Origin of the sequence: Paraburkholderia mimosarum LMG 23256 = NBRC 106338 (assembly GCF_000739815.1) — a bacterium.
Lineage (GTDB): Bacteria > Pseudomonadota > Gammaproteobacteria > Burkholderiales > Burkholderiaceae > Paraburkholderia > Paraburkholderia mimosarum.
In genome coordinates this window covers 1-55,532 of the sequence record NZ_BBJJ01000044.1, presented here as the reverse complement: position 1 = coordinate 55,532, position 55,532 = coordinate 1, and the positions used below count along the sequence as shown (strand labels likewise).

55 protein-coding genes, 2 pseudogenes and 1 riboswitch (1 of these 58 running past the window's edge) are annotated in these 55,532 nt (G+C 63.0%); of the genes and pseudogenes, 33 read left to right on the top strand and 24 right to left on the bottom strand.

Translation table 11 applies throughout. The annotated features are described in order from the left end of the window. Nucleotides 1–233, top strand: partial view of an APC family permease gene (locus tag BMI01S_RS25665; RefSeq protein ID WP_036045913.1) — the 3' end only. Its footprint begins 1,201 nt before the window's first position; the window shows 233 of its 1,434 coding nt (coding positions 1,202–1,434); the start codon falls outside the window, past its left edge; its stop codon occupies nt 231–233. Next, nucleotides 234–2,051, top strand: a complete 1,818-nt coding sequence (locus tag BMI01S_RS25660) for a bifunctional protein-serine/threonine kinase/phosphatase (protein WP_051381485.1) — start codon at nt 234–236, stop codon at nt 2,049–2,051. 35 nt (nt 2,052–2,086) lie between these two features. Here the strand turns inward: BMI01S_RS25660 and dmeF are convergent, their stop codons facing one another. The 4 genes from dmeF to BMI01S_RS25640 all read right to left on the bottom strand — a co-directional run bounded on the left by dmeF (nt 2,087) and on the right by BMI01S_RS25640 (nt 4,831). Further along, complete coding sequence (dmeF, locus tag BMI01S_RS25655) at nt 2,087–3,394, bottom strand: CDF family Co(II)/Ni(II) efflux transporter DmeF (protein ID WP_028231927.1); 1,308 nt, start codon at nt 3,392–3,394, stop codon at nt 2,087–2,089. Between the two features lie 9 nt (nt 3,395–3,403). After that, nucleotides 3,404–3,676, bottom strand: coding sequence for a metal/formaldehyde-sensitive transcriptional repressor (locus BMI01S_RS25650; RefSeq protein WP_028206235.1), 273 nt, complete (start codon nt 3,674–3,676; stop codon nt 3,404–3,406). A gap of 109 nt (nt 3,677–3,785) precedes the next feature. Further along, entirely contained in the window at nt 3,786–4,130 is a 345-nt protein-coding gene (locus tag BMI01S_RS25645) for an ArsR/SmtB family transcription factor (protein WP_238328035.1), read from the bottom strand. Nucleotides 4,131–4,192: 62 nt separating this feature from the next. After that, nucleotides 4,193–4,831 (bottom strand): peroxiredoxin, encoded by a 639-nt coding sequence (locus BMI01S_RS25640; RefSeq protein ID WP_028213961.1) that lies wholly within the window; start codon nt 4,829–4,831, stop codon nt 4,193–4,195. A gap of 346 nt (nt 4,832–5,177) precedes the next feature. Between BMI01S_RS25640 and BMI01S_RS25635 the strand changes: the two genes are divergently transcribed. From BMI01S_RS25635 to BMI01S_RS25625, 3 genes are read left to right on the top strand one after another with little or no spacing between them, the layout of a single operon-like run. Continuing rightward, a complete protein-coding gene (locus BMI01S_RS25635) occupies nt 5,178–6,770 on the top strand; it encodes a cytochrome ubiquinol oxidase subunit I (RefSeq protein WP_028213960.1) in 1,593 nt (530 codons plus the stop codon). After that, a complete protein-coding gene (cydB, locus tag BMI01S_RS25630; RefSeq protein WP_028231926.1) occupies nt 6,771–7,907 on the top strand; it encodes a cytochrome d ubiquinol oxidase subunit II in 1,137 nt (378 codons plus the stop codon). It abuts the gene before it with no gap. A gap of 11 nt (nt 7,908–7,918) precedes the next feature. After that, complete coding sequence (locus BMI01S_RS25625; protein WP_028213958.1) at nt 7,919–8,101, top strand: hypothetical protein; 183 nt, start codon at nt 7,919–7,921, stop codon at nt 8,099–8,101. 384 nt (nt 8,102–8,485) lie between these two features. Here BMI01S_RS25625 and BMI01S_RS43195 read toward each other — a convergent pair whose 3' ends face one another. Beyond that, complete coding sequence (locus tag BMI01S_RS43195) at nt 8,486–8,794, bottom strand: hypothetical protein (RefSeq protein WP_238328034.1); 309 nt, start codon at nt 8,792–8,794, stop codon at nt 8,486–8,488. A 2-nt stretch (nt 8,795–8,796) separates the two neighbouring features. On the opposite strand from BMI01S_RS43195, the gene cydD reads away from it, so the two are divergent. Both cydD and cydC read left to right on the top strand, forming a co-directional pair. Next, nucleotides 8,797–10,575 (top strand): thiol reductant ABC exporter subunit CydD, encoded by a 1,779-nt coding sequence (cydD, locus tag BMI01S_RS25615; RefSeq protein ID WP_042290959.1) that lies wholly within the window; start codon nt 8,797–8,799, stop codon nt 10,573–10,575. Continuing rightward, nucleotides 10,572–12,296: a thiol reductant ABC exporter subunit CydC gene (cydC, locus tag BMI01S_RS25610; protein ID WP_042290958.1), complete on the top strand. Its 1,725-nt coding sequence runs from the start codon at nt 10,572–10,574 to the stop codon at nt 12,294–12,296. The genes cydD and cydC overlap by 4 nt, the downstream gene beginning before the upstream one ends. Before the next feature lie 162 nt (nt 12,297–12,458). Here cydC and BMI01S_RS25605 read toward each other — a convergent pair whose 3' ends face one another. Genes BMI01S_RS25605 through BMI01S_RS25595 form a run of 3 tightly spaced genes read right to left on the bottom strand, consistent with a single transcriptional unit; the run spans nt 12,459 to nt 15,872 of the window. Beyond that, nucleotides 12,459–13,262, bottom strand: a complete 804-nt coding sequence (locus tag BMI01S_RS25605) for a sulfite exporter TauE/SafE family protein (protein ID WP_028213955.1) — start codon at nt 13,260–13,262, stop codon at nt 12,459–12,461. 33 nt (nt 13,263–13,295) lie between these two features. After that, complete coding sequence (locus tag BMI01S_RS25600) at nt 13,296–14,951, bottom strand: bifunctional protein tyrosine phosphatase family protein/NAD(P)/FAD-dependent oxidoreductase (RefSeq protein ID WP_028231924.1); 1,656 nt, start codon at nt 14,949–14,951, stop codon at nt 13,296–13,298. Nucleotides 14,952–14,990: 39 nt separating this feature from the next. Further along, nucleotides 14,991–15,872 (bottom strand): MBL fold metallo-hydrolase, encoded by an 882-nt coding sequence (locus BMI01S_RS25595; protein WP_028231923.1) that lies wholly within the window; start codon nt 15,870–15,872, stop codon nt 14,991–14,993. A 261-nt stretch (nt 15,873–16,133) separates the two neighbouring features. Between BMI01S_RS25595 and BMI01S_RS25590 the strand changes: the two genes are divergently transcribed. Continuing rightward, entirely contained in the window at nt 16,134–17,516 is a 1,383-nt protein-coding gene (locus tag BMI01S_RS25590) for a sigma-54 interaction domain-containing protein (protein WP_028213952.1), read from the top strand. A gap of 19 nt (nt 17,517–17,535) precedes the next feature. Here the strand turns inward: BMI01S_RS25590 and BMI01S_RS25585 are convergent, their stop codons facing one another. The 6 genes from BMI01S_RS25585 to BMI01S_RS25560 form a co-directional block, all read right to left on the bottom strand. Then, nucleotides 17,536–17,760: a hypothetical protein gene (locus BMI01S_RS25585; RefSeq protein WP_028231922.1), complete on the bottom strand. Its 225-nt coding sequence runs from the start codon at nt 17,758–17,760 to the stop codon at nt 17,536–17,538. A 303-nt stretch (nt 17,761–18,063) separates the two neighbouring features. Continuing rightward, nucleotides 18,064–18,972 carry a LysR family transcriptional regulator gene (locus BMI01S_RS25580; RefSeq protein WP_028231921.1) on the bottom strand — a complete coding sequence of 303 codons (909 nt, stop codon included), beginning with the start codon at nt 18,970–18,972 and terminating at the stop codon, nt 18,064–18,066. Nucleotides 18,973–19,045: 73 nt separating this feature from the next. Next, complete coding sequence (locus BMI01S_RS25575; protein ID WP_028231920.1) at nt 19,046–20,296, bottom strand: acyl-CoA dehydrogenase family protein; 1,251 nt, start codon at nt 20,294–20,296, stop codon at nt 19,046–19,048. Between the two features lie 24 nt (nt 20,297–20,320). Continuing rightward, nucleotides 20,321–21,085: an SDR family oxidoreductase gene (locus tag BMI01S_RS25570; protein ID WP_028231919.1), complete on the bottom strand. Its 765-nt coding sequence runs from the start codon at nt 21,083–21,085 to the stop codon at nt 20,321–20,323. A 37-nt stretch (nt 21,086–21,122) separates the two neighbouring features. Then, nucleotides 21,123–22,151: a phosphotransferase gene (locus BMI01S_RS25565; protein WP_028231918.1), complete on the bottom strand. Its 1,029-nt coding sequence runs from the start codon at nt 22,149–22,151 to the stop codon at nt 21,123–21,125. A 26-nt stretch (nt 22,152–22,177) separates the two neighbouring features. Continuing rightward, nucleotides 22,178–22,852 carry a histidine phosphatase family protein gene (locus tag BMI01S_RS25560; RefSeq protein WP_028231917.1) on the bottom strand — a complete coding sequence of 225 codons (675 nt, stop codon included), beginning with the start codon at nt 22,850–22,852 and terminating at the stop codon, nt 22,178–22,180. Nucleotides 22,853–22,983: 131 nt separating this feature from the next. Here BMI01S_RS25560 and BMI01S_RS41055 point away from each other — a divergent pair. From BMI01S_RS41055 to BMI01S_RS25505, 12 genes and pseudogenes are all read left to right on the top strand, one after another. Next, nucleotides 22,984–23,086, top strand: a pseudogene (locus BMI01S_RS41055) (agmatinase); the annotation flags it as partial. Between the two features lie 278 nt (nt 23,087–23,364). Continuing rightward, on the top strand, nt 23,365–25,059 hold the full coding sequence (locus tag BMI01S_RS25555) for a 5-guanidino-2-oxopentanoate decarboxylase (protein ID WP_081723505.1): 1,695 nt from the start codon (nt 23,365–23,367) through the stop codon (nt 25,057–25,059). Continuing rightward, on the top strand, nt 25,056–26,561 hold the full coding sequence (locus BMI01S_RS25550; protein ID WP_042290957.1) for an aldehyde dehydrogenase family protein: 1,506 nt from the start codon (nt 25,056–25,058) through the stop codon (nt 26,559–26,561). The genes BMI01S_RS25555 and BMI01S_RS25550 overlap by 4 nt, the downstream gene beginning before the upstream one ends. 146 nt (nt 26,562–26,707) lie before the next feature. Then, nucleotides 26,708–27,805, top strand: a complete 1,098-nt coding sequence (locus BMI01S_RS25545) for an ABC transporter substrate-binding protein (RefSeq protein ID WP_028231915.1) — start codon at nt 26,708–26,710, stop codon at nt 27,803–27,805. Nucleotides 27,806–27,810: 5 nt separating this feature from the next. Next, nucleotides 27,811–28,737 carry an ABC transporter permease gene (locus BMI01S_RS25540; RefSeq protein WP_028231914.1) on the top strand — a complete coding sequence of 309 codons (927 nt, stop codon included), beginning with the start codon at nt 27,811–27,813 and terminating at the stop codon, nt 28,735–28,737. Then, nucleotides 28,734–29,576, top strand: coding sequence for an ABC transporter permease (locus BMI01S_RS25535; protein ID WP_028213942.1), 843 nt, complete (start codon nt 28,734–28,736; stop codon nt 29,574–29,576). The genes BMI01S_RS25540 and BMI01S_RS25535 overlap by 4 nt, the downstream gene beginning before the upstream one ends. Before the next feature lie 41 nt (nt 29,577–29,617). Continuing rightward, entirely contained in the window at nt 29,618–30,691 is a 1,074-nt protein-coding gene (locus BMI01S_RS25530; protein WP_028231913.1) for an ABC transporter ATP-binding protein, read from the top strand. A 54-nt stretch (nt 30,692–30,745) separates the two neighbouring features. After that, nucleotides 30,746–31,570 carry a transporter substrate-binding domain-containing protein gene (locus BMI01S_RS25525; protein ID WP_028231912.1) on the top strand — a complete coding sequence of 275 codons (825 nt, stop codon included), beginning with the start codon at nt 30,746–30,748 and terminating at the stop codon, nt 31,568–31,570. A gap of 43 nt (nt 31,571–31,613) precedes the next feature. Continuing rightward, entirely contained in the window at nt 31,614–32,372 is a 759-nt protein-coding gene (locus tag BMI01S_RS25520) for an amino acid ABC transporter permease (protein ID WP_028213939.1), read from the top strand. After that, nucleotides 32,372–33,028, top strand: a complete 657-nt coding sequence (locus tag BMI01S_RS25515; protein WP_028213938.1) for an amino acid ABC transporter permease — start codon at nt 32,372–32,374, stop codon at nt 33,026–33,028. The genes BMI01S_RS25520 and BMI01S_RS25515 overlap by 1 nt, the downstream gene beginning before the upstream one ends. A gap of 33 nt (nt 33,029–33,061) precedes the next feature. Then, nucleotides 33,062–33,787 (top strand): amino acid ABC transporter ATP-binding protein, encoded by a 726-nt coding sequence (locus BMI01S_RS25510; protein WP_028231911.1) that lies wholly within the window; start codon nt 33,062–33,064, stop codon nt 33,785–33,787. Between the two features lie 32 nt (nt 33,788–33,819). Then, nucleotides 33,820–34,719 (top strand): LysR substrate-binding domain-containing protein, encoded by a 900-nt coding sequence (locus BMI01S_RS25505; RefSeq protein ID WP_028231910.1) that lies wholly within the window; start codon nt 33,820–33,822, stop codon nt 34,717–34,719. Nucleotides 34,720–35,048: 329 nt separating this feature from the next. On the opposite strand, the gene BMI01S_RS25500 is transcribed toward BMI01S_RS25505, so the two are convergent. The 6 genes from BMI01S_RS25500 to BMI01S_RS25475 form a co-directional block, all read right to left on the bottom strand. Next, nucleotides 35,049–36,050 (bottom strand): transketolase family protein, encoded by a 1,002-nt coding sequence (locus BMI01S_RS25500; protein ID WP_028213912.1) that lies wholly within the window; start codon nt 36,048–36,050, stop codon nt 35,049–35,051. Continuing rightward, nucleotides 36,047–36,898: a transketolase gene (locus tag BMI01S_RS25495; protein WP_028231909.1), complete on the bottom strand. Its 852-nt coding sequence runs from the start codon at nt 36,896–36,898 to the stop codon at nt 36,047–36,049. The genes BMI01S_RS25500 and BMI01S_RS25495 overlap by 4 nt, the downstream gene beginning before the upstream one ends. Before the next feature lie 26 nt (nt 36,899–36,924). Beyond that, nucleotides 36,925–38,241: an MFS transporter gene (locus tag BMI01S_RS25490; protein WP_407669066.1), complete on the bottom strand. Its 1,317-nt coding sequence runs from the start codon at nt 38,239–38,241 to the stop codon at nt 36,925–36,927. A 156-nt stretch (nt 38,242–38,397) separates the two neighbouring features. Further along, nucleotides 38,398–39,147: an SDR family NAD(P)-dependent oxidoreductase gene (locus BMI01S_RS25485; protein WP_028231907.1), complete on the bottom strand. Its 750-nt coding sequence runs from the start codon at nt 39,145–39,147 to the stop codon at nt 38,398–38,400. 96 nt (nt 39,148–39,243) lie between these two features. Continuing rightward, nucleotides 39,244–40,161 carry a LysR substrate-binding domain-containing protein gene (locus BMI01S_RS25480; protein ID WP_028231906.1) on the bottom strand — a complete coding sequence of 306 codons (918 nt, stop codon included), beginning with the start codon at nt 40,159–40,161 and terminating at the stop codon, nt 39,244–39,246. Nucleotides 40,162–40,412: 251 nt separating this feature from the next. After that, nucleotides 40,413–41,318: a LysR family transcriptional regulator gene (locus tag BMI01S_RS25475; RefSeq protein WP_028231905.1), complete on the bottom strand. Its 906-nt coding sequence runs from the start codon at nt 41,316–41,318 to the stop codon at nt 40,413–40,415. Between the two features lie 95 nt (nt 41,319–41,413). Between BMI01S_RS25475 and BMI01S_RS25470 the strand changes: the two genes are divergently transcribed. From BMI01S_RS25470 to aroE, 5 genes are read left to right on the top strand one after another with little or no spacing between them, the layout of a single operon-like run. After that, nucleotides 41,414–42,364, top strand: a complete 951-nt coding sequence (locus BMI01S_RS25470) for a ketopantoate reductase family protein (RefSeq protein WP_028231904.1) — start codon at nt 41,414–41,416, stop codon at nt 42,362–42,364. Continuing rightward, nucleotides 42,361–42,753: a VOC family protein gene (locus BMI01S_RS25465; protein WP_028231903.1), complete on the top strand. Its 393-nt coding sequence runs from the start codon at nt 42,361–42,363 to the stop codon at nt 42,751–42,753. The genes BMI01S_RS25470 and BMI01S_RS25465 overlap by 4 nt, the downstream gene beginning before the upstream one ends. 2 nt (nt 42,754–42,755) lie before the next feature. Then, the gene (locus BMI01S_RS25460; protein ID WP_028231902.1) at nt 42,756–43,214 is read left to right on the top strand and encodes a MaoC family dehydratase; all 459 of its coding nucleotides are present in this window, start codon (nt 42,756–42,758) and stop codon (nt 43,212–43,214) included. After that, the gene (locus BMI01S_RS25455; RefSeq protein WP_028231901.1) at nt 43,214–44,434 is read left to right on the top strand and encodes a CaiB/BaiF CoA transferase family protein; all 1,221 of its coding nucleotides are present in this window, start codon (nt 43,214–43,216) and stop codon (nt 44,432–44,434) included. Before BMI01S_RS25460 ends, BMI01S_RS25455 begins: the two co-directional genes overlap by 1 nt. Then, entirely contained in the window at nt 44,434–45,267 is an 834-nt protein-coding gene (gene aroE, locus BMI01S_RS25450) for a shikimate dehydrogenase (RefSeq protein WP_028231900.1), read from the top strand. The genes BMI01S_RS25455 and aroE overlap by 1 nt, the downstream gene beginning before the upstream one ends. A gap of 77 nt (nt 45,268–45,344) precedes the next feature. Here the strand turns inward: aroE and BMI01S_RS25445 are convergent, their stop codons facing one another. Next, nucleotides 45,345–45,815, bottom strand: a complete 471-nt coding sequence (locus BMI01S_RS25445) for a YbhB/YbcL family Raf kinase inhibitor-like protein (RefSeq protein WP_028231899.1) — start codon at nt 45,813–45,815, stop codon at nt 45,345–45,347. A 619-nt stretch (nt 45,816–46,434) separates the two neighbouring features. Here BMI01S_RS25445 and BMI01S_RS25435 point away from each other — a divergent pair. After that, nucleotides 46,435–46,629 (top strand): hypothetical protein, encoded by a 195-nt coding sequence (locus tag BMI01S_RS25435; RefSeq protein WP_036045908.1) that lies wholly within the window; start codon nt 46,435–46,437, stop codon nt 46,627–46,629. A gap of 442 nt (nt 46,630–47,071) precedes the next feature. Beyond that, complete coding sequence (locus BMI01S_RS25430; RefSeq protein ID WP_028231898.1) at nt 47,072–47,842, top strand: DUF3047 domain-containing protein; 771 nt, start codon at nt 47,072–47,074, stop codon at nt 47,840–47,842. Nucleotides 47,843–48,015: 173 nt separating this feature from the next. Here the strand turns inward: BMI01S_RS25430 and BMI01S_RS39355 are convergent. The 3 genes and pseudogenes from BMI01S_RS39355 to BMI01S_RS25420 all read right to left on the bottom strand — a co-directional run bounded on the left by BMI01S_RS39355 (nt 48,016) and on the right by BMI01S_RS25420 (nt 49,708). After that, nucleotides 48,016–48,669, bottom strand: a pseudogene (locus BMI01S_RS39355) (NAD-dependent epimerase/dehydratase family protein). Continuing rightward, nucleotides 48,666–48,932, bottom strand: coding sequence for an NAD-dependent epimerase/dehydratase family protein (locus BMI01S_RS39345; RefSeq protein ID WP_051381481.1), 267 nt, complete (start codon nt 48,930–48,932; stop codon nt 48,666–48,668). Before BMI01S_RS39345 ends, BMI01S_RS39355 begins: the two are co-directional and overlap by 4 nt. A 53-nt stretch (nt 48,933–48,985) precedes the next feature. Next, complete coding sequence (locus tag BMI01S_RS25420) at nt 48,986–49,708, bottom strand: SDR family NAD(P)-dependent oxidoreductase (protein ID WP_028231897.1); 723 nt, start codon at nt 49,706–49,708, stop codon at nt 48,986–48,988. Nucleotides 49,709–50,050: 342 nt separating this feature from the next. Continuing rightward, a riboswitch (guanidine-I (ykkC/yxkD leader) is annotated at nt 50,051–50,162 on the top strand. Between the two features lie 55 nt (nt 50,163–50,217). On the opposite strand from BMI01S_RS25420, the gene BMI01S_RS25415 reads away from it, so the two are divergent. The 6 genes from BMI01S_RS25415 to BMI01S_RS25390 form a co-directional block, all read left to right on the top strand. Further along, nucleotides 50,218–51,222, top strand: a complete 1,005-nt coding sequence (locus BMI01S_RS25415) for an ABC transporter substrate-binding protein (protein ID WP_036045905.1) — start codon at nt 50,218–50,220, stop codon at nt 51,220–51,222. Between the two features lie 5 nt (nt 51,223–51,227). After that, entirely contained in the window at nt 51,228–52,238 is a 1,011-nt protein-coding gene (locus tag BMI01S_RS25410) for a fatty acid desaturase family protein (protein ID WP_028215076.1), read from the top strand. A gap of 81 nt (nt 52,239–52,319) precedes the next feature. Continuing rightward, nucleotides 52,320–53,105, top strand: coding sequence for a creatininase (locus BMI01S_RS25405; RefSeq protein WP_028215075.1), 786 nt, complete (start codon nt 52,320–52,322; stop codon nt 53,103–53,105). 22 nt (nt 53,106–53,127) lie between these two features. After that, a complete protein-coding gene (locus BMI01S_RS25400; protein ID WP_028215074.1) occupies nt 53,128–53,910 on the top strand; it encodes an N-acyl homoserine lactonase family protein in 783 nt (260 codons plus the stop codon). Then, nucleotides 53,898–54,803, top strand: a complete 906-nt coding sequence (locus BMI01S_RS38205) for a hypothetical protein (protein ID WP_051381480.1) — start codon at nt 53,898–53,900, stop codon at nt 54,801–54,803. The genes BMI01S_RS25400 and BMI01S_RS38205 overlap by 13 nt, the downstream gene beginning before the upstream one ends. Beyond that, the coding region (locus BMI01S_RS25390) for an ABC transporter permease (RefSeq protein ID WP_156123880.1) at nt 54,790–55,532 on the top strand (743 nt) is incomplete at its 3' end. The genes BMI01S_RS38205 and BMI01S_RS25390, both read left to right, overlap by 14 nt.

Here is a 55,532-nt window from a genome sequence, read left to right as displayed (position 1 = left end):
CGGTCAACGTGCTGTGGGGCGTGCTCGGCGCGCTGGCGATGGTCGGGGCGGTGATCGGCAGCGTCTATCCGGTGCCGGACTATCCGTATAACATCCTGCCGTATCTGTTCGTGGCGTACATGCTCGTCGGCACGGTCTGGTTGCTCATGCTGAAGAAGCGTTCGCCGCAGGTGCTCGAGAAAATCGAACACGATCTGGAAACCAGCGACGTGATGACTCACGGCAAAAAGTAAATGACCGAACCGCGCTCCGTGGATCGCCCGTCTGCCCCGGCTGAGGACCGGAGGGCGGTCCACGCAGCCGCGGCGGCCGCAGCGCCAGGCGAAGCGCAGGCTCAGGAAGTCGAGTTGCAGTTGCAGCCCGAGCGCGGCGAATGCGCGGCGCTCGAGATCGGCTGCGTTTCGCGCCCGGCGCGTGTGCGTGGACAACATCGCGTCAACGAGGACTATGTCGGCGTGATGCTCGGCGATCTGGCTGCGCGCGCCGCGCGTGGCAGTGTGATCGCGCTGGCAGACGGCGTTAGCGCGAGCCAGGGTGGCCGCGTCGCGGCCGAGCTTTCGGTGCGCACCTTCATCGATGCGTACTACGGGCTGCCCGAAACGCTCCAGCCCAGCGTGGCCGCCGCGCGTTCGCTGGAAGCGGTGCACGACTGGCTGCACCACATGGGCCGGGTTGATCCAACGCTCAAACAAATGGCCGCGTCGTTTGCGGCGCTGGTCATCCGGCGCGCCACAGCGTATCTCGTGGCGGCCGGAGACGTGCGGCTCTATTTGCTGCGCGACGGGCAACTGGCGCAAATCGGCGAAGACGACATCGTGCCAGTCGCTTTTGGTTCGTACGTGGCGCACGCCGTCGGCATGAATCCCGCGCTCGTGACGCGCTTCGAAACGTTCGAGCTGCGCGAGCATGACCGCCTGCTCTTGTGCTCGGACGGTCTTTATCGTCATGTGCCGACGCGTGAGTTACAGACGGTGCTCGCGGCGCGCAATGGGGCAATGGAAACCGCGCGCCGGCTCGACGCGCTGGCACTCACGCGCGGCTCACAGGACGATGTGACGAGCGCGGTGATCGACGTTGGCAGCCTGCCGTTGCTCGACGGCGGCTACCTGGAGCGCGTGGTCGGCATGCTGCCGATTCTCGCCGTGCCCGACGCCGGCGACGTCATCGACGGATATCGGCTCGAGAGCGTGCTCAGCGATGGCTTTTATTCGCGGATCTTCGCCGGCCGCGATGTGGCCGATCCGGACACGCCGCTGGCGCTCAAGTTTCCCAAGCCGCGCGTCGAGCAGGACGAGAACATACGCCAGTCCATCGTGCGCGAGCGCTGGCTCGCCGGCAAGGTTGGCGAAGCTGGCGTGCTCGCGCCGTTGCCCGTCGACGCCAACCGGCAAACGCGGCTCTACGTGGTGATGCCGCTCGGCGATGGGGTCACGCTGGAAACGCTGCTTTCGGCACCGCAGCCGCTCGCGCTGCCGCGCGCGATCGCAATAGCGCGGCACTTGGGCCGCTCGATCGACGCGCTGAATCGCCGCCATGTCTACCATCGCGATATCAAGCCCGAGAACGTGCTGGTGATGCGGAACGACAGTACGTGCCTGCTCGACCTCGGCTTCGGCTACATGCCCGGTATGGCGTTGCCGGGCCCGGCCGTCGCGCCCGGCTCGCCGGCGTACATGGCGCCCGAGTTGATGAGAGGCGCGCAGGGCGACGCGCGCTCCGAGGTGTTCGCGTATGGCGTAACCCTGTATCGGCTTTTCAGCGGGGGCAAGCTGCCGTACGGCTTCAATGGCCGCGTGCCGCTCTACGAGCACCGGCCCGACGCGCCGCAATGGCTCGATCTCGTGCTGGAGAAAGCGATGCAGCCCGATCCCGCGCGCAGGTATCAGGACGTGCTTGCGGTCTGCGCCGATCTCGAACGCCTTTCGAGCGGCCAGGGCGCGATGGAACCGGTTCGACGCAAGCCCTTGCTCGAGCGCGAACCGGTGCTGTTCTGGCAGGGCGTCTGCGTTCTACTGCTCGCGCTGCTGCTTTGGTCGCTGATACGGCGATGAGCGCGCATCCATCGTCCCAAGGGGGCGCCTGTCGCTTACGCGGCGGCGGGCGTCGGATTCACTTCGACTGTCACATGCGAGAGCCCCTTGAAACGCTGGAGTGCAGTGCGGTAGAAGCCTGGGTTGCGCTGCGCCTCGCGCGTGGCAACCGATACGATCGCACTCATGTGCCCCGGGCCCACGCGCCAGACATGAAGGTCGAGCACGGTGTCGCCGCTGTCTTCGATGACCTGGCGGACCTTCTCGGCCATGCGATTGTCCAGATTCATGTCGAGCAGAATGCCGCCCGTGTCGCGCATCAAGCCCCATGACCAGTTAGCGATCACGAGTGCGCCGATGACACCCGCAAGCGGGTCCATCCAGACCCAGCCAAACGCACGCGCCAGCAGCAGGCCGATGATGGCCAGCACGGAAACCGCCGCGTCGGCAATGACGTGAATGTAGGCCGAGCGGATGTTGTGGTCACGGTGCGCGGCCGCCTGCGCATCGTCGTGTTCGTGCTCGTGTTCCTCGAACTCGACCTCATGCGCGCCATCGGGCAGATGAACGACGGCCCTGAAGGCGTGCGGCTCGGGGATGTCGTCCGTCGATTCCAGATAGCCGCCGCGATCGGTGAACGTGAAAGTCTGGTGCGTGCCGTCGGGGCGGATCGTCGTAACGGAAACATCGCTGGCGTTCAGTTTCGACGAGGCCGTTTCGGGTTTCAGCCGGAAGACGGGCGGTACGCCGTCTTCGAAGACCGACAACGCAAACACGCCGGCGCTGCCGAAGATGCGATGCACCTCGTCGTCGTGGCCGTGTTTGTCTTCATGGCCGTGACCGTGACCGTGACCGTGATCGTGACCATGACCGTGGCTATGCCCATGACTGTGGCCGTGGTGATCTCCGCTCAACAGCCAGACGCTCGCGAGATTGACGAGGAGGCCAAGCACGGCGATAGGGATCGCCTGACCGAAGTGAATGGGCACGGGCGAGAGAAAGCGCGCAACGGCTTCGTACGCGATCAGCAGCGCGATCATGGCAAGCACGATGGCGCTGGTAAAGCCCGCGAGGTCGCCCAGCTTGCCGGTACCGAATACGAAGCGATTGTCGGCCGCGTGGCGGCGCGCGTAGGTGTATGCCAAAGCGGCGATCAGCATTGCGCCGGCGTGCGTCGACATATGCAGACCATCGGCGACGAGCGCAAGCGAGCCGAAAAGACTGCCGCCGACAATTTCAGCCACCATCATCGCGCTGCACAGCGCGATCACCATCCATGTCCTGCGCTCGTTGTCTTCGTGCGCTGCGCCCAGAAAGATGTGGTCGTGCCCCGCTCCGAACGCGGAATCTTCGAAGTTGGTCATGATTGCCTCTTACTTGAAGTAGCTGTGGACGACTTCGATCAGCTGCTCGGTGCCGCTGCCGTGCTCGTCGTCCGGCTCGGCGTCGACGAGATGGGTCCGGATGTGGTCTTCGAGAACCACGGCAAGCAGTCCGTTCATCGCCCCGCGGCTACTGGTGATGAGCTGCAGCACGTCCATGCAGCCGCGCTCTTCTTCCAGTGCGCGCTCGATGGCTTCGACCTGCCCCTTGATGCGGCGAACGCGGTTGAGCAACTTTTGTTTTTCGCGAATCGTATGGCTCACGACTAGCCCCTGAAAATACGGTAGGGGGCTATCTTACCCTGGATAGGGTACGGGGGTATACGTCCTCGCAGCCGAGGGGCTCCTGGGCACCCGGTGCAGTTAGCAGGATTCATTTGCCCAATCGGGCAAATCGCGCGGTGTCGCCAACCTGGCAAGCTGTGCGAGCCTGGGGGGCCGCTGCTGTTCCGGGATCGGCCGCGGGTTCCATCTTGATGCCGAACGCGACGAGCAGCATCTCCAGGAGAAGGCGCACGGGGCCGTCCCCCAGCGAATACAGAATGGACCTCGATTCCCTGCGTGTCTGGACTAGTCCGGCTTTGCGAAGCTCGGCCAGTTGCTGCGAAAGCGCAGGTTGCCTGATGTCCAGTTCTTCCTCCAGTTGCCCCACCGAGCGCTCGCCCTGAGCGATCTGGCAGAGCAACTGAAGCCGGTTCGCATTGCCGAGCAGACGCATGATCTCCGCTGCTTCGGCCGCGCGTCCCTTTAGCGCTTCTAACCCGTCGGATGAGCTAGTCGTCATGATTGCCGCTCCCGAAAATACCAGGGTGCGCCGTCTTGCTCGCGTTGCATGACGTCATAGAGCGACGTCGGCGCCAGGTCGAGCAGCGGCATGCCTTCCTGCCAGCCTTCAGGCGTGGAAGCGCCGCTGCCGTCCGCGGCCTGCAGGGCGCGCACGAGGCGCAACTGTTCCTCCACCGAGCGCCCGACGTTCAACGGATACCAGGTGATGGCCCGAATCACCCCTTGCGGATCGATCACGTAGCTCGCGCGGATGGCGGCCGCGTCGGGCGCCAGCGGGTCGAGCATCCCGTAAGCCGTTGCGATCGCCATGGATGGATCTTCGATGATGGGAAACGTCACTTTGACGCCGAAATGCGCATGAATGTCGCGTAGCCAGGCGAGGTGCGAATACAGGCTGTCAATGGACAAGCCTAGCAGCCGGCAGCCTATCGCGTCGAAGCTGCCTTGTGCCTGAGCAAGGCGGATGAACTCGCTCGTGCATACCGGCGTGAAGTCAGCGGGATGGGCGAACAGAAGGAGCCAGCTGCCGCGGTAGTCCGCAAGCGAGCGTTCTCCGCAGGTGGTTCGAGCACGGAACTCGGGCGCCGGATCTCCGATCCGGAGCGCTCGTGGCGCTGCTACAGGGTCGCTCATGGGGCACCTGATTCTCTGCAAGTTTGCAAGGGATACTTTCAATTCTAATTATTGCATATTCGACTAAGTATCTACCCGGTAAAGGCGGCTAGAGCGCGAAGCCGGTGCAACAGATCAAGCGTGCGACACTGGGTCACGCGTTTCGCGTGAGGTAAAAAATTACGCAATTAAATAGAATTCGAAAGTGTCGAGGGCGGCAGGCAGCGTGCTTCGGTCTTTCGCCCCTTAGGGGGTTTTTCACTCCACGGCATCGAAGTGCCATTGCCCGGAGCGTTCGTTCGCTGACTGTCGGCGAGCGGCTCGGGGCCCCGGGATTCGGCTCGTTCAGCTTTTAGCGGAGCATTACATGATCAACGACACCGTGGTTGAGCTGTCGCGGCTGCAGTTCGCCGCCACTGCGCTCTATCACTTTCTCTTCGTCCCACTGACGCTGGGGCTCACTTTTCTTCTTGCGGTGATGGAGACTGTCTACGTCATCACCGGCAAGAAAATCTACCGCGAGATTACCCAGTTCTGGAGCGGTCTGTTTCTGATCAATTTCGCCCTCGGTGTGGCGACCGGCCTGACCATGGAGTTCGAGTTCGGCACGAACTGGTCGTTCTACTCGGGCTTCGTGGGCGATATCTTTGGTGCGCCGCTTGCCATCGAAGGGCTGATGGCCTTCTTCATGGAGTCCACGTTTATCGGCCTGATGGCATTCGGCTGGGACCGCCTTTCGAAGACGCAGCACCTGATCGTCACCTATCTCGTGGCACTCGGTTCGAACTTCTCGGCGCTCTGGATTCTCGTTGCAAACGGCTTCATGCAGAACCCACAGGGCGCCGCGTTCAATCCCGTGACCATGCGCATGGAGTTGACTAGCCTCGGCGCGCTGATCTTCAGCGAAGACGCGCAGACGAAGTTCGTTCACACGAGTATTGCGGGCTACGTCACCGCGGCCATCTTCGTCACGGGCATCAGCGCGTACTACATGCTCCGCGGCCGGCACATGGAGATCGCGAAGCGTTCGTTCCGCATGGCGAGCCTGTTCGGCGTGCTCTCGGTGGCGGGCGTGATCACGCTTGGCGATGCGCTGGGGTTCGTGGGCGGCCATGCGCAACCCTCGAAGCTCGCGGCCATGGAAGCGATGTGGCAGACGGAACAGGCGCCGGCGCCGTTCAATGTGGCCACCTGGCCGGTTCAGGGCGAGCAGCGTAACGCGTGGAGCATCCAGATTCCCTATGTCCTGACACCGCTCCTCACGCATACGCTCGACACGATCGTGCCCGGCATCGACCGCATCGAGGCCGATGCCGCGCGGCGCATCCGCAACGGCATTCCCGCAGTCGAGGCGCTCAAGGTGCTGAGTTCGGACCCAGGCAACGCCGCCGCGCTCGCGCAGTTCAACGCCCACAAGGACGACCTGGGCTACGGCTTTCTCGTGAAGCGCTATGCGAGCGGGCAGGACGTCGCGAACGCGACCGACGAGGACATCGCCCGTGCGTCGCGCGACGCCATTCCGAACGTCTTCACGATTTTCTGGGTCTTCCGTGCGATGGTCGCCTGCGGCTTGCTCATGCTCGCGTACTTCGTGCTCTCCGTGATCTTCTCGCTGCGAGGCGACATCGCGCGTCACCGCTGGTTCCTCAGGCTCGCGCCGTGGATGATTCCCGTTCCCTTCATCGCCTGCGAGATGGGCTGGATTACCGCCGAGGTGGGCCGCCAGCCGTGGACCGTGTTCGGCGTCCTGCCGACATGGATGTCCGCGTCGACGCACAGCGTGGGCTACATGATCTTCTCGCTCGCGGGATTCATGCTGATCTATACGGTTTTCGCGGCCGTCGAGATCTTTTTGATGACCCGGGCGATTCGCAAGGGGCCCGAAAGCCATCATGGCGACGGCGAGGCAGCCGTGCTCGAACCGGCCGCGCTGCCCGTCACGACTGTCAAGGAGCACTAAATGGAACTCTATTTATTCTTCAAGGTGCTCTGGTGGCTGCTCCTCGGCGTCCTGCTGATGGGGCTGGCGATCATGGTGGGCATGGACATGGGCGTTGGCGCGCTGCTGCGCTACGTGGGTCGGACCGACACTGAGCGGCGTATCGCGCTCAATACGATAGCGCCGCATTGGGACGGCAACCAGGTCTGGTTCATTCTCGGGGGCGGTGCGATCTTCGCCGCCTTTCCGCTGCTCTACGCCACTGCGTTTTCGGGACTCTACATCGTCATGCTGCTGTTGCTCTGGACGATGATCGTGCGGCCGCTCGGGTTCGAATATCGCAGCAAGCTTCCCACACCCGCATGGCGCAACGCGTGGGATTGGGCGCTCGTCGTGAGCGGCGCCGTGCCGATGATCGTCTACGGCGCGGGCATGGGCAACATGCTGCTGGGCGTGCCGTTTCACTTCGGCTGGGATCTGACATCGTTCTATACCGGTAGCTTCCTGAGTCTGCTCAATCCTTTCGCGGTGATGTGCGGAGTCCTGTCGCTCTCACTGTCGATCTGGATGGGTGGTGCGATGCTGATGGGGCGTACCGAGCGCGGCGCACTTTGGGCCAGGGCGAGGCGTGCGGCGACGGTGGGCGCAATCGTTGCCATCGTTCTCTTCACGATCGGCGGGATCTGGGCGAGCCATCTCAGTGGCTACCGCATCGAACATGCTCCAATGCCGGGCGTTGCCCAGACTCCGCTGCAGCAGAGCGTGACGAGAGCCGAGGGCGCATGGCTCGACAACTTCCACCTGTACCCCGCGCTGTGGCTCGTGCCGGCCCTTGGCTACGCCGGAATGGTCCTCGGCCTGCTCGCCATTCGCGCCGGCCGTGCGTCGCTCGCCTGGTGGCTCGGCGCACTGGCCTGGATCGGGGTGATCGGCACCGCCGGCGTGAGCCTCTTTCCGTTCCTCATGCCGTCGTCCAGCGACCCGTCGCAGAGCCTCACCGTGTGGAATGCGGTTTCGAGCCGCAACACGCTCATGTGGATGAGCGGCTGGACCGCTGTGTTCATGCCGGCGATCATCGCTTACACGAGTTGGGCGTTCTATGTCATGCGCGGAAAGGTGAAGGCCGAGCATGTCGAATCGAATCCGCACGCATATTGAAGGAGTGAGTCATGAAAATCGTCCAGCACTTTTTGGTGTTCATGGCCGTTGCGGTGATCGCGATCGTGCTCGGCGTGGTGGTCGGCGACTACGGTGCCTGGTACTTTTCCTGGCTCATCGGCACGGCAACGATTGTGCTTTTCGCCGTAGCCGGCGGTGTGCTGTTCGACACCCAGGAAAAGGAAAGAGGCTGACCAGTGCCGGTACCGCTGGTCATCGGCGCGGGCGCGCCCTGTGCAGGCGGAGCCGAACTGAAGCGGCTGCCTGGTTGGGGGCGCGGCGCTGGGTGCTGCCGGCGGTTTGCCAGGGCGAGTTGAGGCAGACCCTTGCGCAGGCCGGCGATTGCAATGCCGACTGTGAGATTGAATTGCCGGTGCTTTCGCCGCGACCGTTTTCGCGCAGGAGGTGCCGCGTCGAAACTTGCAGCTATGAAGGCCCAGACACTGATGGAACGGTTGCGAGAGGAGGTCGACGAGCGGGACGGATTCGCAGCGTACGCCGCTTCGCTACGGCGTGGCCGTGCATGCGACGGCGTGCGATTGAGAGGCCACGCCTCACGCGGCGAGTCCGTATCGGCATCAGGGCATTTCGTGTCGTTCCTGTTGCGCTTGTTGCGTGTCGAACAAAACGCCCCCCGCTGTCGCAAACAGCACGATCAACGCGGTGCCGACGAGCCACGAAAAGTACCAGAGACCGTAGTTGCCGACGATGACACCCACCACTATGGCGGCAACCGCGATCGCAAGGAACAACATGAATTGCAGAGCAGTTTTCATCGTGCCTCCGTCTTGTCGTGTATCGATAAGCGCGATGGCGGCGCGCCGCCGCACTAGCGCGATCTCCGGAAGGATTATAGGCGCCACGGTATCGACCAGGTAGGTAATCATCGATGTCTTACCCAGACGTATCACCCAGAAAAATCGTCGATCGCTGGCTGGCACGGCGCGCGGTCTCCATTCGCGCGGGCGTGGGCCAAACCGTGGCGCTCGGCATGGGATCGGGACTGCTGATGATGGTGCAGGCAGCGTTGCTCGCCGCCGTCCTGAGCGCCGTGGTGATGGAGAAAGCGGCGCTCGCCCGGGTATGGCCGGCTCTGGCAGTGATGCTGCCGGTGATGGGCCTGCGTTTCGTTGTGATCCGGCTCGCAGAGCGCACCGCGTTCGCGGGTGCTGCTTCCATGCGGCAGGCACTGCGCGGCGAGCTGCTGCGCAAGTTGCAGGCGCTGGGGCCGATGTGGCTGCGCGGCGAGGCGAGCGGGGCCCTCGCGACCCATCTCGTCCAGGGTGTGGAAGCACTCGAGGGCTACTATGCGCGATGGTTGCCCGCACGCGCGCTGACGGTTCTGCTACCGTTCGCTATCCTTATGGTCGTGTTTCCGGTGGATCGGACCTCAGGGCTCGTCCTGCTGGCCACGGCGCCGCTGATTCCGCTATTCATGATTCTGCTCGGCAAGGCCGCTGCCGATGCGAACCAGCGCCAATGGAAACTGCTCGCGCAACTGGGGGCGCGATTCCTCGATTCGCTTCAAGGCATCACGACACTGAGGCTCTTCAATGCAGGCCGTCGTGAAGCCGCCGTCATCGCGCGGCTATCCGAGACTTATCGCACGAGTACCATGAAGGTGCTCAGGGTCGCGTTTCTTTCTTCGGTCGTGCTGGAATTTCTCGCGACCCTTGGCATCGCGGTCGTCGCAGTGCTGGTGGGTTTTCATCTGCTTTACGGAAAGATCCCGCTTTTGCGCGGTTTGTTCGTCTTGTTGCTCGCGCCCGAGTTCTACCTGCCGCTGCGCACGCTGGGCAGCCGGTATCACGAGCGGCTCGACGCGATCGCGGCCGCGGAGCGCATCATGGAAATACTCGACCTGCCCGAACCGGTCAACGGCGGTTCGCGGTTGCCGCTGCCTGCCGCGAACGGCTACAGGATCCGCTTCGACAATGTTTCCCACTCATGGTCGCCCGGGCGCGCCGCACTCGACGGCCTTCAGCTGGTCGCCGAAGCGGGGCGCATCACGGCGCTGGTCGGACCCAGCGGCGCGGGCAAGAGCACGGTGCTGAACCTGCTGCTGGGTTTCGAGCCTGCAACCGCCGGGACCATTTCTGTCAACGGGCAGTTGTTGAACGAGACCGATCTCGATGACTGGCGCGCGCGCGTGGCGTGGGTGCCGCAACGTGCGCATGTGTTTGCGGGCACGGTACGGGAGAATCTCCTGATTGCCCGGCCGGAAGCGGACTTCGATGCCCTGCGTGCGGCGGCGGCAAACGCGGGCGCCGACGCATTCATTCAAGCGCTGCCGCACGGTTACGACACGCGCCTCGGTGAACGCGGAGTGGGGCTGTCGGGCGGACAGATCCAGCGACTCGCCCTGGCGCGCGCTTTCCTGAAGGATGCGCCCGTGCTCCTGCTCGACGAACCCACAGCGAGCCTGGACGCCCACACCCAGGCGAGCCTTCACCATGCGCTGCGCCGCCTCGCCCGCGGCCGCACAGTGATCCTCGTCGCACACCGGCTGGCAACGGCGGCCCTTGCCGACTCGATCGTGGTCATCGACAAGGGCAAAGCCGTGCAGTCGGGAACGCATGCACGGCTTGCGGATGAAGAGGGTGTCTATCGGCGGCTTATCGAGGCCGAAGTGGGTGGTCTCCCATCGCGTGCGGAGGTCGAGGCATGAAACCGTCTGATCGTACTGCCGCGCCAACGCCACACGATCGCGCTGTCACGCGTGCCGATCTCCGGCGCCTCATCGCGCTGCTTCGCCCTTATTGGTGGTGGATGGCCGCAGGCGCCGCGTTGTCGCTCGGGACCGTACTCGCCAATGTCGCCTTGATGGCAGTTGCCGGCTGGTTCATTGCATCGATGGCGCTGGCCGGCGCGACGCATCTTGCATTCGACTACTTCACTCCGGCTGCGCTAATCCGCGCCTGCGCGATCATCCGCACCGGAGGGCGTTACGTCGAGCGAGTCGTGACGCACGAAGCCACGCTAAGGCTTCTCGCGCGCCTGCGCGTATGGCTCTACACCCGCATCGAGCCGCTTGCACCGGCGGGTCTCGAGCACCTGCGCGGCGCCGACCTGGCGACGCGCATTCAGTCCGATATCGACAGTCTCAGCAATCTCTACCTTCGTGCAATGGTTCCCATCGTGACAGGCGGCGTGGGAACGCTAGTGATCGTCGCGGTGCTGTCGGCATTCAGTGTGCCGGTTGCGGCAGTCGCGTTGCTGTTTTTGCTGCTGGCCGGGATTGCGTTACCGGCCATCGGCTTCACGACGACACGCGAACCCGCCCGTGCCAGCGTCGCTTTGCGCGCCGAAATGCACGAGGTCATCGTCGATAGCCTGCAGGGACTCGGCGAGCTTCAGGTTTATGGCGCAGCGTCCACGTACGCGCAAAAGGTCGATCGGCTTTCCGCGCGATTGGTCGGGCAGCAGGAGAAGATTAGTCATGCCAGGGGACTTTCGGAGGCGGCGCTCGCCGTCTGCGTTTCGGCCGCGACGTGGTGCGCGCTGCTGCTGGCCATCCCACGAATGACGTCCTCTTCCCTGGCGCCAGCGGACGTCGCCATGCTCGCGTTTCTCGTGCTCGCGAGTTTCGAAGCGGTCATGCCGATTTCCCAGGCGCTCCAGCTTCTAGGCGAAAGCCTTGCCGCTGCCCGCCGGATCTTCGAACTGGCGGACGCGACGCCTGCGGTGCAGGATCGTCCGGAGCCTGTTGCGCTGGCAACGGGCAACGATTTAGTGGTGCGCGATTTGAGCTTCCGGTACGGCGATGCACTTCCGTGGATTCTGCGTGATCTCTCATTCGAACTTCCGGCCGGCCACCGTCTTGCCATCGTTGGCGCGAGCGGCGCAGGAAAGAGCACTCTCGTGCAACTGCTGCTCCGTTTCCGGGACTATTCGATCGGACGCATCGAACTGGGCGGGCTCGATTTGCGCGATTGCGCGGCCGAAGCGGTGCGCTCCCGCATTGCCGTCGTTTCGCAGGACACCTGGCTTTTCAATGACACGATCCGGGCGAACCTGCTGATCGCACGCCCGGATGCCGATCAGGCTAGCCTGGAGGCGGCATGCCGCGACGCGCAGCTGCACGCGTTCATCTGCAGCCTGCCGCAGGGCTATGACACGCAGGTCGGGGAGGCAGGTACGCGGCTGTCGGGTGGCCAGGCCCGGCGGCTCGCGATTGCCCGCGCGCTGCTGCGCGATGCGCCAATCCTGGTGCTGGACGAGCCGACAGAGGGGCTGGACACCGAAACCGAACAGGCTTTGATGGCCGCTGTCGTCAAGTTGATGGCGGGGCGCAGCGTTGTTCTCATTACGCACAGGCTCGAGGGGCTTGCGGGACAGTTTGACAGGATCCTCGTGCTGGATGAATGCCGCGAGGCGCAGGCGAATTGATTCCGGACGCTCTCGCACCGGAGAAGGCCCAGAACCCGAGGCGTCTCGGCGCCACACGCGAAGAGCAGCTGGACCGGTGAGAGACCAGCATGCTCAGTCAAGCTTCGCAGCAGTCCCCCCATATTCCCCGCATGCGGCATGGTGTTCGCTGCGCCTCCCGGTTCACGCGAGAACGGCCTTGGCGAGCATCCCGAGCGCCACGCAAACGAGAATGCCCGCAAACCCGGCCTGGACATGATGAGCGGCCAGGCGATGCGACACGAGACGTCCACCCAGCATCCCCGCGGCGGTGGCGGCGCTGAACCACAAGGCGACCTCGAAGGGAAAGCCCGTGCCGTGCATCGCCGTCGCCAGCACACCGCCGCTGCCGACCAGCGCGATCACCATGAGCGACGTCGCGACGATGCCGTGCATCGATACGTCGGTGAGCTTGCGCATCAGCGGCACGATGATGAATCCACCGCCCACGCCGAGAAGCCCCGTCATCAGGCCGGTCAGCGATCCGGTCGCCGCCAGCGCCGCTGCCGTGGGCCATGACCAGTCGAACCGGCCCGTCGCCGGGTTGATATGCGCGACGCAAAGCGGCGACGCCTGCTGTGCCGATGCCTTGCGCGCGAGCGTCTGACGAAGGAGCCGGAAGGCCACGAAAAGCATGACGCAGGCGAACAGACCCAGCAGCAGCCTTTGCGGCAGCGCGCGTGCGAGGCGCGCGCCCACGGCCGTGGCGGGAACTCCGAGCGCGGCCATCAGGAGCGCGGCGCGGTAGCGGACCAGACGTTTGCGGAATGCCTCGAGCGCGCCCACTGCCGCGCTGCCCGCGACGGCGACGAGCGCGACGGGCGTCGCCTGCTGCATGGGCCATCCCATGCCGAAGACGAGCGCGGGTACGGCGAGGATGCCGCCGCCGGCGCCCGTGAGTCCGAGAATGGCGCCCACCGCGGCGCCGAGAAAAAGCGAGACCAGCATCGATCACCTCGAAGGACGGCAAGCGGACGGGTATCAGTCGGCCACCTGGGGTTGCACGAACCACTCCCGCCCCTTGAGCATGCCTCGCCAGTACAGCGGCGGCAGGATGCGCTCCTTGAGCAGCCAGGCGAGACCGGATGGTTTCTTCCCGTCGATGATCCAGGTGGGGAACGTCGGTGCGACCTTGCCGCCATAGAGAAACTCGGCGAGCACGATCTTCCCGCGCTCGACGGTGAGCGGGCACGAACCGTAACCGTCGTAAGTCGCTGCGCCGCGCTTCACGCCCAGCGCGGCAAGCACGTTGTGCGCGACAACCGGTGCCTGCTTGCGCGCGGCGGCCGCGGTTTTGGCGTTCGGCGTATTCGTGGCGTCGCCGAGCCCGAAGATGTTTTCGTGGACCTTGTGGCGCAAGGTGCCCGGATCGACGTCGACCCAGCCGCCCGCATCGGCCAGCGGGCTGACGCGGATGAAATCGGGCGCCTTCTGTGGGGGCACGACGTGGAGCATGTCGAAGCCCGTTTCGAACGTCTCGCTGCGGCCGTCGGGCAGCGCGCGCGTGAAGGTCGCTTGCTTCGCTTCGCCGTCCACGGCCGTCAGGTTGAAGCCGAAGTTCAGATCGATGCCGTACGTCTTGACGTACTCCATCAGCGCGGGCACATAGTCGGCCACACCGAAGAGCGCCGCGCCGGCATTGAAGAACTCGACATCGATCTGGTCGAGCCGGCCGGTGCGCCGCCAGTGATCGCACGAGAGATACATGGCCTTCTGCGGCGCGCCCGCGCATTTGATCGGCATGGGCGGCTGCGTGAAGAGCGCGCGGCCGCCCTTGAGCTGCTGCACCAGCTGCCACGTGTAGGGCGCAAGGTCGTAGCGATAGTTGGAAGTCACGCCGTTGCGCCCGAGCGTCTGCGGTAGTCCGTCAATCGCGTTCCAGTCCAGCTTCAGGCCAGGGCAGACAATGAGCTGCCGGTATTTCACGACGCGGCAGCCTTCGAGGATCACGGCATTCGCGGTGGGTTCGAACGCGGCCACCGCTGCTTTGATCCAGCGTACGTTGTGCGGCAGCACGGCGCCCATCGGACGAGCGGTCGTTTCCGGGCGGAATACGCCCGCGCCCACCATCGTCCAGCCCGGCTGGTAATAGTGCACATCGGCGGGGTCGATGATCGCGATGTCGAGATCGGGCGCTCGGGCGAGCAGACTCGACGAGACGGCGACGCCTGCGGCCCCTGCGCCGACGATCAGGACGTCGTGCTGTTCCTCGGTGGCGATGCGCGGCGAGCCGATGCGGCGCGTGAGCCCGCTCAGGTCCACGCCGGCGCGTTTGCCTGCGGCGAGGATCTCGACGAGCGACATGGTGGACGCGCTAGCCAGCGCCCACAGCGTCGCCGAGCGCATGCCGCTGCGGCAGTAGGCGAGCAGGGGGCGTGGCAGGGTGTTCAGGTAGTCGCGGAATCGTTCGGCATCCTGATCGCTTACCTTGCCCGATTCCACCGGAAGGTAATGTGCCTCCATGCCAAGCTGCCGTGCTGCCTGCTCGATTTCCGTGAACGTGGGCTGGTCCGCGCCTTCACCATCGGAGCGGTTGCAGATGATCGCGCGAAAGCCCATCTCGCGCAACGCGGCCAGATCGGCGACGCCGATCTGAGGGGATACGGCAAAAGTGTCCGTGAGCCTTTTGAGTTCCATGCTTGCCTCTTGTGTATTCGTTGATGTCCGACGCGTCGCTCAAAGGACGTTGACCGGGATCTTGATGTAGGAAACGCCATTGCTCTCCGGCTCCGGCAAGTGGCCGGCACGCATGTTGACCTGCACTGAAGGCAGGATCAGCACGGGCATGTCGAGCGTGGCGTCGCGGGCCGTGCGCATGGCGATGAACGAGGCCTCGTCGATGCCGTCGTGCACGTGGACGTTGGATTCGCGTTCCTCGGCCACGGTGGTTTCGAATTTCACGGCGCGACCGCCCGGCTGGTAGTCGTGGCACATGTACAGGCGCGTCTCGGGCGGCAGGCTCAGCACACGGCGGATCGACCGGTAGAGCGTCCCCGCGTCGCCGCCGGGAAAGTCGCAGCGGGCGGTTCCGTAGTCGGGCATGAACAGCGTGTCGCCGACGAAAGCGGCCTGCTGGGCGCCGTCGCTGACCACATAGGTCACGCACGCGGGCGTATGCCCCGGCGTGTGCATCACGCGGACCTCCAGGTCGCCCACGTGGAACGTATCGCCGTCGGCGAACAGGCGATCGAACTGCGAGCCGTCGGTGCGGAAGTCCGGGCCCGCGTTGAAGAGCTTGCCGAATACGCCCTGGACATGCGTGACTTGGCCGCCGATGGCCACTTTGCCGCCGAGCCTTTCCTTCAGATACGGCGCCGCGGAAAGGTGATCGGCGTGGACATGGGTTTCGAGCAGCCATTCCACGCGGGCGCCCAGCGATTCGACGCGGCTGGCGAGCCGGTCTGCCGTGGCGCTGCGGGTGCGACCCGATTTCGGGTCGTAGTCGAGCACGGTGTCGATGAGCGCGCAGCGGCGCGTTCCGTTATCGAGCAAGAGATAGCTCACGGTCCACGTGGCCGGATCGAAGAACCCTTCGACGGAAAATCTGCAGGCAGGCATTCTGGTTTATTCCTCGCAAATGGCGGACGCTCGGTCCTGGCGAGGAATAACAAGTCAATAATCGTGCCAGTCGGGTTGCGCACAACGTCGCAGACCCTTAACGCATTGATTCAGATCGTTTTTCCCGTGCATGCTGACCGGTTGGTATCGCGCGGCGAGAGCGCGTGGGTGCGACGCGAATGACATGACGACTGCCAAATGGCAGTCCGTGGCATAATTGGCAGTCTCGAACTATCGATGCGACAGCAACGACCGACGATCATGACTTCGCCTGACCTGACACCGACTGGTTCGCCCTTGCCCGACATCGCGCCGGATGTCGCCGCGCTGGTCTCGTACCTGGAGTACGACCCGCTGCCCGCCATCGTGCTCGATCCGCACTACCGGATCCTGGCTGCGAACCGGGCGTATCAGCGGCAATTCGGCGTCGAGGGCCAGGCGCACGTCGGCCGCAGGTGCTATCAGGTTTCCCATCACTACGACGTGCCCTGCGATCAGGCAGGAGAGCACTGCCCGATGAAGCGCGCGGCCGAAAATCGCGGCGCGGACCGCGTGCTGCATATCCATCACACGCCGCGCGGCCCGGAACACGTGGACGTCGAACTGCGCCCGATCTTCGATGCGCGCTCGGAGATCATCGCGTATGTCGAGCGCCTGGCGACGGTTCGGGGCGCGTCGCCGAGAACCAGCGCGGAAGGCCTCGTCGGCCGCGCACCGGCGTTCAACGATGCGATCTCCGCTCTGCAGCGTGTCGCGCCGTCGACGTTGCCGGTCCTGCTGCTCGGCGAGTCCGGCACGGGCAAGGAACTGTTCGCGCATGCGCTTCACGAAGCGAGCGACCGGGCGCAACGGCCGTTCGTCGTGGTCGACTGCTCAGGCATTACCGAAACGCTTTTCGAAAGCGAACTGTTCGGGTTCGAGAAGGGGGCGTTCACGGGCGCCACCGGCCGCAAGCAGGGCGTGGTCGAAACCGCGCAGGGCGGCACGCTGTTTCTCGATGAAATCGGCGATGTGCCGCTCTCGATCCAGGTCAAGCTGTTGCGCCTCATCGAATCCGGCACCTTCAGGCGTGTCGGCAGCACCGAGACCCAGCGCGCCGATTTCCGGCTCGTCGCGGCGACTCACAAGCCGCTCGAGCAGATGGTCGCGGCGGGGCAGTTTCGCTCGGACCTCTACTTCCGCATCAGTGCCTTTCCCATCCATTTGCCCGCGGTGCGCGAGCGCAGCGAAGACATTCCGCTTCTTGCGGACTCCATCCTCGAACGCATTGCTTCGGCGAAATACCGATCTTCGCGCAAGGCGACGATTTCGCCCGATGCACTCGCGCTGCTGCGCGCCTATGCATGGCCGGGCAACATCCGCGAATTGCGCAACGTGCTCGAACGCGCAAGCCTCCTTGCAGACGACGGCGTGATTCGCCCCGAGCAACTGCCGGAGGCGCTCAGGCGAGAGGTCTTGTCGCCGGTCGAGAAACCGTCCGCGACGGGTTTCGCCGCGCCTCGCAAGATAACGGATGCGGAACTGGCACGCGCCGCGGCGGAATGCGGCGGCAAACGCAGTGAGCTCGCGGCACGGCTCGGCATGAGCGAGCGCACGCTCTATCGCCGGCTCAAGGCGCTCACGGACGCGGCAAAGGACGCCTGAGCCAACGCCAGTCCGGGATCTAGTCGACAAGCAAGTGAATCAGGCCAATCGCAGCGAAGGTACAGACGAGGCCGGCGGTGCACGCGACGATCAACTCAAACGTGCGGTCTCGGCGATGCGCTTTGGCGCCGGCTTCGCTGGGGAGATCGCTGGCAGCGGATTGCGGACACTGCGATCCTCCGCGCAGATCCATCGACTGCTGTTGTTGAATGCGCGATAAATCAATCAGGAAACGCGGGCCCATGGCTGACCTCCGTGTGGCGGCATTAAGTTGACAAGTCCACCACAAGATAGCACATCTTTCAATTTGAAAGAATTCGGGCTGGTGCGATCGTGTGTGACAGACCGCCGCGCCGATGGCGCGTCTGTCTGCGTCTTTGCATACTGGACCGTTTCGCCTGGTGCTTGATTGGTTGCGAGTTCAGCCGGACTGGCACGGTGACGGCGGTGATTGAGAGAAGGAGTCGTTCCGGACGACGCGAATTAAACGAACGCTGACGATTTCATGGCGTGGACAAGTGACTACTCACCCAATATAGTTGATTAGTTAACTTTCGTGGCTTTCCGTGCCGCTCAGCAGTTCGATGATCTGGCTTCGCAGCCATATGCTCGCCTGATCCTGCTCGCTGCTGCGATGCCAGTACAAATGCCACGCCAGCCTGGGGAGAGAAAACGGCAGTTCGAATATGCGTGCGTCGTAACGTTGGAGGAGCTGCACCGGCGCAGTCAGCGCGAGATCGGTGCGCAAGGCGACGAGCGGTGCAACCATATAGTGCTGCACGCGCATTCTCATCTGCCGCTGTTTGCCGAGCTTTTTCAGTTCCGCGTCGACGAAGCCGCTTCCCTGGCGGCGGCTCGACACCTGGATATGACCCAGCGCGAGGTAGTCGTCCATGCCCAGTCTGCTGCCGGTGAACGGATGATCGTGGCGCAGCATGCACGCGTAGCGGTCGCTGCTGAGCGGCGCCTGACGCAATTGCGGGTCGTCGATAAACGGCACATCGATGGCAAAATCGATCTTGCCCGTTTCGAGCGCGGCGGCCATTTCGCTGCGTGGCGTGAAGTAGCACTCGATGTTCATGCCCGGCGCCTGGTGCTGAAGCAGCTCGCCTAGCGCGGGCAACAGCATCGCTTCCGTCAAATCGGGCATGCTCAAGCGGAACGTGCGTTGCGATGTGGCGGGGACGAATATGTCGCCCGCGGTCGCGCTCGCTTCGAGGAGTTGCAGCGCCTCACGCACGCGGCCGACGATATTTTCGGCGAGCGGCGTGGGCACCATGCCGGACGGCGTGCTCACGAAGAGCGGATCGTTCAGCGCCTTGCGCAAGCGCGCAAGCGCGTTGCTCACCGCCGGTTGCGTGATGAAAAGCGCCTCGGCCGCGCGGGTGAGATTGCGCTTCTCGTAGATCGACGCAAATACGACGAACAGGTTCAGATCCAGCTTCGGTGAACGCATTTCACAGGCTCCGTTTGCCGACATCATAAACGAGCCGAAGTGTGATGCTGCGTCCTTGCGGGTCACGTAGGCGTCAGTCGCGCGGCGGGATGTTCAGCCAGGCGGCCGTCGAGCCGAGCCGGTCCTTGCTGCTGCCGATTTCCATGCGCGCGATGGCCTGGAGATGCACTTCGTCGGGGCCGTCCGCGTAGCGCAGTGCGCGAGCCCAGGTCCAGTGATCGGCGAGGGGCGTGTCGGGACTCAGGCCCATCGCGCCGAATACCTGCATCGCGCGGTCGCACACTGTCGAATACACCTGCGGCACCAGCGCCTTGATCATGGAGATCTCCTTGCGCGCCGTTTTTGCGCCCACTTCGTCGAGCAGCCAGGCTGTTTTCAGCACGAGCAGCCGCGCCTGATCGATTTCGATTCGCGATTTTGCAATCCACTCGCCCACGGTGCCGTGCTGATGCAGATACTTGCCGAAAGTCTTGCGCTCCTGCGCGCGCTCGGTCATCAGTTCGAGCGCCAGTTCCGCCGCGCCGATCGAACGCATGCAATGGTGAATGCGTCCGGGTCCGAGCCGGGCTTGCGCAAGCGCGAAGCCGCTGCCTTCCTCGCCGAGCAGATTCGCCGCCGGTACCCGTACGTTCTTGAAGGTGACCTCGCAATGGCCTTCCGGCGAAACGTGATTCATCACGGGGATGTTTCGTACGATCGTCACGCCCGGAGTTTCCACGGGCACGAGGATCATGCTTTGCTGACGATGGCTCTCGGCGTTCGGGTCGGTCTTGCCCATGACGATGAAGAGCTTGCAGTTTGGATGCGCCGCGTTCGTGATGAACCACTTGCGGCCATTGATCACGTAGTCGTCGCCGTCGCGGCGAATGGATGTGGTGATGTTCGTGGCGTCGGAGGAGGGCACGTCCGGCTCCGTCATGGCGAACGCAGAGCGGATCTTGCCTTCGAGCAGCGGGACGAGCCAGGCTTCGCGCTGCGCGGGCGTGGCGAACATATGCAGCAACTCCATGTTGCCGGTGTCGGGCGCGTTGCAGTTGAACACCTCCGATGCCCACGACACACGGCCCATGACCTCCGCGAGCGGCGCGTATTCGAGGTTCGTGAGACGCGTGCCGGGTTCATCGTCCTTCAAATGCGGGAGGAAGAGATTCCATAAGCCTTCAGCTTTGGCGATGGCCTTGAGGTCTTCCATGAACGACACGGGGTACTGGCCCGCATGCACTTCTTCGAGCCACTGGCGCTGGCGCGGCACGATGTGTTCGTCCATGAAGCCGCGCACGCGGCGCAGCAGGTCTTCGACTTTCGGGCTATAAGCGAAATTCATGATCGGTTCCTTGGGTACGATTCGTCAGATCGTCAGACCGCCATCGACGACGATGCATTCGCCGTTCGTGTAGCTCGCTGCGTCGGACACGAGATAGAGCACGGTGCCCGCCATTTCATGCGGTTCGCCGTGACGGCGCAGGGGAATCTCGTTCATCCAGCGCTCGTAGATTTCCTTGTTCTCGAACAGCGCGCCCGCAAACTTCGTTTTCGTGAGACCGGGCAAGAGCGCATTCACGCGAATGCCAAGCGGTCCGCACTCCTTGGCGAAGGCGCGCGTCATGTTGACGACCGCGGCCTTCGTGATCGAATAGATGCCCTGCAGGTCGCCGGGCTGCAGCGCGTTGACCGAGGCGGTGTTGACGATGGCGCCGCGCCCCTGCGCCTTCATCATCTTTCCGGCTTCGACCGACATGAAGAAATAGCCGCGTATGTTGACGTCCACGGTCTTGTTGTACGCGCCGAGGTCCGTGTCGAGGATATGGCCGAAATACGGGTTGGCCGCCGCGTTGTTGACGAGGATGTCGAGGCGCCCGTGTTTTTCGCGGATGTACGCGAAGGTGGCAGCAATGTCTTCCATGCGGCCGACATGGCAGGCAAAGGCTTCGGCGCTGCCCCCGGTCTCGCGGATGGCGGCCGCGACCGACTCGCAGTCTTCGAGCTTGCGGCTCGACACGATCACATGCGCGCCCTGTTCGGCGAGCAAGCGGGCGATCGCCTCGCCAATGCCGCGGCTTGCGCCCGTCACGAGAGCGATCCGGCCCGTCAGGTCAAAGAGATTCGTGCTCAATGTCGTTTCCTTTCTTTCGGTTCAATGGCGTGGCGCGTCAGTCGATCAGTTCCACGGCGAGTGTTGCGAGCGGCGCGGCCATTGCGCCCACCTCGTGCGCGTTCGCATTGGAGGCGTTGCCTTGCAGGGCGCGCGCCTTGACGCCCTGAGCAATCGAGGCCAGTCGGAAAAAGCTGAATGCCAGATAAAAATTCCAGTTCTCGATGCGGGGCAGGCCGCGCAGCTCGCAGTACTGCGCCACCATTTCTTCTTCCTCGGGAATACCGAGCGCCGAGCGGTCCAGACCGCGCAGCCCCGAGATATTGCCCTTCGAGGGCAGGCGCAGGCACATGCAAAAATAAGCGAGGTCGGCGAGCGGATTGCCGAGTGTCGAGAGTTCCCAATCGAGAATCGCGCGCACCCGCGGCGCGTCGTGCGCAAAGACGAGGTTGTCGATGCGGAAGTCTCCGTGCACGAGCGAAAGACGCTGCGCATCGGCGGGGCAGTGCGCGGGAAGCCAGTCGATCAGCGCATTCATGGCTGCGATCGGTTCGGTCTCGGCGGCACGGTATTGCCGTGTCCAAAGCTCGATCTGGCGCTCGAAATAATTGCCTGCGCGGCCGTAGTCGCCGAGGCCTACGGTGTCGACGTTCACGTCGTGGAGCGCAGCGAGTGTCGTCACGATCGACGCGTAATAGTCGCGCCGCGCATCGCGCTCGACCTCGGGAAGGGCAGGACTCCAGAAGATGCGCCCGTCCTCGTAGCTCATCAGATAGAACATGCTGCCGATGACTTCGCGGTCTTCACACAGATGCCAGGCGTGCGCCACAGGCACGCCGGTGCCGGCGAGCGCGCGCAGCACGCGGTACTCGCGATCGACCGCATGCGCGGACTTGAGCAACTGCCCCGGAGGTTGGCGGCGCAGGACGTAGCGCCGCTCAGGCGTGTCGAGCAACCAGGTCGGGTTGGACTGGCCGCCCGCAAATTTGTCTGCCTTCAGAGGCCCGCGAAAGTCCGGAACGTGCTGCTGCAAATACGCTGCAAGCCGGTCGAGGTCGAGAGAGGTCGAGGTGGATTCGCTGTTCATATCTCTTGCTGCGTATCTGTCGGGGTTCAGCCGTAGGTCTGGAATGCGTGGCGTAGCGGATCGTCGAGATGCGAAATAGCGTTGAAGCTCGACAGTTGGAGCGCTTCGCGATTGAAGAAGCAATGGGTGACGCTGCTGTTGCGGATCTGCAGGTTGAGGGCGATAGCCGTCGTCGCGCTCGCGTGCAACACCTGTTGGGTTATCGCGCCAATCACGCCACCCGAGGTGACGGCCAGCACGCGTTGCGCGCCGCTTCGCTGGATGATTTCGCGCACGTGCGCGACGCGCTGCTGAAATGCATTCCATGTTTCGGGCACGCGTGCATCGAGAGCGCCTTCGGCCCATAGAAGCAGCACTTGTCGAAGCGCCTTGAAGAATTCGCGCGGACTGCCTTTGGACGCATCCGCGAGATGGCGGTGTTCGTCGCCTGGTGCGCGAAAGAGCGCGTGGAAATCGTATTCGTCGAGCGCTGGATGAACTTCGTGTTCCAGGGGAAGGCCGGGTAGCGCGCGGCGTATCGCATCGAGCGACTGGGCATGACGCCGCAGCGTGCCGGTGAAGACGCGATCGAAGCGCAGGCCGTTGCGCGCGAAATGCTCACCAAGCCACACGCATTGCTGTTCGCCTTTATCCGAAAGACAGTCGTAGTTGTCCGCGCCAAGCGACGCTTGGCCGTGCCGCACCAGGTAGAGTTCCGCCATCGCAAGCTTTGCCAAGTAAGAGAGCAAGAAGCAGCTTAGCGATGACGAGGGTATTGACGAAGTTTATTTAATTTATACGGGGACATTCACCACGGTGATGATGGCATTTCCAGCCTGTGGGTGGTAACGAGATGCCGCGCTGCGGTGGGATCGCGACAATGATGCGATTGCCCAATGTGCAGAATGCCGAAGGACTCGATGCAATGCTTCGTCGGTGGGCCCTTAGACCTGGGTGACGCGTGTTTGCCGGTCAATGAGCTAGCGTAAACCCTTGCGCTCCGCCGTCGAGATAAAGCGCGTGCCTCGTTGCATCGCGGCGCGTACCGAGTCGCGCGAATGCTGGGTTCTCGCAAGGTCATGCAAGAAGCTCATGCCCCTCATGAAAACATATCGATTGTCGGTGCGAGGCGGCACCGCTGAGAATGGTTTGGACAACGATGCAGGTGCGTGTGCACAGGATGCACCGGGCCAGTATCGACATCTGGCGGAACCAACCAGGAACGCGACAAACCATGAACTATCCGGAACTTACCGCCAGCTTCGGGGAAGCCGGCGCGAGGCCGATCGAATGGCCGCACGTAACCGGCCTGACCTGCGCAGAGGCACTCGTCGCCTTGCTCGAGGGATACGGCGTCCAGCACGTTTTCGGGATCCCTGGCGTGCATACCGTGGAGCTTTATCGGGGGCTGGCCGCTTCGTCCATTCGCCATGTCACGCCGCGCCATGAACAGGGCGCAGGCTTCATGGCCGACGGCTATGCACGCGTGACGGGCAAACCGGGCGTGTGCTTCGTCATCACCGGGCCGGGCATGACGAACATTGCGACCGCTATGGGGCAGGCCTATGCCGACTCCATTCCGATGCTGGTGATATCGAGCGTCAATGCGCGTCGCCAACTCGGCAATGGAGAGGGAAGGCTCCACGAACTGCCGTCACAGCGCAACGTGTTCGCCGGGCTTACGGCGTTCTCGCATACGCTGCTCGATGCTGCGGAACTGTCGCAGGTGCTGGCCCGGGCATTTGCCGTTTTCGGCGGTGCGCGGCCGCGTCCCGTGCACATCGAAATTCCACTGGACGTGATCGTCGCGCCAGCTCGCGGCATGAATCTGATGCCAGCCATGCTGCCATCGAGGCCGGCGGGGTGCCCAACAGCGCTCGCCGCGGCGGCAGACCTGCTCGCCACGGCGCAACGTCCGCTGATTCTCGCAGGCGGTGGCGCGCTGCACGCCGCGGCCGAACTGCAGGAGCTCGCCGAGCGCCTGCAGGCGCCGGTTGCGCTGACGATCAACGCCAAGGGCCTGCTCCCGCCCGGACACCCGTTGCTGCTCGGCTCGACGCAATCGCTGCCGCCAACGCGGGCGCTGGCCCGCGAAGCGGACGTCGTGCTCGCGGTCGGCACCGAGTTGGGCGAAACCGACTACGACGTGGTGTTCGACGGCGGCTTTTCGATCGAGGGCCGGCTGATCCGCATCGACATCGACGCGCAGCAACTGATGCGCAGCTTCAATCCCGACGTGGCCATCGCCGCCGATTCGCGGCAAGCGCTTGGCAGCCTGTCGACGCGGCTGCATGAATGCATCCCGTCGGCGCACCAGCGCGACTGGGGCGCGCAGCGGGTTGCGCTCGCGAGGCATGCCGTGGAGGCGAGCTACGACGCGGCGACACGCTCGCAGAAGCGCCTCGTCGACACGATCACCGCCGCGTTGCCACACGTCATCATCGCGGGCGACTCGACGAGCCCCGTGTATGCGGGCAACTTCGTGCACGACGCACCGCAGCCGCGTTCATGGTTCAACTCGTCGACTGGCTACGGCACGCTGGGCTATGGGCTTCCCGCGGCGGTTGGCGCGAAACTCGCCGCGCCCGATCGCCCCGTGGTTTGCCTGATCGGCGACGGCGGGCTGCAGTTCACGCTGCCGGAACTCGCCAGCGCCGTGGAAGCCAGGGTGCCCGTTGTGGTTCTCCTGTGGAACAACTTCGGCTACGGCGAGATACGCCGCTACATGACGGCGCGCGACATCGTGCCGGTCGGCGTCGATATCCACACGCCGGATTTCCTCGCGCTGGCGCGCGGTTTCGGGTGCATGGCCTGTCGCGTGGATACGCCCGATGCGCTTGCTGCCCAACTGCAGCAGGCAGTGTCGCGCGATATCCCAACCGTAATCGAAGTGAACGAAGCGGACTGGTTTGCGCGGGTGCCGGCATGAAACAGCATGAATGGTTCGAGCCCGGCGTCGCGTTGCGTACGCAGCTCTACATTGACGGCTTCTGGTGCGCGGGCGAGGGCGGGCAGCGTCTGCCGGTCGTCAACCCATCGACCGAAGCAACGATCGCCCAGGTCGAAGCCGGCAACGCCGCCGATGTCGATTGTGCGGCGCGGGCCGCCGCACGGGCCTTTCGCACATGGAAAAAGACCACCGGCGCGCAGCGCGCAACGCTGCTGCGTGCGATTGCTCGCGGCGTAAGCGACCGGCGTGACCATCTGGCGGTCCTCCAGTCCCTCAACAACGGCAAACCGCTGGACGAAGCGCGAATCGACGTGAGCGACGTGATCGCCACGTTCGACTACTACGCGGACCTGGCAGAACAACTCGACGAAATCGGCGAATCTGCGGTATCGATTCCCGGCGACGCGTATCGGGCGACCATCCGGCGCGAGCCCGCGGGTGTGGTCGCGCTGATCGTGCCGTGGAACTTTCCGATGGTCACAACGGCCTGGAAACTCGCGCCTGCGCTTGCCGCGGGCTGCACGGTCGTTCTCAAGCCCTCCGAAGTCACCCCGCTGCCAGAACTGGAGCTTGCCGCGATCGTGGCGGACGCCGGGGTGCCGGGAGGCGTGGTCAATGTCGTGACGGGCACGGGCACCGAAGTCGGGGCGCCGCTCGCGGCACACCCGCTCATCGCGAAGGTCTCGTTCACCGGCAGCACGGCCGTTGGCGCGCAGGTCATGAAAACGGCAGCGGACACGATCAAGGGCGTGAGCCTGGAACTGGGCGGGAAGTCTTCCATCATCGTGTTTGCCGATGCGGATCTCGACCTTGCCACCGACCTGGTTGCCGGCGGCGCATTCTTCAACGCTGGCCAGATGTGCTCGGCCACGTCGCGCGTGCTGGTCGAGCGTCCGATAGCGGACGCACTCGCCGCGCGTCTCGCAGACCGGGTAACGCGCACAGTCGTGGGCGATCCCTTCAAGGCCGGCGTGCAGATGGGGCCCCTCGCCAACCGCGCGCAATACGAACGCGTGCAGCGTTACATCGCCCGCGGCAAGGACGACGGCGCACGTTTCGTGATCGAAGGCGAGGCGCCAGCCGGTCCCGGCTATTTCGTGAAACCGACGATGTTCGTCGATATCCCGACCGAAAGCCCGCTGTGGCGCGAGGAAGTCTTCGGCCCCGTGCTGTGCCTGCGCAGCTTCGATTCCGAGGACGAGGCCATCGGCGCGGCCAACGATACCGAGTTCGGCCTGGTCGCCACGGTCGTCACGCGCGACGCCGGGCGGGGCAGGCGAGTGGCGGCCGGGCTGGATGCGGGCGTGGTGTGGCTCAACGCGCCGCAGGCCATCTTTCCTCAGACCTCATGGGGCGGCTACAAGCGCAGCAGCATTGGGCGCGAACTCGGTCCGTTCGGGCTCGCCGCCTTCCAGGAAATCAAACAGGTTCTCATGCCTGCCGGGGCCTCCGGCGCTCCGGAATGCGTTCGCGGCGCATGAGCTTTTGTCATGGCGTGCATGCAGAGATTTCGTTTGTTGCCGTTTTTTGAGGCACGTAGAGTCCATTCACGCAGCAGGTTCGCGTGATCTGTGGTAATGGCAGCGCGCATTGGGCAGCGCCCATACGGTTCAATCAGGAGATGACCATGCAGGGGATCAAGCTGGGGAGAAGGCAGGCCATTAAGGCAATCGGCACGGCTCTGGCGGCATCGGCGTTGCCCATGCCATTCATCAGTACTGCCAGGGCACAGGAGAAGCGCTATGCGGGCAAGACCCTGCGGCTGCTCACCTGGTCCGACGATACCGGCGCGGCGGCCTTGCGCAACATTGCCGCCACATTCAGCCAGAAGACCGGCGCGCAGGTCATCGCCGACCGCGCCGATGGCACTTCCGGCATGGTCGCGAAACTCAAGGCGGCGGGCGACCGGCCGACCTACGACGTGATCACGCTTGCGGGCGTCGGCGCCTCCGGCCTCGCCGATGCCGGCCTGCTGATGAAGCCGGACCTGAACAAGCTGCCAAACCTGAAAGACGTCGCGCCGCAATACCGGACGGGCGCCAACGGATTCGGCGTCGGCTACCTGCTGTGGTCGGACGGTCTCATCTACAACACGTCCACCGTGAAGACCGCACCCTCGACGTACGAATCCCTTTGGGATCCGAAGTATACAGGGCGCCTTTTCCTGCCGCCGCCCGAGTGGGCGGAAGCGGTCGATCTGGCGATCATCGCAGCGAAGATGGCGGGCGGCTCGCAGCAGAATATCGATCCGGGGTTCAAAAAGCTCGCCCAGTTGAAGGACCGCGTGCTGACACTCGGCGAAAACCCGAACCAGGTCGCCGATCTGTTCCGCACCGGCTCGCTCGACATTGGCGGCATCTATGCGCCGGCATTCTTCCCGGAGCAGATCCGCAAGCCCGAGTACAAGATGGCCGTGACCTACGGGATGAAGGAGGGCTTCGCCACCCAGCTGATGTTCACGGTGATTCCGAAGTCACATCCCGGCGATATCGATCTCATCCACGCTTTCATCAATCATTCGCTCGATGCCGGCGTGCAGGGCCGCATGGCCGCCGACGTGCTCAACGGTCCGGTGAACTCGCGCGCGGTCATTCCTGCAGAAAGCCGCGCCTTCGTGCCATCGCCGCAGCAGATCGCCGAGAGGGCCGTGCTTCATGACGACAAAGCGCTCGCCGCGTTGCAGCCGGCATGGATCAAGCGCTTTACCGAGATCTTTTCCGCGTGAGCGCCATGTCAGCACTCTCCTCACGCCGCGCGGGCGCGCCGGCAACTGCCGGGGATTCGACGGCCCGGCCCAGCACCGCAACGGCGCTGCCGCGCGTGCCGCCATTGCTGCTGCTCGCACCGATCCTCGCATTTCTCGCCGTGCTGATCGCGGCGGCGCTCGCCGTACTGCGCATGAGCTTCGGTGTCCAAGGCAACGAGTGGCATGCCTTCACGCTCCAGAATTACGTCGACCTCGGGGATGCCTACTTCCTGCGCTCGCTCTGGTTGACCTTGCGGCTTGCCTTCCAGAGCATGATCGTTGCCGTCGTGATGGCGATTCCCGTGGCACTGGCGATGGCGCGTACGCAGTCGCGCACCGCGCGGCGCCTCCTGCTCGCCGGCGTGCTCCTGCCGTTGCTCGTGAACCTCCTGCTGCAGGGCTATGGATGGCTCGTGATGCTGGGGCCGGCGGGCCTCGTCAATCACGCGCTCATGGCCACGGGCCTGATCGAGCGTCCGGTGTTGTGGCTCTACCGCGAGAACGGCGTGCTGCTCGGACTGATTCAAACGGCCTTTCCGCTCGCTGTGCTTCCCATGGCGAGCGCGATGCGCGCGGTGTCCCGCTCGTACGAAGAGGCGGCGGCTACCCTCGGTGCAAGCCGCTGGCAGACGCTGCGCCACGTGCTGCTGCCGCTGGCGATGCCTGGCATCGTCTCGGGCGCGTTGCTTGTGTTCGCCTATAACGCGAGTGCGTTCGCGGTGCCATTGCTGCTGGGAGGACGCCGGGTGCCGATGCTCGCGGTGCTGGTGCACGACCAGGTTGCGCCACTGCTGAACTGGCCCGCCGCCTCCGCATCGGGTGTCGTTCTGATGGCTGCGACGCTCGCTGTCATGGCTGTCTCGCAACGGTTGGTGCGCAGCCTGCAGCACCACGCGGAGTCCCGCTCATGAATGCCTTGCGTATCCCCCTGACGATGCCCGGCCGCCTCAGCCGCGTGACCGGATGGTTCGCGACGATCGTGCTCATTCTCACGGCGCTGCCGATTTTGACGATGATCACGATGTCGTTCGGCAATTCGGACACGCTCGAATTCCCGCCGCAGAGCTTCGGCTTGCACTGGTATCGGGCCGCGTGGCACACCTTCGTGTCGCCCGATGCGAGCGACGTGCTTTCCATGGGCACCGCGCTTACGACGAGCTTCGTCGTAGCCGTTTCAACGATGTTCATCGCCACCGCCGTTTCCGTGCCCGCTGCCTATGCACTCTCGCGCTACCGCTTTCGCGGCAAGGCGGTGATCGAGCAACTGGTCGCGCTGCCGCTCGTGTATCCGCTCGTGATGCTGGGCCTTTCGCTGCTGCTCGTCTTCAATGTGCTGCCGGTGGATCTGGGCGTGGGGCGGCTCGTCATTGCGCACGTCATCCTGGCGCTGCCGTTCACGGTCAAGAACTGCGCGGCATCGGTTGCCTCGATCGGACCGGAGTTCGAGGAAGCAGCCTGCGTGATGGGCGCGAGTCCGCGGCGTGCGCTCGTCGACGTCGTGCTGCCGCTCATGCGCCCCGGCATTCTCGCCGGCATGCTGTTCGCGTTCATCATTTCGTTTAACGAATTCACGGTGACGTTCTTCCTCTATGGCATCAACACGATGACGCTGCCCGTCTGGCTCTACAGCCGCACCGTTTCGTCGCTCGATCCAACCGTGTTTTCGTTCGCGGTCTTCATCGTGCTGATCGACTTCGCCTTGATCTGGGTGCTCGAAAAGCTCGTCGGCGACGAAGGCGTGGCGCTCTGATCGCCGCCTCTCACACGGTCCCCGGGCACAAAGGAACTCTCATGACGCATCTGTCTTTGCTGGGCATCACCAAACGCTTTCACAACGCATTCGCCGTCGACCACGTCGACCTCGACGTTCCTGACGGCAAGCTGGTCTGTTTTCTCGGGCCTTCCGGCTGCGGCAAGACAACCCTGCTGCGCATCATCGCGGGCCTGGAGACGCCGACTTCCGGATCGGTGATGTTCGCGGGGCGCGACCTCACGCATGTGCCGGCCAACCGGCGCGACTTCGGCATGGTGTTTCAGTCGCTCGCGCTGTTCCCGCATATGACCGTTGCCGCCAATGTCGCCTATCCACTGCGCTTGCGCGGCGTCGACAAGGGCGCGCAAGCGAAGCGCGTGGCCGAGCTGCTCGAACTGATCCAGCTTCCGCACATGGCGAACCGGCCCGTTACGCAGCTTTCCGGCGGGCAGCGCCAGCGCGTGGCGATTGCGCGTGCGATTGCCTCGTCGCCGAAACTGCTGCTGCTCGACGAGCCGCTCTCGGCGCTCGACGCGAAACTGCGTGAAGCGATGCAAGTCGAGATTCGCCTTTTGCAACAGCGGCTTGGCATCACGACGATCATGGTCACGCATGACCAGCGCGAGGCGATGACGATGGCCGACGAGGTCGTCGTGATGCACAAAGGGCGCATCGCCCAGGTCGGCAGGCCGCTCGACATTTACCGCGATCCCGTGAATGAATTCGTCGCGGACTTCATCGGCCTCGGCAACATCCTGCCAGTGACACTCGAAGCCGACGCCGGCATCGCGCTGCCGGGCGGCCAGCGCATCGCCGTCAATGGCGCGATGCGCGCACCGGAGCGCTCGGGCGACATTCGCCTGCTCATCCGCCCGGAAGACGTGTGTGTGCGGCCCGTGACTGCGAATCCCGGTCCGAACGTCGTCGCCGGCAAGGTGACCTTCGTTCGCGACGTGGGCGCGCAGATCGAAGCGACGATCGATTGCGACGGCTTCACGCTCACCGCCGCCACCACGCCCCGGGACACGCCGGACCTCGAAGTGGGGCGGCCAGTGCTCGCCGAGATGCCGGCCCACGCGTGCAGGCTGATTCCGGCGCACACCGCGCACTGAAACGCCGCGTTGAAATCTTTTACCCCACGAAACAGCTGGAAGGAGCCATTCGTCATGAACACCACTCACGTCACCACGAACCCCATGCAACGCCTGGCGGCTCGCACCCTCGCAGCCTTCGCGCTTGCCGGCATGGCTGGCCTCAGCGCGTTTGCACCGCTCGCGCATGCCGACGCGCTCGACACGATTGCGAAATCGGGCGTCGTGCGTGTTGGCGTATTCGAGGACTATCCGCCGTTTGGATCGATCGGGCCCGACATGAAGCCGCAGGGCTACGACATCGACGTGGCCAATCTGATCGGTAAGGCCCTGAACGCGAAGGTCGAACTCGTGCAGGTGACGGGCGACAACCGCATGGCCTACCTGGCGGATCACAAGGCGGACATCCTGCTCTCGGTCGGCCAGACACCCGAGCGCGCGAAGGTCATCGACTTTTCGCAGCCGTATGCGCCGTACTATCTCGCGGTCTTCGGTCCGAAATCGCTGCCAGTGAAGAATGCGGGCGATCTGGCTGGCAAGACGGTCGCCGTCGCGCGCGGCACGCTCGAAGATCTCAGTGTGTCCAAGGTGGCGCCGTCCTCCGCGGTCATCAAGCGCTTCGACGATCCGAACGGCGCGATTTCCGCATTCCTGTCCGGTCAGGCCCAACTTCTCGTGGTCGGCAACGATGTCGGCGCGACCATCATGGCGCGTCATCCCGCCAACGATCCGGAGCAGAAGTTCTCGTTGTTCAGCTCTCCCGATCACGTGGGTCTGAACAAGAACGAGCCGCGCCTGAAACAGAAGGTCGACGACGCCATCGCGGCCGCAAAGAAGGACGGCTCGATGAACGCCATCTCGCTCAAGTGGCTGCGTGCTCCGCTGCCGGCCAGTCTTTGATGCCCTTCGGCTCCTGCTTACCTGAACGACAGACGGCGCAGCGATGACTTACACATTCGACTTCAGTGACTTCGGTCTGTACGCGGGCATGCTCGTGCACGGCGTCGAAGTGACGCTCGGCCTGACGGCGGCCTCGACCGTGCTGGGCGGTCTGCTCGGCATTGCCGGCGCGAGCCTCGCCGTCGCAGGCCCGAGGTGGGTGCGCGCGCTGGTTGCGTCTTACGTCGAGCTGATCCGCAATACGCCTTTTCTCGTGCAGCTCTTCTTCGTGTTCTTTGGGCTGCCGGGTCTGGGCGTGCAGATCAACGAGATGCAGGCGGCGGTATTGGCAATGACCGTGAATCTGGGGGCCTACGCGACCGAGATCGTGCGCGCCGGCATCGACTCGATCCCTCGCGGCCAGCGCCAGGCGGCAATGGCGCTCGGCTTGCAGGGGCGGCAGGTCTTCCGCCATGTCGTGCTGCCCCAGGCGCTCGCCAACGTCTTCCCGGCGCTGCTGGGCCAGGTGTTGATCGTGATGCTCGGCTCGGCCGTCGTGTCGCAGATTTCGGTGCCCGACCTGACGTACGCAGCCAATTTCATCCAGTCGCGCAACTTCCGCTCGTTCGAGAGCTACGTGATCGTCACGGTGATCTATCTGGTGCTGTCGATCTTGCTGCGGCTACTCATCAACCGGTTTGGCAAGGGCCTTTTCGCGGGACGCACGGCGCGCGGCGCCGGCGCCTCGCGCGCATCCCTGCGCTCGTGGTTTTCCGCTCGCGCCCGCATGGCGGCATCCAGTCTTTCGAAGGAGCGCTCGTAATGGTCGAGTTCACTCTCTGGGATATTGCGCGCAATCTGTTGCTGGCTGCGCGCTGGACCGTTCTGCTCTCGCTTTGTGCCTTCGTTGGAGGCGGCATCGCGGGCCTCGTGCTGCTGGCGATGCGGGTTTCGCCAGTGGCCTGGCTGCGTCGCATCGCCGTGCTGTATGTCGAGGTGTTTCAAGGCACGCCACTGCTGATGCAGCTCTTTCTCGCGTTCTTCGGGTTGCCCCTCGTGGGTGTCGAAGTTTCGCCGTGGCTCGCCGCAACCGTGACACTCACGCTGTACACGAGCGCCTACCTGGCGGATATCTGGCGCGGGTGCGTCGAAGCCGTGCCACGAGGGCAGTGGAGCGCCGCCGCCAGCCTCGGCATGACGTGGCCTCAGCAGCTGCGCTACGTCGTCTGGCCGCAGGCATGGAAAATCGCCGTGCCGCCCACGGTGGGCTTTCTCGTGCAGGTGGTGAAAAGTACCGCGCTCACGTCGATCATCGGCCTCACCGAACTGACCAAGACCGGCACCATGATCACGAATGCCGTGTTTCGGCCGTTCCCGATCTACGCAATGGTCGCACTGCTGTACTTCGCGATGTGTTTTCCGCTCACCTGGTATGCGCGTGTGCTCGAAGGCCACTATCAGCGCGGCCGTCACCGCTGAATACTTCAACGCTCTTCAGGAGCAGGGTTCGACATGATTACCATAAGCAACGTATCGAAGTGGTACGGTCAGTTCCAGGTGCTCACTGACTGCACGACGGAAGTGAAGAAAGGCGAAGTCGTCGTGGTGTGCGGCCCGTCGGGCTCGGGAAAATCGACGCTCATCAAGACGGTCAATGGCCTCGAGCCTTTTCAGAACGGCGAGATCAGGATCAATGGCGAGTCGGTTGGCGACAGGAAGACGAATCTGTCGAAGCTGCGCTCGAAAGTGGGCATGGTCTTTCAACACTTCGAATTATTTCCGCATATGTCGATTACCGAAAACCTTACGCTCGCGCAAGTGAAGGTGCTTGGCCGGCACAAGGACGAGGCCGCCCAAAAGGCCTTGGGCCTGCTGCATCGCGTGGGCTTGCACGCTCACGCGGACAAGTTTCCCGGCCAGCTCTCCGGCGGCCAGCAGCAGCGTGTGGCCATCGCCCGTGCGTTGTCGATGGACCCGATAGCGATGCTGTTCGACGAGCCGACCTCGGCACTCGATCCGGAGATGATCAACGAGGTGCTGGACGTCATGGTCGAACTCGCTCAGGAAGGCATGACGATGATGTGCGTCACGCATGAGATGGGCTTCGCAAAGAAGGTGGCGAATCGCGTGATCTTCATGGATCAGGGGCGTATCGTCGAAGACGATCTCAAGGAGGCGTTCTTTGCACAGCCCAAGTCCAGCCGCGCGAAGGATTTCCTTTCAAAAATCCTGCACTAGCAAGGTCCAGTCAATCCGGCCGCCTCCATCCCATGCGACGCCTTCCCCCACTCAACGCACTGCAGGTATTTGAAGTGGTTGCCCGCCACCGCAGTTTCACGCGTGCTGCCGAACATCTGTGTCTTACGCAGGGAGCGGTGAGCAGGCAGATTCTCACCTTGGAGGATTACTACAAGTTTCCCTTGTTCATAAGAGGTACAAAAGGTCTGACCTTGACGGCCGAAGGCGAGATGCTGCTGCCCGTGGTGAGGGAGGGGCTCGCGCGCATCGAGGACATCTCGCTGCGCTTGACGCGGCAGCGCACGGATCTGGCAATGAAGGTGCCAACGTGCATCATGCGCTGGATGCTGCCGAGAATCATGCGGTTTCAGGGAGAACATCCCGACTTGCTCGTGCAGATCACGACGACCTGGCAGCATGACGTCGACTTCCAGGTCGAGCCCTTCGATGCCGCGATTATTTACGGCTCGTCCCCCGGCGCGGATGTTCACGCGGTGCCGCTCTTCGACGAGCAGATCACGCCGGTATGCGCTCCCGAGTTGGTGAACTGCAAGCCGCTCGCGCAGTTTGACGATCTGGCGAATTTCACGCTGCTCCACCCTACGCGGGACCATCGTGACTGGAGACAGTGGCTCGATCAGGTCGGTGCGACTCAGGTGGACGCGAACATGGGTCCGAGTTTCGAAACACTCGATCTGGCGACAAACGCCGCGATGCAAGGCTTCGGTGTCGCCATTGGCGACCGGACGCTAGTCGATGACGACCTCGCGGCGCGGCGACTGGTCATGCCGTTCGATACGATCGTGGAGACAGGGTTCCGCTACTACTTTGTTTACCCGGACTGCGTCGCACAACAGCCAAAAGTGAAGCTTTTCAGCGAGTGGGTTGAAAGGAACCGACAACAGTATCCGGTGAGTGCGAGTGTGAGTTGATCTCGCGCCAGACAGGATGCGCGGGCAGGGTCGCGAGATCGTCGCGCTCCTTCTTTATCGACGGATCGTTAGCCGATTTTCGGAGAAAACTTCAAACATCCACGCTTGGGGCTGTCCGATGTTCCACACTGCCCCGAATCGTTCCATAGGTCTGACGAGTTTGATGTGGGTGACCGCACGCCGCGCACCTGCTCGCATTCCACCGATTGTCATGCGGCTATCGGCGAGATTAAGCGTGCGCGAGAGCCAAACTCGGTGTCTCCGACAAAGCCGGTACGGTTCAAACGGGCCCGGACATGATCTTTGACGGAGACGCCCACGCTGCCTGGCTAAGCCAGCCACTTCTTGATGTTGCTGGCCATCAGTTTCGTGGAGATACCGTAGCGGTCATGCAACGTTGGCAGTGCGCCCGCGTCGAGGAAGGCATCGGGAAGCGCAATTTGCTTGAAGCAACAGGCGACACCTGCGCTCAACAAGGCCGTGGCAACGGCTTCGCCTAGTCCACCAATGACGGTGTGATTCTCGGCAACCACGACCATTCGCCCGGTACGCTTCGCTTCGCGAACGATGGTCTCGGTGTCGAGCGGCTTGATGGTGGGTGCGTGCAACACCGCGACGTCCACCTTGTCCGCTTCGAGAGCCTTGGCGGTCTCTAGCGCGCGCATGGTCATAATGCCGGACGAAATGATAAGCACGTCGGCGCCATCCCTCAGTAGCTTGGCCTTCCCGAGTTCGAACTGGTAGTCGTACTCGTCGAGTACCGCGGGCACATTGCCGCGCAAGAGTCGCGCATAAACCGGCCCCTTGTGCGCTGCGATGGCCGGTACCATCTGCTCGATGTCGAGGGCATCGCACGGGTCGATCACCGTCATGTTCGGCATCGCGCGCATCAGTGCGAGGTCTTCGGCGGCCTGGTGGCTAGGGCCGTAGCCGGTCGTCAACCCTGGCAGCGCACAAACGATTTTGACATCGAGGTTGTCTTCCGCGATGGTCTGGTGAATGAAGTCATAGGCACGGCGCGTTGCAAACACGGCATAGGTGGTCACGAACGGTTGCGCACCTTCGTGAGCGAAACCTGCCGCTGCGCCCATCAGCAATTGCTCGGCCATTCCCATCTGGTAATAGCGCTCGGGAAATGCCTTCGCGAAGATGTGAAGATCGGTGTACTTGCCGAGGTCCGCAGTCATGCCAATGACGTTGGTCTTCTCGCGAGCGAGCTCAACGAGGGCATGGCCAAACGGCGCGGAACGGGTAACCTGTCCTTCGCCAGCGATGGACGCAATCATCGCCGAGGTCTTCAGGCGAGGCTTTGTATCGACGACCGAGCTCATGCTTTTCTCCCTGCGTAAGTCTCATCAAGTGCTTCGAGTGCCAGCTTCCATTCATGCTCGTCCACGCGGATGAAGTGATTCTTCTCACGCTGTTCGAGAAACGGGACGCCGCGTCCCATCTTCGTGTCGCAAACGATGATGCGCGGCTTTGCCTCTCTCAGGTTGCGCGCATTGTCGAATGCCTGTTTCACGGCATCGATATCGTTGCCGTCGACGCGCTGTACGTACCAGCCGAATGCCTCGAGCTTCGGTACCAGCGGCTCGAAGGCCATAATTTGCGTCGATGGACCATCGGCCTGCTGGTTGTTCACGTCGATCATTGCAATCAGGTTGTCGAGCTTCCAGGGGGCCGCCGACATGAGGCCTTCCCAGATCGCGCCTTCATCGAGTTCGCCATCGGAAAACAGGGTGTAGACAAAGGACTTCGAGCCCTTGCGCTTCAAGCCCAGACAACGACCCACCGCGATCGTCAGTCCCTGGCCCAGTGAGCCGCCGGACATTTCCATCCCGGGTGTGTAGCTCGCCATACCCGACATCGGAAGGCGACTGTCGTCGCTGCCGTACGTTTCGAGCTCTTCCTCCGGGAGGATGCCCGCTTCGAACAATGCAGCGTAAAGCGCGATAGCGTAGTGGCCGTTTGAGAGCAGGAAGCGATCGCGTTCTTCCCATTCGGGTTCGGCGGGGCGGTAGTTCATCGCGCCGAAGTACGAGACGGCCAGTACGTCGGCAATGTCGAGCGCCTGTCCGATGTAGCCCTGGCCTTGCACCTCGCCCATCAAGAGCGCGTTGCGCCGGATGCGCCAGGCGCGCTCGGCGAGCGTCGCATCCTCGATTACGGGAGTACTCATTTGCGTGTCTCCATGAAAAAGTAGATTCAGCGGTTGACGGTGCGGGCGGGGACGAGGAACACCAGGACCGCACCCACTACCACTGCCGACGAGATGAAGATGAGGCCCGCGGTTGGCTTGCCCGTGAGATCGTTCAACCAGCCGACAATGGCAGGCGAGAAGAAACCTGCGAGATTTGCAAAGCAGTTGACAGCTGCGATGCCGGCCGCTGCGGACATGCCGCCAAGTACTGCGGTCGGCAACGCCCAGAACAACGATGAGGAGGCGAGAATGCCGGCCGCGGCGACGCTCACGCAAATGATCGAGGGCCCCACGCTGCCTAGCATCGGCAGGGTGGCGAAGCCAGCTGCGGAGACAAGCATCGGAATGGCGAGATGCAGGCGACGCTCGCGGCGCTTGTCGGCGCTGCTTCCGAGCAGTGGCAGTGCGATGATTGCGCAGACATAGGGAATCGCGGTCAGGATACCCACCCAAAGCGGGTCAGCGACTCCGGTGCGTCGAACGATGGTTGGGAGCCAGAACGTGAGACCGTACTGACCCAACACGACGCAGAAGTAAATAGCGGCCATGAGCCACAGACGCCGATCGCCGATGAACGAACGGATCGAGTGGTGCTCGGTCGTCCTGGTACGGTCATTCTCGACGTTGCGCTTGAGCAGCGCCTTTTCGTCGTCATTGAGCCACTTCGCGCCCGCAATACCGTTGTCGAGGTAGAGGATGATGGCAATGCCGAGGACGAGCGACGGGAGTGCCTCGAGCATGAAAAGCCACTTCCATCCTGTCAGTCCCTGCACGCCCTGGAATGAATGCATGATCCAGCCCGACAACGGACCGCCGAGGATTCCCGCGAGAGGAATCGCCATAAAGAACATCGATAAAGCTTTGGCGCGTCGTGCCGCAGGAAACCAGTATGTCAGATAGAGAATCACGCCAGGCGCAAAGCCGGCCTCAGCGACACCGAGCAGGAAGCGCAGGACGTAGAACACTGTCGGCGACTTGACGAATACGAAGCTCGCCGAAATCACTGCCCAGGTCAGCATGATGCGAGCAAGCCAGTTGCGGGCTCCAACCCGGTGGAGAATCATGTTGCTCGGCACTTCGAACAAAAAATAGCCGAGGAAGAAAATGCCTGCGCCGATGCCATATACCGTTTCGGAAAAATTCAGATCGCTGAGCATCTGCAGCTTTGCGAAGCCGACGTTGACGCGGTCAAGATATGCGCCGAGATAGCAGAGCATCAGAAAAGGAATAAGACGCCGGGCGACCCTGGCGTAGGTCCTTGCTTCGAAGCTGACCGTTTCCTGGGAAGCCGTCAGCTCGGCACCGATAGCCGGCGCGGCCATTCTTTGTTTCATGATCGTCTCCTATGGGCCAGATTCATCGCGTGGGTGATTCGTCTGGTCGCAAACTGGGTAGCCGTTCGAGCGGCGCGACGCCCCGGTTATTCCGGGTGCGTCATGAACATGCGCATCGTTGCAAAGCGCACGCCAGAAGTGATGTCAGTGAATCAGCATCCCGCCGTTGACATCGAGCGTGATGCCCGTCAGATAGGTGGAGAGGTTGCTCGCCAGAAAGAGGCAGGCGTTGGCGATATCGTTGGCTTCGCCAAGGCGTCCGAGCGGAATTCCCTTGATGATTTCCGCACGCATTTCGGACGTAAGCTTGTCCCCCGTGATGTCTGTCTGGATAAGGCCGGGGGTGATCGAATTCACACGGATGTGGTCGGCACCGAATTCACGCGCCATCGCCTTGGCAAGGCCGAGGACGCCCGCCTTGGCGGCGCTGTAGTGCGGACCGCCAAAGATGCCGCCGCCGCGCTGCGCGGAGACCGAAGACATGCAGACGATACTGCCACTTTGCTGCTTCTTCATCTGAGGAATCACCGCTTGCGACATGTACAGGGTGCCGAGCAGGCTCACGCCGATCACGGCGTCGAAATTCTGCTTCGCGATTTCCAGCGTTTTGATGGGCTGTGTGATGCCGGCGTTGTTGACCAATGCATCAATGCGGCCGTATTTCTGTACGACGGCATTGGCGGCGGCCACGCATGCTTCCTTGTTGGTGACGTCGCACGCCAGACCAAGATGGCCTTCGCCGAGGTCGCGCGCAGCGCTCTCGGCGTCGGCCTGGACCAGGTCAAGGATCGCGACGTGAGCACCCTGCGCCGCCATCGCCCTGGCCGTTGCTTTCCCGATTCCGCGCGCCGACGCTGCACCGGTGATGACGACCACTTGATTCTCGAGCAACATGTTGATGTCTCCGTTGATGAACTAGCTGTAGGCGAAGTTTCTCCGGCTACGACCTGACCATCAACGCAGTTTCCCTCAACCGGTGCTGAGAAAATTTCAGGTCCCTCGGGATTTCCCTGGTGACCGGGGTGTGCTCCGCTCGATCTCCAGCTCGATCCACGCAAGGAACCGGGCGACCCGCGGCAAATCCGTATTCTGGCTGGGGTACACCAGATGGTGAGCACCGACCTCGACAGACTGAGTCTCATCAAAGACCGGCACCAGCGCTCCCTCGCGTATCTTCACTGAGGCAAGCATGAGGCTTTCGAGCGCGATTCCGAGGCCAAGCGCCGCCGTCTCGAGCGACATGTACGAGCGATCGAAGGAGAAGTCGAAGGTCTTTTGGGCGCCGGGCACACCAGCTCGCCCAAACCATTGCCGCCACTGCACGAGTGGCGTTTCGGAATAAATCAGCCTGTGTCCGAGCAGATCTTCGGGCGTCTTTACCGGGTGTTGCTCCAGATACTTCGGCGATGCCAACGGGGCGATGAACTCGCCCCGGACAGTCTTGACTTCCACATTGTTCCATTCCCCGTATCCGTGGCGAATATCAATGTCGTAGTAGCCATTGGAGAACGAGACGTTCTCATAGGAACAGGCAAGGTTCAGCTGGATGTCGCCGTTCGCCTCCTGAAAGGAGGCCAGGCGTGGGAGGAGCCACATCAAGCCAAAGCTGGGGCTGGAATGCACGCGCAGAATATCGACCTCCTTGCGACTGGACGCCCGCTCGGTTGCACGGCTCAAGTCGGCCAGCGAACCCGTTACGTCAGACAGATAGCGCTCGCCGGTGGGCGTGAGCACAAGACCGCGCCCTGTCCTCTGGAACAAGGGTTGCCCGATTATCGATTCGAGGTTGCTCAGCTGATGGCTCACTGCCGAGGCGGTGAGGCCCAGTTCTTCTGCCGCACGGTTTACGCTCTTGGTTCGAGCGATGGATTCGAAGGCGATGATTGCCTTGAGAGGTGGAATACGCATGGCGTTCACAAGTTTGATGGTCGAGCTGGCGAGCTCGACTCCGGGACAAGGAAAAACGGTTTCCACACTGCCTCGGCCGGCTCCTGCTTGCTGGCGAGCACTGGCTATCGGCCGCCCGCGTTACCGGGGAACGCGCCAAACCAACCCGACTCGGCCATTCCATAGCCCATCGATCCAATGACAGCAACAGGCACTCCAGCGGACGGCAGCTTGAAGAGCAAAACTCCGTCAGGTCTCTGATTGTTTGCCGGTCAATGTAAGCCTCCAAACAACTGATTAACGAGACTGCGTAGCCATCGGTTCCCTGCTTCGTGGTGATAGCGTGCGTGCCAGTGCTGCCGGACTGCGAAGCTCTCGACGGGAATGGGACAGGGATGAACGGCCAGATCGTTCGCCTGCGCCAGTGTCTCTCCAATATGTCGGGGCAGTGTGGTGATCAGGTCCGTGCTCTGAATGATCGCTCCGAGACCTAGAAAACCCGGCAACTCAAGAATGACCTGACGTTCAACGCGTTCCCGAGTGAGCGCCTGTTCCAGCAGTTGAGCGCCAGTCCCCGCCGTTATGGCAACGTGCCCCTCATTGCGAAACTGTTTGACTCCCAGGCGGGACCGAATCCTTGTGTGATGACGATTGGCGAGACACACCCAGTCCTGGTCGTACAGCTTCTGCTGATAGATGCCGCCTCCAAGCCAGGGCACATACCCGATCGCAAGGTCGGCTTCGCCCGACTCGAGCGCACGTTCCGTATTGCCATCGATACGCGCGGCTTCGAGACGGACACCGGGCGCCAGCGCCCGGATATGCGCGAGCATCCGGGGCAGCAGTGTGACGTGGCTCGCGTCAGTCATGCAGATTCGAAACCGCCTTTGCGCGGTCGCCGGGTCGAACGCTATCTCCCACGCGCCAAAGCGGCGCAGTGATTCGAGTATCTCGCGGCAGGGCCCGATAAGGGCATCGGCCTGGGGCGTGGGTGCCATCCCACCCGGTGTTCGGATGAACAGCGGGTCATGAAGGTATTCCCTCAGCCGCCCGAGCCAGATGCTGATGGTGGGCTGGCTCTGGCCGAGCTGTTCGGCGACCCGCGTGACACTGCGCACATCGTAAAGGAGGTCGAAGAGCTGAAGCAGCTTCAGGTCGGGTAGCTCGACGGGGAACATAGCAATATTGTGTTTCGCAATGACGTCATTGTAGCCATTGTATTGCCGGAATGAATGGCGACTTCTATCGTATGGCAGGACTCAAGGAGACGTCATTGAAGATTGCAATTTTGGGTGCCGGCGCGCTGGGCTGCGCTATTGGCGCCACGCTCACTGAAGGCGGGCACGAGACCTGGCTGGTCGACCGGTCGGCGGCACACGTTGACGCCATGCGCCGCGATGGGCTGCGCGTCGACGACGCTAGCGGATCGCGTCAGGTTCGCGTTCTAGCGACAACGCAGGCAAGTGAAGCGGGCGCTGCGGATGTCGTCATCGTTCTGGTCAAATCCTTCCACACGGATTCGGCAATCCGCGGTGCGGGGGATCTGGTGGGGCCAGAGACGCTCGTGCTGTCGTTGCAGAACGGCCTCGGGCATGAAGACATTCTCGCCGATGCTGTCGGCCGCGAGCGCGTGCTCGCGGGGAAAACCTATGTCGGCGGCGTCCTTCGCGGTGCAGGGCACATCGAGTCCGGCGTCGTTGGCAAATACACCTATATCGGCGAACTCGACGGGCGAATCACGGCCCGTGTCCAAGCCATCGCCGAGGCATTCAATGCAGCCGGGCTGGCAACGACCGTCAGCGACAACATCGTCGGAACGATGTGGGACAAGCTGCTGGTCAATGTCGCAACGGGTGCGCTCACCGGCATTACCGGCCTGACCTACGGACAGCTTTACGACGAGCCGCTACTCAAGGCGACTGCTCTCGCAGCCGTGGCCGAAGCGATCGCCGCTGCACGGGCGGCCGGGGTCAGGCTTTCGATGACGGATCCTGAGCAGGCATGGACGCTGGCCGCCGAGGGACTCCCCACCGCGTTCAAGACCTCCATGCTCCAGAGCCTCGAGAAGGGTTCTGTGACTGAAGTCGATTTCATCAACGGCTCCGTGGTGCGCTGGGGACAGCAGCACGGCGTGCCGACCCCGGTCAATGCGACGCTCGTCGCCTGTATCAAGGGGATCGAGCGAGCCATGACGGACCGCCAACGCGAGGGAGCAGCGGCATGAGCACGCCAAAAGCCTACCTGGAGCACGTTGCCATCTGGGTGAAGGACATCCATTGGCACATTCGCTTTTTCGGAGAAGTGCTCGGCATGACGATGCGCGAGGTGGACGGAACGCAGGACGCGCCACGGCAGTTTTGGACGCTTGGCGGCATGCAGTTCATCCATGCCCCGGAGCATGACGGTCCCGAAGGCCGCCTCGCTCACCTGGGCGTCATGTGCGAAGACCTCGAGGCGGCGCTGCGCGCAGCCCAGCGATTCGGCGCCACCGAAATGCCGCAAGGTCGTAACTGGCTTCGCTTGCCGGATGGTCTTGCGCTCGAACTGATTCAGGCAAAACCCGCCTCCTGCGTTTCGCAGGCACTGGCGATCAATCCGCGCGCGGAGGCATGAACATGACGATTGTCGAGAAATACTGGGACGACGCTCGCGAAGGCGACGAGTGCGTGAGCCCGACCTACACGGTGACGAAGGAGCGCATTCTCGCCTATGCCGATCTTACCGGTGACCACACGCCTGTCCATGTCGATGAGGAATATGCGAACGCGAGCCACTTCGGCTGCATCGTCGCTCACGGCTTGTTCGGTCTGTCTGTGGCAGATGGCCTGAAGACGAAAAGCGACTACCGATTCCTCCCCGGGATGTCGCTCGGCTGGACCTGGGACTTCCTCCGGCCAATCCGGATCAACGACGTGCTGCACGTGAAGTTTCGCGTTGGCGAAATGCGGGCAAGCAAGAGCCGCCCGGGCTGGGGCATTGTTGTGCTGCCCTCGGAACTGATCAACCAGGGTGGCGAGGTCGTTCAACGCGGCGAGCATCGTCTGATGATCCCCCGCCGTCCGGGAGCGTTCTGATGCAGGCACGTCCTCTCGAAGGCATTCGCGTCGTCGACTACAGCCATTTCCTTGCCGGTCCTTATGTTGGTCGCTGCCTTGCGGCGCTCGGTGCCGAAGTCATCAAGGTCGAGCGCCCCGGCTCGGGCGACGCTGGACGCCAGCATGCAACGGTGCTCGACGATCAACAGAGCGGCTACTTTCTCCAGCTCAACATGGGCAAGCGTGGCGTGAGCGTCAACATGAAAGACCCACGCGGCAAGGCCTTCATGCAGCGCCTGTGCGATTCGGCAGACGTGTTCATCGAGAACTACCGGCCGGGCGCGCTCGACAAGCTCGGGCTTGGCTACGCCGAACTCTCGGCACGCAACCCGGGTCTCGTTTACTGCTCGATATCTGCATATGGCCACACGGGTCCCGACGCGCACCGCGCCGGTTTCGGGCTGATTGCCGAGGCCAGGAGCGGAATCATGCAAATGGTCGGCACACCGGGTGAACGCCCGCCGCTGTTGCGCATCTCTCTGGGCGACATGTACACGGGCATCCATGCCGTCGCTGCCATCAATGCCGCGTTGCTGGGAAGAGTCAGAAGCGGGCGTGGGCAGCACATCGATATGGCGCTGTACGACACGCTCGTCTCGATGCACGAATACGCCGTTCAGTGCTTCACGCTGCAGGGCGTACTTCCCGAGCAAACCGGCCACGATATGCCTACGTCGACGCTGTATGGCGTATTCCGTGCGGCAGATGGCGACCTCGTAATCGCAGCGCAAGTCGATGACGCCTGGAAGCGCCTTGCCTCGATGATCGAGGCAAACGGCGGCCCCGTGGGCTTCGGTGCCGATGCCCGCTTTCATAGCGTGACAGGTCGCAACACACTGCGCGCCGAGATTCTCTCGGTGGTCGAGCCGTGGGTAGCTGCGCGCCCGGCGGCGTCTGTTCTCGATCTGCTGGACGGCATCGACGTTCCGTGCGCGAAGGTGCAGCGCATCGATGAAGTGCTGGCTGACCCGCAGATTCAGGCCAGAGGCATGGTCGTCGAGCAGCAACATCCGCGCTATGGAACCTTGCGCTTGCCCAACCTGCCGTTCCGCTTCTCCGATTGCGACACGACGATCCGCGAGGTCGCGCCCGATCTGGGGCAGCACAACGCCGAAGTTGCGCGCTCGCTGGGTTTTGAACCCGCCGAAATTGACGCGATGCAGACCGATGGGGTTCTCTTTTCAAAAGCGAGCCGATGATGACAGACCAGTACGCGGTTATTGGCAACCCGATAGGCCACACGAAGTCCCCGCTGATCCACGGAATTTTCGCGAGGGAGACAGCGCAGGACATGAGCTATACGGCTATCGAGGGTCCCCTCGAGCCGGCGGGTGCATTCGCCGATGTCGTGCGCGCCTTCGCCGCCTCGGGTGGTAAGGGCATCAATATCACGGCGCCTTTCAAGCTCAAGGCATTCGCGATGTCGGACGAGCGCAGCGAGCGTGCCGAACTGGCTGGTGCGGCCAATGCGCTGAAGTTCGAGAACGGGCGTGTTCTCGCCGAGAACTTCGATGGAATTGGCCTCGTTCGCGACATTGAAGTGAATCTTGGCTTGCGGATGGAGGGCAGGCGAGTATTGCTGCTCGGTGCGGGCGGTGCGGCGCGCGGCGCGTTGCTGCCTTTTCTCGCAGCCAGGCCGGCAGAGATGGTCATGGTGAACCGCGATGTGACTAAAGGCCTTGCACTGGCGGCACAGGTGTCGGGGCGTGGTCCTCTCGTCGCGTGCGGATACGCTGATCTGCAGAGGCTCGGTCGATTCGATCTCGTAGTCAACGCAACTTCGGCGAGCCTTACCGGCGATTTGCCTCCCGTTCCCCCGAGCGTTTTCAGTGGGCAAGGCACAGCGTACGAGCTTGCGTACGGCAAAGGGTTGACTCCGTTTCTCCGCCTTGCACGAAACGCCGGGGTACGCGGCGTCGCAGACGGCGTTGGCATGCTGGTCGAGCAGGCAGCAGAGGCATTCTTGTGGTGGCGTGGCGTGCGCCCGGCAACCAGCGCTGTCATCGACCAACTGACGGTCCCGCTTGCCTGATTACGATTGAACCCGATACGGAGCGTGCAGTGAGGTATCGGGACGATCGCTTCTGTCGAGATGAGGTGTCCCGTGTGTTACTTCTGGAATGTGCCGAGCAGTTGGGTGCGTGCCATTACATGGCCTTCCATCGCCTTTTCCAGCACCGCCTTTGTGGGCTCGTGAAGATCGGGCAGCACGGTGTCGAGCGCGTAGAGCTTGTGGAAATACCGGTGACGGCCAGCGGGCGGGCATGGGCCGCCATACGTGGTGCGTTGAAAATCGTTGGTGCCTTCAAGCGTGCCTGCCGGAAGCGCGTGCGCAGTGACGCCTTCCTGAACACCAGGCGCCGTCGCCGGAATGTTGTAAAGCACCCAGTGGACCCATGTCATGCGTGGTGCGGCCGGGTCGGGCGCGTCGGGGTCGTCGACGATCAGCACGAGGCTTTTCGCATCGGCGGGCACCCCGGACCATGCGAGCGGCGGCGAGACGTCCGCACCCTTGCAGGTGTAGCGCCGAGGAATTTCGCCCCCTTCATGGAAAGCTTGCGAGGTGAGAGTGAAGGCCATGATGTGCTCCTCGGCGTCAGCCAGCGCTGCGAGCTAGTGCTTGCGATGCAACCAACTCATGTGGTGCGTGTCGAGCCACTGGTTCAGACCCTCTCCAGGGTGTTCGTGCCTGTAGCGCCTCGAAAGGGCCCACGCAACGACAACGAGAACCACAAGACCAACCCAAACACTGATCATTGACTGAGCCATGGCAGCCTCCTCGGAGAATGCGACCATGCATGAATTCTAGTCAGTGGCGACCCGGCTCGCTCGGCTTGCGTAAGTGGGTTTCGACCCGAACGCTTCCCCGACTCGAACAACGATGTGCCGAATCTCCGGCGTGCCGGATTCGGTGGATGAGGGCGCCCGTTCCGCAGCACCCGCGAAATGGTCTGGCCTGATTTTTGGTCCCGCCAGCGATACGGTACGTCCAGCGCGATCGCCACCGCATCTGTTGCAGCGCGGCACGCACCGTTCGGCCCACTATGCGGGACGCCCCTGGATTGCCGCGTCGCTGCGTTGTCCCTACCATCAACTCCCTCGCCATTGCAGCGAGTGCGCCACTGGCAAGCGACGCCTACAGCGAACGCCTTAGCCGACGCAGTCCATACAGCACTACTCGAGCTATCAGGAGGCAAGCATGCTCAGCGCTCATGAATTTGCGACTTTGATGCTGGTGAGGGATTCAGCCGACCACATTGCCGAACGGCAAAAACTGGATACGTTGCTTGAACGTCAGCTCGTCACCATGGAGAGGCTTGCCGGCGGTGCTGTGCGAGCGCGTGTGACGGAGGACGGCGATTCGCTCCTTCGTCACCTCACTCGCATCCATTGAGAGCGCGAAGCACTGAAGAACCCACACATCCGCGCGGTCTGTGCGCCCATCCTGCGAAGGCAGGTCAGCTAGCCCGACTTTGATTGCGCAAGCCGATGAGTCTACCCGGCGCCCTGCGGCAGGTCGGAATTGCATTCAACCTCATCGGCTACGACCCGGGTTGTGACCGCGCAGGCTACCGGATTGAGGGCGTCACAACGTGGGTAACCGATGGAAGACGTCGAAACGCGCAAACGGGGCCGCAGCCGTTCCGAAATCGCCCGCATGTGCCCATCCGAGCGGCGGCTGCGCATTGGTGAGCGGCCGCTCCACACACGACGGTGAATGTCGCATCTTCGTCTCCTGGTTGCTCGATTAATCGCCGGCGTAAAGGCTCCGCCGAAATGCCGTCGGCTGAAACGACTACAATGGATCCTGGTCAAAAAAACGAATACGACCAGCCATGGCTCTTAACTCGATCTGTCCAGCGCGGAAACGAACAGCCCGGCCAGTCTGGCCCGCCGTGTGCGTCGCGCTCCTACTGTTGCCGGCGGCCCTCGTTGCCCAGAACGAGAAACCGGGTATTGCCTTTTCCACGATCGAGCCCGGCGGACCACTGCCCGCGGGCTGGAAGAACCTGCCGGTTGCGCACGGCAAGCCCTTGACGCAATACACGCTTGTTCACGACGGCAACACCACCGTCCTGCAGGCGGACGGGGACCGCTCTGCTTCGGCGCTCATGCACGAGGGTAATATCGACCTCGTCCGCACACCCGTCGTGGCGTGGCGATGGAAAGCAAAAGGACCGATCGAGGGCGCCGACAACCGCGTCGGATCAAAGGAAGACGCGCCAGCGCGACTGGTGTTCTTGTTTGACGGCGACAAAAGCAAGCTATCGTTCTTTGACAGGGCCAAGATGGACCTGGCAAAGCGCCTGGGTGGCGAAGAGCTGCCCTATGCCACGCTGATGTATATCTGGTCAACCACCGCTGCACCAGGCACCGTCATTGCCAATCCTCACACGAACCGCGTACAGATGATCGTGGTCTCTGGTCTGTCCGGCGATGCGGGTCACTGGCAAAGCCTGCGCCGCAATATCGTGCAAGACTACGAGCGGGTCTTTCACGAACCGCCTGGACGAATCACCGGCTACGGGCTGCTGACCGATACCGATAATACCGGTACCACTACGCGCGCCTGGTACGGAGACGTCGAGTTCCTGCCGGAGCCTTGATAACGCAAAGCGGCCGAACTAACTGAGTCCCTGCGACGAGGGCGCATGGCGCACCGCCTTCCTGATGCAACTATCCGTCTCAAGAACGACAGCCAATCAACGTTGCCACCACGCCCGCACCGGGCGTCATGTCCGGGCTTGCCAGCAGCCGTTACACCACTCCGTGCGCTTGATCAGTATGCATGCGTGTACAACCACTTCGCGTACGAATCGAGACCTTCCTCGAAGCTGGTCTGCGGCACATAACCTGGCTCGCGTTTCGCGAGCGAGAGATCGAACGGCGCATTGCGATCGAGTACCTCCAGCGTGCCCGGTCCGATTTCAATGTCAGACCCGGGAAAGCGACTGCGCACCAGTGCGGCCACCTCGCCGTAAGTGCGCTGATCGCCGCCCGTAATATTGAAAGCCCGGCCGGCGGCATGTGGCGCACCGAGTGCCAGCAGGCTCGCTCTGGCTACGTCTGTCACGTGGACGTACTGGAAACGGTAGTCCGCGCCGGCCGGCTCGTTCGTCGGCCGGCCGTCGATTGCGTTGCGCAGCAGGGTGTGCAGATAGCACTGCATGTATTGCCCGGGACCATAAATCCAGCCTGGGCGCAGCGACACGATATGCATGCCGTACAGGCGGCTTTAGACCGACGCCAGCTTCTCGGTAAAGACCTTGGTCGCGCCGTATGGCGTGGTCGGATTCAAAGGCGCGTCTTCATGCGTCGCCTCAAGGTCTTCGTTGTCGCCGTATACACATTCAGAGCTGAAGTTCACGACGCGCTTTACCGATTTCAATCGTGCGGCCTCGAAAACGTTCGTCGTACCAAGTGCGTTGGTCACGACAGTCTGATAAGGAATCTCGCGAGAAAAAACGGATGTGAAACCGCCGCCGCATGAATGACGGCGTCAATTGCGAAGCGGTCGATCGTCTCCAGAAGATGCGGCAGGTCGTTCAGATCGCCTTGCACATAATGGACACCGCGCGTCGCGTCGCTCTCAGCCGCTCGACGATCATAGCTGACCGCGATCTGCTGGTTGTCCGCGATCATTTGAATCAGCGTGCTGCCGAGGAAACCGCAGCCGCCTGTAACGAGTATTGCCATGCCCTTTTCCTGGTCTACGGGTGAATCCCAGCGCGCCTTGCGTTGTCATGCGATCAACCGTTCATCACGCCACCGCCGTTCACGCCGACGATCTGGCCGGTCATGAAGCTCGCTGCGCCTGAGTTCAGGAACCGCACGACCTGCGCGATCTCATCAGGCGTGCCGAGACGCTTGAGCGGGTAGCGTGCGGCTTCCTCGTCGATATAACGCTCGCCGAGCGCTTCAACCATCGGTGTAATTACGCCGCCGGGCGCGACCGCATTCACGCGCACGCCATACGGTGCGAGTTCGCGTGCGAGGCTCTTGGTGAACGCAATGATGCCCCCTTTCGCGGCGCTGTAGTGACTGAGATTCTCGCAGCCGATCTGGCCCAGGTCGGATGCGATATTGACGATCGATCCGCTGTGCTGCTGTTTCATCAAACGCGCGGCTTCACGCGAGAAGTGGAACGCGCCGTAAAGATGCACCTTGATCATGCTGTCCCACGCGGCGTCGGTGAGTTCCGTTACCGGCGATTCCTGCAGTATCCCCGCGTTGTTGACCAGCACGTCGAGCTGCTCGATGTTCGAAAATATGCCCCGTACGCGTGCAGGATCGGAAACGTCGCCAGCGGCCACCGTGCAGCGCGCGCCAAGCGCTTCAATCTCCTCGCAGAGTGCGGCGAGCGAAGGGCTGGAGGGCAGGTCGTTGACAATCACATGAGCGCGCTCCCGCGCGAACGCAAGGGCGATGGCTCGTCCAATGCCGCTGCCAGCGCCCGTTACGAGACAGGTCATGGTCTGTTCCCGCGTCGCGCCGAAATCAGTTCGTTGCGTCATCAACGGATAAAGAAATATTGCGATGCCGGCGATTCTAATTCTGATTATTTTTATCGGCCAGCCTTGGCGCGGTGTTGCGCGAGCCATGCACCGCAGCCAGCGGCGCACGCATGTGCAATCCCATCGAAAGGGCAATGCTGCACCGACGTAGGGCGGCCGTGCTTAATCCTGGTTAAGCTGCGCGCATGGCTGCATGCAGCGTTTTCGGGCGAAAGAACCCGTGGGCAAAGGATTTTCGATGGACTGGCAAGCTTCCTGCTTGGTAACAGGCGTCACGGGATGAGCATAGAGTTCAGCTATTGACAGGAGAACTAGGGTTCCGGTCCGCGGATGCACGGCGCGGATGACTGGTCCGAGAGTTTTCCGGCTCCGGCTTCAAGGGGCTCCACGGAGGGATAAAAGCCCGGGAGATGCGCTAGACAATGCGCCTCCCGTGCCCATTCCCTTCATGATCAGGAGCCTCACGTATGCCGTTCGTTTTGAAGAAAGCGTTGCGCACGCTCTCCGTCGCCAGCACTCTGGTCGCTTCCGCACTGTTCGGTTCGCCGGCAGCCCACGCAGCCGAAGCGCTCAAGATCGGCACCGTCGTGTGGATAGGCTATGGTCCGTTCTATGTTGCCGAAGCCCTCGATCTCTACAAGAAGTATGGCCTCTCGGTCAAGCTCCAGTACTTCACCGATCCTGGACTGCTGCCCGCGGCGCTGACCAGTCATTCGGTCAACGGCGTGATGCTCACTTATGACCAGGTCGTCGGCTCGGTCGCGAAGGGTCTATCAGAGAAGGTCGTGATGCCCATCGACTTTTCCGCGGGCGCCGACGCAATCGTCGCCTCCGGAGACATCAAGTCGGTGGCGGATTTCAAGGGCAAGAAGGTCGCCTTCAATCCGCTCTCTCCATCTGATTTCCTGCTCAGCTACGCACTGCAAACGAACGGCCTGAGCGACAAGGAAATTCACGCCGTGAACATGACGCCCGAAGGCATTCCGGGCGCGATGCTCTCTGGTAGCCTGCCGGTCGGCGTGACCTACGAGCCGAACGTCTCGCAGATCGTCAATTCGGGCAAGGGCAAGTTCCATGTCGTCTACTCGTCGCGCAATGCGCCGGGCCTGATTGCGGACGTGCTCGTGTTCGACCAGTCGTTCATCGACGCTCATCCGGGCGAAGTGAAAGGGATTTTGCAAGCCTACGCGGACGGCCTCGCCTATATGAAGAGCCATCCCGACGACGCCAACACGATCATCGCCAAGGTGCTCGGCGTCGCGCCCGCGGAAGTCAAGGCGCAAATGGCCGGCGTGTACAACATCCCTGTCGCGGAGATGCCCCAGAGCTTCGTGAAGGGGCCGACCACGCGGTCCTATTACACGAGTGGCGCGGTGATCGGCAATCTTCTGCTCAAGAAAGGGCAGATCAGCACCTTGCCGCCCACCGAGAAGACGATCGACGCGCAGTTCGTCAACCAGATCGCGAGGTAAGAGCCATGGCCGCGATCTACCGATATCGGGACGCGCTGCTGCCCAATAGCGCTGCCATTGCCTATGCGGTTGGCGGTTATGCACTCGGCGTCGTCCTGCTGTGCTCCCACACTGGATGGATCGCGGCCGCTGGCGTCGCGGTATTGGCGCACGCAATGATCATCGGCGCCTATCTGCTGCACGACGCCGCTCACCTCGCCATCTTTCGCACCCCCGAAGCCAACGCGCGTCTGGGCACGGTCATGGCGTGGCTGACCGGTGCCTGCTACGCGCCGTTCAGCGCTCTGCGCCACAAGCATATGCGTCATCACGTGGACCGCGCGGACATCGTGACGTTCGATGCCAAGGCGTTCCTGCTGAAGGTGCCCGTCAGCCTGCGCCGCGTGATTGTGTTGCTCGAATGGCTCTATGTGCCGGCTATCGAACTCGTGATGCACGGCTATGTGATGATCATGCCGTTTCTGCACCCTGAGCATCGCGCCCAACGGCGGCGCGTCGTGCTTGTCGCGCTCATTCGCATCGCACTGTTCGGCGCACTCGGCTGGGCGTCGCCGAAGGCGTTGCTCCTGTACATGGTGGCGTGGTTCATCTGCCTCACTGTCCTGCGTTTCGCGGACGCGTATCAGCATACGTACGACGCGTTCGCCGTGCTGGAAGGCAACGTTGCGATTCCCGACGGCAAGGTGCGCGACCGCGCCTACGAGCAACGCAACACTTACTCGAATCTCGTTTCGGTGAAGTTTCCGGCGCTCAACCTGCTGCTGCTGAACTTCTCGTATCACAACGCGCACCACGACCGGCCCATCGAGCCCTGGTACCGTTTGCCGCGCGCGCATCGTCAGTTGTATGGCGACGACGACAGCCAGGTGATTCCCATGTCGAGGCTGCTAAGCGGATTTCACCGGCATCGCGTGAAGCGGCTGCTGTCGGCCGACTATGGGTCGATGGATGTCACGCGCAAGCAGGTGGATGACTTCTACGGCGCAGTGGGCGTGTCGTTTCTTACTGCTGTCTGAATACCCGGCCAGGGCGCGTTTCGTTGAACCGGTGCCCCGTTCGATGACGACGAACGCGTTACCCCGCTACAGGATTGCTCAATGCATTCTCACCTGATGCAGCATTTGAGTTGGGTTGACTACCGCCAACGCGTACTCGACGACAAGGCCATCGTGCTGTTGCCCTGCGGCGCGCTGGAGCAGCACGGCCCGCATCTACCGCTCGGCACCGATGCGCTCCTGGCAAGTGCGGTGGCGCTCGACGTCGCGCGCGAGGTTGGCGGGATCGTTGCCCCGGCGTTCAACTACGGATACCGCTCGCAGCCCAGGTGCGGTGGCGGCCAGCACTTTTGCGGCACGACGAGCCTCGACGGCAACAACCTGAGCCAGATGACGCGCGATGTAATCCGCGAATTCGCGCGTCACGGCGTACGCCGGCTCGCGTTGATCGATGGACACTATGAAAACCAGTGGTTCCTCACCGAAGGCATCGAGCTGGCGATGCGCGACCTCTCTCTCCAGGGCACGCGCACGCCGCCGCTGCGTGTCGTGCGGCTGGAGTACTGGGATTTTTTGACCGAACCCACACTCGCCAAGGTGTTCCCCGAAGGTTTCCCGGGCTTCGCGCTCGAGCATGCGGCCGTAATGGAAACGTCGATGATGCTCCACTACCACCCGGACCTCGTGTCGACCGACAAGATTCCCGACGACGGCCCTGCGGACTTCCCGGCCTACGACACCTACCCGACACGCTCTGGCTGGGTGCCGCTCTCCGGTGTGCTTTCGTCGGCGCGTGGCGCGAGCGCTGGGAAGGGCGCGCTGCTCGCGCAAGAAGTGGCCGCGCGGGTGGCCCGCGCGCTGCGAGCGGAATTTTCCGATCTTTCCTGAACTGAAACGGAGCCAACCGAACATGACGCAGGTACTGCGAATGTGGCCCTTGCTGACCGCGATGCACCGTTACGACAAGTCGGTATCGACGCGCAATCGTGGCGTGGGCGTCGAGATCGAGGCACCTATCCTTGCGTACCTCATCGAGACGCGCAATGGGCGCATCCTCTATGACGTCGGGTGCGATTACAACAAGATCGCGAATCCCGAGTTGCGCGCGCGCTATTACGAGACTGACGACGCGCCGCTGCCGGTGCCGCAAATGTCGGAGGAGCAGCGCATTCCTGGCCATCTCGCGCGGCTGGGCTTGCAGCCTGCCGACGTGGATGTCGTGGTGGTCGGCCATCTGCATTTCGACCATGCGGGCGGGCTCTGCGATGTTTGCGGGTGCGATATCCACGTGCATGCGGATGAACTGGCGGCAGCGCGCGAGCAGGCTGACCACGGCTACTTTCAGGCCGATTTTGCCGGCGATTATCGCTGGCGTATCCAGCGCGAAGAGTATGACCTCGCGCCCGGCGTGCGCGCGATCAACACGCCCGGGCACACGGCCGGGCACATGTCGCTCTGGATCGAGCTGCCACAGGGGCGGCCGGTGATTCTGGCCGGTGATGCCGCTGACCTGACCGAGAACCTCGACGAAGAGATTGCACCCGGTTTGTGCTGGATGGAACGCGAAGACCTTGCGCTCGAAAGCATCCGCAAGCTCAAGACGCTGGCGCGCGAGACTGGCGCGGCGGTGTGGCCCAATCACGATATTGCTTTTTGGCACAGCGTAGCTGGAGCAAGCGCATGGCATTGCTGACGAATCAGGCGGAACTGGAGGGCGTCGACGCCGGTGCGTGGCTCGACCGGCCCGCCGAAGCCGAGCGCGTGCCACAGCCCTATCATGGCGTATGGCGGCGCACGCTGTTGCGCAACGCAGCGGGGCACGAGGACCGTACGACGCGCGTCTTCTGGCTGCAGACGGCGCGTGTGCATGTGGACCTGCGCGTGAGTGCGGACCGAACCGCTTTCGATGACGTGAGCAGCCTCGATGCCATGCCGCGAGACGGGCTGGTCGAACTGGCGCGACAGCAAGGCTTCGCCGGTTTCACCGAGGTTCAGGCAGGTACGCCCGAGGTTTGCACATGGCATCGGCAGATCGACTTCAGCCCGCCGGCGGGCACGCGCGATATCGGCACGATGCAATTCGAGTCGCCCGACATACTGCTCGAAAGCGGTGCGGACGCGCCTTATCACGAGCGCTGGGAACGCGAGCCGGCTTCCGTTGGCCCGACGTGGGCGGCGCGCCTCCCGCACGACGCAGTGCTCGCTGCGGGCGCAGTGCACGGAGCGGCAGCGGATTACGGGCCCGATGACAGGCCCATGAGCTTTCTGGCCCGCGCCGGGCGCTTCTTCATGTATGCGCGCGCCCGGACTTCCCGCGCGACGGCGTGGCTTGCACCGCATCGCGGACGCACGCTGGCGCAGGTTGTCGGCGACCTGTCCGTCTCGCTCGAACAAGCCCGCGCGCTTCTCGATTTTGAAATATCGCTCGCGCACGTTTCGGCATCCCCTGGCGCGCTTCTTGTCATTGCCTTGTCGACGCACCCGTGGCGCGAGGGGGGCACCTTGCCCTTCCGGCTCGACGCCGATATCGAAACTGCCGAACCCTATCGGGTCAGTAACTCAAGGAGCAACCATGTCGACGACTGAACGCGCGAGCGCTGGCAACATGCTGGCCCCACGAGCCGAGACTAAAACCCGGTGTGCGCCGCTATGGGCCGTGCGCGGCGAAATCAGCAGCCGCGCCTATATCGGCTTCGCCTCGACTGGGCTGATCGTCCCGCTCCTCGCCTGGTGGGCGCTGTCGCTCTCCGGGCTCGTCGATCCGACCTTCATGCCGGGCCCGGGCGCCGTCTTGCACCGGCTCGCGAGCTGGTGGACTGACGACGGGCTCGCCGACGACATCTGCATCAGCGTCTACCGCGTGGTGGGCGGCTGGGCGCTTTCGGTAGTGTTCGCGCTGCCGCTCGGCCTGCTGATCGGCACGTTTCGCCCAGTGCAGGCGCTGCTCGAACCGCTCACCGACTTCATCCGCTACATGCCCGCGGTTGCGTTCATTCCGCTCGTGATGTTGTGGATCGGCATCGACGAAGGATCGAAGATCGCGATCATCTTCATCGGCACGTTCTTCCAGATGGTGCTGATGATCGCCGAGAACGTGCGCGCGGTGCCCATCGCGCAGATCGAAGCCGCACTGACGATGGGTGCGACGCGCGAGGAAATGATCCGTCTCGTGATCTTCCCGTCGTCACGTCCGGCCATCCTGGACACGCTGCGCATCACCATGGGATGGGCCTGGACCTACCTCGTGGTCGCGGAACTCGTGGCGGCCAACTCGGGCCTCGGCTACGCGATTCTCAAGGCACAACGTAACTGTTC

Excerpts from the sequence above, each read along its gene's own strand:
- BMI01S_RS25660 (WP_051381485.1), top strand. The coding sequence starts at position 234 with ATGACCGAACCGCGCTCCGTGGATCGCCCGTCTGCCCCGGCTGAGGAC.
- dmeF (WP_028231927.1), bottom strand. The coding sequence starts at position 3,394 with ATGACCAACTTCGAAGATTCCGCGTTCGGAGCGGGGCACGACCACATC.
- BMI01S_RS25645 (WP_238328035.1), bottom strand. The coding sequence starts at position 4,130 with ATGCGTCTGCTCGGCAATGCGAACCGGCTTCAGTTGCTCTGCCAGATC.
- BMI01S_RS25640 (WP_028213961.1), bottom strand. The coding sequence starts at position 4,831 with ATGAGCGACCCTGTAGCAGCGCCACGAGCGCTCCGGATCGGAGATCCG.
- BMI01S_RS25635 (WP_028213960.1), top strand. The coding sequence starts at position 5,178 with ATGATCAACGACACCGTGGTTGAGCTGTCGCGGCTGCAGTTCGCCGCC.
- cydB (WP_028231926.1), top strand. The coding sequence starts at position 6,771 with ATGGAACTCTATTTATTCTTCAAGGTGCTCTGGTGGCTGCTCCTCGGC.
- BMI01S_RS25625 (WP_028213958.1), top strand. The coding sequence starts at position 7,919 with ATGAAAATCGTCCAGCACTTTTTGGTGTTCATGGCCGTTGCGGTGATC.
- BMI01S_RS43195 (WP_238328034.1), bottom strand. The coding sequence starts at position 8,794 with ATGATTACCTACCTGGTCGATACCGTGGCGCCTATAATCCTTCCGGAG.
- cydD (WP_042290959.1), top strand. The coding sequence starts at position 8,797 with ATGTCTTACCCAGACGTATCACCCAGAAAAATCGTCGATCGCTGGCTG.
- cydC (WP_042290958.1), top strand. The coding sequence starts at position 10,572 with ATGAAACCGTCTGATCGTACTGCCGCGCCAACGCCACACGATCGCGCT.
- BMI01S_RS25605 (WP_028213955.1), bottom strand. The coding sequence starts at position 13,262 with ATGCTGGTCTCGCTTTTTCTCGGCGCCGCGGTGGGCGCCATTCTCGGA.
- BMI01S_RS25600 (WP_028231924.1), bottom strand. The coding sequence starts at position 14,951 with ATGGAACTCAAAAGGCTCACGGACACTTTTGCCGTATCCCCTCAGATC.
- BMI01S_RS25595 (WP_028231923.1), bottom strand. The coding sequence starts at position 15,872 with ATGCCTGCCTGCAGATTTTCCGTCGAAGGGTTCTTCGATCCGGCCACG.
- BMI01S_RS25590 (WP_028213952.1), top strand. The coding sequence starts at position 16,134 with ATGACTTCGCCTGACCTGACACCGACTGGTTCGCCCTTGCCCGACATC.
- BMI01S_RS25585 (WP_028231922.1), bottom strand. The coding sequence starts at position 17,760 with ATGGGCCCGCGTTTCCTGATTGATTTATCGCGCATTCAACAACAGCAG.
- BMI01S_RS25580 (WP_028231921.1), bottom strand. The coding sequence starts at position 18,972 with ATGCGTTCACCGAAGCTGGATCTGAACCTGTTCGTCGTATTTGCGTCG.
- BMI01S_RS25575 (WP_028231920.1), bottom strand. The coding sequence starts at position 20,296 with ATGAATTTCGCTTATAGCCCGAAAGTCGAAGACCTGCTGCGCCGCGTG.
- BMI01S_RS25565 (WP_028231918.1), bottom strand. The coding sequence starts at position 22,151 with ATGAACAGCGAATCCACCTCGACCTCTCTCGACCTCGACCGGCTTGCA.
- BMI01S_RS25560 (WP_028231917.1), bottom strand. The coding sequence starts at position 22,852 with ATGGCGGAACTCTACCTGGTGCGGCACGGCCAAGCGTCGCTTGGCGCG.
- BMI01S_RS25555 (WP_081723505.1), top strand. The coding sequence starts at position 23,365 with ATGAACTATCCGGAACTTACCGCCAGCTTCGGGGAAGCCGGCGCGAGG.
- BMI01S_RS25550 (WP_042290957.1), top strand. The coding sequence starts at position 25,056 with ATGAAACAGCATGAATGGTTCGAGCCCGGCGTCGCGTTGCGTACGCAG.
- BMI01S_RS25545 (WP_028231915.1), top strand. The coding sequence starts at position 26,708 with ATGCAGGGGATCAAGCTGGGGAGAAGGCAGGCCATTAAGGCAATCGGC.
- BMI01S_RS25540 (WP_028231914.1), top strand. The coding sequence starts at position 27,811 with ATGTCAGCACTCTCCTCACGCCGCGCGGGCGCGCCGGCAACTGCCGGG.
- BMI01S_RS25535 (WP_028213942.1), top strand. The coding sequence starts at position 28,734 with ATGAATGCCTTGCGTATCCCCCTGACGATGCCCGGCCGCCTCAGCCGC.
- BMI01S_RS25530 (WP_028231913.1), top strand. The coding sequence starts at position 29,618 with ATGACGCATCTGTCTTTGCTGGGCATCACCAAACGCTTTCACAACGCA.
- BMI01S_RS25525 (WP_028231912.1), top strand. The coding sequence starts at position 30,746 with ATGAACACCACTCACGTCACCACGAACCCCATGCAACGCCTGGCGGCT.
- BMI01S_RS25520 (WP_028213939.1), top strand. The coding sequence starts at position 31,614 with ATGACTTACACATTCGACTTCAGTGACTTCGGTCTGTACGCGGGCATG.
- BMI01S_RS25515 (WP_028213938.1), top strand. The coding sequence starts at position 32,372 with ATGGTCGAGTTCACTCTCTGGGATATTGCGCGCAATCTGTTGCTGGCT.
- BMI01S_RS25510 (WP_028231911.1), top strand. The coding sequence starts at position 33,062 with ATGATTACCATAAGCAACGTATCGAAGTGGTACGGTCAGTTCCAGGTG.
- BMI01S_RS25505 (WP_028231910.1), top strand. The coding sequence starts at position 33,820 with ATGCGACGCCTTCCCCCACTCAACGCACTGCAGGTATTTGAAGTGGTT.
- BMI01S_RS25500 (WP_028213912.1), bottom strand. The coding sequence starts at position 36,050 with ATGAGCTCGGTCGTCGATACAAAGCCTCGCCTGAAGACCTCGGCGATG.
- BMI01S_RS25495 (WP_028231909.1), bottom strand. The coding sequence starts at position 36,898 with ATGAGTACTCCCGTAATCGAGGATGCGACGCTCGCCGAGCGCGCCTGG.
- BMI01S_RS25490 (WP_407669066.1), bottom strand. The coding sequence starts at position 38,241 with ATGGCCGCGCCGGCTATCGGTGCCGAGCTGACGGCTTCCCAGGAAACG.
- BMI01S_RS25485 (WP_028231907.1), bottom strand. The coding sequence starts at position 39,147 with ATGTTGCTCGAGAATCAAGTGGTCGTCATCACCGGTGCAGCGTCGGCG.
- BMI01S_RS25480 (WP_028231906.1), bottom strand. The coding sequence starts at position 40,161 with ATGCGTATTCCACCTCTCAAGGCAATCATCGCCTTCGAATCCATCGCT.
- BMI01S_RS25475 (WP_028231905.1), bottom strand. The coding sequence starts at position 41,318 with ATGTTCCCCGTCGAGCTACCCGACCTGAAGCTGCTTCAGCTCTTCGAC.
- BMI01S_RS25465 (WP_028231903.1), top strand. The coding sequence starts at position 42,361 with ATGAGCACGCCAAAAGCCTACCTGGAGCACGTTGCCATCTGGGTGAAG.
- BMI01S_RS25460 (WP_028231902.1), top strand. The coding sequence starts at position 42,756 with ATGACGATTGTCGAGAAATACTGGGACGACGCTCGCGAAGGCGACGAG.
- BMI01S_RS25455 (WP_028231901.1), top strand. The coding sequence starts at position 43,214 with ATGCAGGCACGTCCTCTCGAAGGCATTCGCGTCGTCGACTACAGCCAT.
- aroE (WP_028231900.1), top strand. The coding sequence starts at position 44,434 with ATGACAGACCAGTACGCGGTTATTGGCAACCCGATAGGCCACACGAAG.
- BMI01S_RS25445 (WP_028231899.1), bottom strand. The coding sequence starts at position 45,815 with ATGGCCTTCACTCTCACCTCGCAAGCTTTCCATGAAGGGGGCGAAATT.
- BMI01S_RS25435 (WP_036045908.1), top strand. The coding sequence starts at position 46,435 with ATGCTCAGCGCTCATGAATTTGCGACTTTGATGCTGGTGAGGGATTCA.
- BMI01S_RS25430 (WP_028231898.1), top strand. The coding sequence starts at position 47,072 with ATGGCTCTTAACTCGATCTGTCCAGCGCGGAAACGAACAGCCCGGCCA.
- BMI01S_RS39345 (WP_051381481.1), bottom strand. The coding sequence starts at position 48,932 with ATGGCAATACTCGTTACAGGCGGCTGCGGTTTCCTCGGCAGCACGCTG.
- BMI01S_RS25420 (WP_028231897.1), bottom strand. The coding sequence starts at position 49,708 with ATGACCTGTCTCGTAACGGGCGCTGGCAGCGGCATTGGACGAGCCATC.
- BMI01S_RS25415 (WP_036045905.1), top strand. The coding sequence starts at position 50,218 with ATGCCGTTCGTTTTGAAGAAAGCGTTGCGCACGCTCTCCGTCGCCAGC.
- BMI01S_RS25410 (WP_028215076.1), top strand. The coding sequence starts at position 51,228 with ATGGCCGCGATCTACCGATATCGGGACGCGCTGCTGCCCAATAGCGCT.
- BMI01S_RS25405 (WP_028215075.1), top strand. The coding sequence starts at position 52,320 with ATGCATTCTCACCTGATGCAGCATTTGAGTTGGGTTGACTACCGCCAA.
- BMI01S_RS25400 (WP_028215074.1), top strand. The coding sequence starts at position 53,128 with ATGACGCAGGTACTGCGAATGTGGCCCTTGCTGACCGCGATGCACCGT.
- BMI01S_RS38205 (WP_051381480.1), top strand. The coding sequence starts at position 53,898 with ATGGCATTGCTGACGAATCAGGCGGAACTGGAGGGCGTCGACGCCGGT.